Here is a 40,646-nt window from a genome sequence, read left to right on the forward strand (position 1 = left end):
AATAAGTGTTAATGCCTTTCCGGCCACACTTGTTTTTTCCAGTTTGGGGTATAAGGCCAGGGAACAGGAAGTTACCGGATCTACCGAGATACATGTGGAGATGGAAGAAGATGTTATGGGACTGGAAGAAGTAGTGGTTACAGGACTCGGAACTTCCATAAAGCGAAGTAACCTTGCCAATGCCGTCTCTACCGTGTCTTCCGAAGAACTTGTCGGGACTACGGCGCAGACCACTCTCGATGGTGCTTTATACGGAAAACTTACCGGGGTTAACATAACCTCTTCTTCCGGTGCCCCCGGGGGAGGAATTGCACTCAGGTTACGGGGTATTTCATCCATTATCGGGAATAACCAGCCTCTTTATATCGTAGATGGAGTTTATATCAACAATGCCGAAATACCTTCCGGTTTGCGTTTCGCCTCAGGGGCTAACCAGGGTAACGAAGAGAACTCATCAAACAGAATAGCCGATCTCGACCCTAACGATATAGAAAATATAGAAGTGTTAAAAGGAGCTTCCGCCGCGGCGATTTACGGAACCCGTGCCAATGCCGGGGTGGTTATTATAACAACCAAGAGAGGAAAATCCGGTAAAACAAAGATCCAGCTCAGCCAGGATACGGGTTTCAATACTATCATCAAAAAACTTGGCATGCGCAACTGGACAGCACAGAAGGTAGAAGAAGTTTTCGGAGCATCGGAAAGGTCATTATATGAAAATGCAATAGCTACAACAGGCCTTTTTGATTATGAAGATGTAATTTACGGAGAACAGGGATTGATCAGTGATACCAGGCTTAGCGCCAGCGGAGGAAATGAAAAAACAAATTTCTACATAGGAACATCATACAGGGATGAAGACGGGATTATTAAACGAACCGGGTTCGAAAGATTTTCCCTGAGAACGAATATCGATCACCAGATTTCAAAAATATTCAGTATTTCATCCTCCTCCAACTATATAAGGAGTAGTTCCAGCCGTAGTTTTACCGGGAACGAGAATGACGGCGGATTGAGCTACGGCTATAATATGTCTTTTACCCGCCCCTGGATAAATCTTTTTCCGGACGAAGAAGGGAACTATCCCGATAACCCTAATGCTGCCGGAAACCCGGTATTTGTCAGAGACAAAGCGTCCAATGAAGATAAAAACAACAGGTTTATTCAGGCTTTGAAGGTTACGACAAATCTGTATAATGGAAATGCGGATAGAGTACGGATGATTTTGAATGGTGGAGTTGATTTTCTGGCTAATGAAACTAACGTATATGTTCCGGAAACACACCAGGCACAACGAGGTGGCCAAAACGGATTTATAGGAGTGGGGAAAAATAATTTTACCAATTACAATTTTCAGGGAGTAGCTGTCTGGAATCACGATGCCATGAACGGAGACCTGGGGATCACCACCCAGGCAGGGATCACCTACCTGGAACAGCAAGCAGATATAGTATATAACCAGGCAACGCAGTTGACACCCGGCCAAACCGTGTTGACACACGGAACAGCCCAGGCCATAACCCAAACCAAATCCACAGTAAAAGAATTCGGTTACTTCTTTCAGACAGAAGGAAATTACAAAGACATGTTTATCGCAACATTCGGATATAGATTGGATAAATCGACACTTAACGGAGATGTCAACAAGTTTTATGGTTTTCCCAAAGCCTCCATGGCGGTCAACCTTCATAATTTTGATTTCTGGAGCTCTTCCGCACTGTTTAGCCAGTTAAAGCTCAGGGCAGCTTACGGAGAAACCGGGTCTTCAGCCGCTTTCGGGTCTACATTTATCAGTCTTAACCCGATATCCATAGGAGGAAACGGGGGGCTTACCATAGCACCCTTAAAAGGAGACCCGAACATTAAGCCTGAAACGTCAGCAGAGTTTGAAGTTGGTTTCGATACCCAAATAGCAAACAAAGTAAATATTGAAGTAACTTACTATAACAGGAAGGTCCGGGATTTGTTGCTGACCAGGGCTTTGCCAACCTCCTCCGGATTCAGTACGGAAACTACCAATTTGGCCGATTTGGTAAACCAGGGAGTAGAAGTGGCTTTGCGGTCGGATATTTTCCGAACTACGGATTTTAGCTGGGACACAGGAGTTCAGTTTTGGTTAAACCGTTCGGAAGTTACCCGGCTGGGAGTTCCCGCATTTCCATTGTCCGGCGCCGGTTTTGGCCTGGGGCTGGGATCCTTTTATATAGAAGAAGGAAAGCCGGTAACCCAGTTGGTAGGTAATGTAGACGGAGCTCCGACACAGGTAGGAAATGTGGAACCGGATTTCCAGATGTCGTTTACCAATCAGTTAGCATATAAACAATGGAATTTTTCCTTTCTCCTGCATTGGAAACAAGGAGGGGAAAACCTAAACCTTTCCAAATATCTTTCGGACCTGGGAAGAGTTACTCCGGATTTGGATTCGCCTTCGGGGCAGGAAAGAATAAGTATGGGGGCCATAGCACCCCGGTTTATAGAACCTGCAGGTTATCTACGTCTGCGCGAAATAGCACTGTATTATACCATTCCCGGAGAAAAATTATCCCTGCTGGATAAAGCGATAAGCAGCATAAAATTAGGGGTTTCCGCCAGGAATTTATTTACCGTTACAGATTACAGTAGCTATGACCCGGAAACCTCTGTGAACGGTGGCGCCGGCCTGTCCAGTGGTTTGGAAGTGGCTCCTTTTCCGAGCTCTAAACAATTTTATTTTCATCTTAATGTGAATTTTTAATATAGAAAGAAATGATACCGATAAAAAACATAACAAATAAAAACCTCCTGGCCGCAATACTGGTCCTGGCGTTATTTACCGGCTCATGTTCTTTTGAAGAACAGACGGACCCGAATAATCCTATAGTGGATGAATTTTTAAGAGATGCTACTATCCGGCAGCTAAATATTTTAGTGGTAGGAGTAGAAGCAGGTTTAAGAAATTCCCTGCCGATTCAGACTACAGGTTCCGGAACCATGGCACGGGAACTGTATTTGTTTAATGCGGATCCCAGGAATACCGGAGACCTCCTAGGGAAGAATGGTGCTAACCTGGATAATAACTCTTTCTATACGACCGCTCCGTGGTCCGCCAGGTACAGGGCAATAAAAAATGCCAATATACTGGTGGAATCTGTAAATAATACGGAAACCGTAACCGAGGCAGAGCGACAGGGCTACATAGGCTTTGCTAAAACAATGATTGCTTATGAGCTCCTGGAAATCTTGAAATCATATGGTGTGGCAAGAATAGATGTAAGCGATCCTGATAATCCGGGACCTGTACTGGATTTTGATAGCGCACTGGCAGAAGTCAGGAATATGCTGGAAGAAGGCCTTGCCGACATCAATAATGCCGGAAGTAGCTTTGCTTTCGGATTAAGTGCAGGTTTTGAAGGATTTGATACCCCGGACACTTTTGCAGAGTTCAATCGTGCAGTAGCGGCGATAGCAGCCCTTTATGCCGGTGATTTTAACGCAGCTATGGTTTCGTTGAATGATTCCTATTTCGATCTTGGCGGAAACCTGGATGTGGGGCCTAAGCATGTATACAGTTTAAGTAGTGGAGACGCTACTAATGACCTGTTTAAAATAACCGATCAGAACGGCGATCAGATTATAGTGCACAATAGCTGGATGGAAGATGCTGAGCCGGGAGATTCCAGGGTAAGTAGTAAAACAAGTGAAAGAGAGAATCCCACTTCACAAGACGGGCTGAACGGAACACACCAGACAGAATTATACGAAACCAATATATCACCCATAGACATTATCCGGAATGAAGAACTTATCCTGGTTTATGCAGAAGTGAACATTGGCCTGGAGAATTACAGTGAGGCCGAAACAGCATTGAATATTATACGCAATTCGGCAAATTTACCCGACTATTCCGGGGCATTAACGGAGGAGGCTTTAACAGAAGAAATGCTAAAGCAAAGAAGGTATTCCCTTTGGTGTGAAAACCACAGAATGTTTGACCTGAAACGATTAGGACTGTCCAATACTTTATCTGTAGATAGAGAAGGCGATAGGATTTTTAATCAATTACCGGTTCCGTTAACGGAGAATGAGTAATTGTAAAATGCTGAAATAAAGCGATTATCTGTTTTAATGTTAATTTAATGTTATGTAAATGTTTTTTTAATGTAAAATTTTAGTTATCTTTGTTATAGAGCGAAGAGAAAAAGTAAATCCATTTAAAAAAACATAGACATGAAAAATATAACATTAATAGCAGCCTTTTTATTATCCGGGTTTCTGTTTGCCCAGGAGCCGACTGTAAAACCCATACTGGAGAAAGAGGGAGATCTTGTGAAAGCTACATTTTTCCACGATAACGGGGAGATAGCCCAGGCAGGATTTTATAAGGATGGTAAACCACACGGCGACTGGAAAGCCTATAACACGGAGGGGAAAAAGATCGCTTCCGGGACTTATGAAAACGGAAAAAAGGTAGGGAAATGGTTCTTCTGGACCCCAGATAACCTGAATGAAGTGAATTTTGAAAACAGTCAAATAGTAAGCGTTACGAAATGGGGTGACGCAAGGCCAGTGGTATTGAACAGATAAAAATCATACAGAAAAGTAAAAAGACCGCCTGAAAAGCTTTCAGGCGGTCTTTTTTTTGGCGGGCTTGGCTTGTTACCGGGTTAAGATAAAAATGAACCAGACCCAGGGGTTGCGGATTAAGTAAGAAGGATAGATAATATTGATAGCAATGCAGAAACCAGTTATTTTTCAGTGTGAGATAGGATCATTGTATTGAACCGACTTAGAATTACCAAGTAAAAAACGCTGCAACTTTTGCCCTCCGGATACTAAAAAAGATATCATGCAAAAGCAGAAGGAGGTTGTCTTTTGAACAACCTCCTTCTGCTTTCTGGTGATACGATAAGATGTGACTACGATAGTGCCGGGTCCGTATCAGTTATTGTATTGTTATTTCCATTATCACTTCCTTCTTCGTTACCGCCAGATTTGTTTCCTCTGTTGCGCAACCACATTTTGAGCAAAGTTACGAGATAGAAAGTTACAGGAACAATAACAAGCGTGAGGAAGGTAGCAAATGTAAGTCCGAAGATCACGGTCCATGCCAGAGGTCCCCAAAAAATAACATTGTCCCCGCCAATGTATATCTTCGGATCCCAGTTCGAAAACAGGGAGAAGAAGTCGATATTGAGTCCTATGGCCAGGGGAATAAGCCCCAATACCGTGGTAATGGCCGTTAGTATAACCGGTCTCAAACGGGATTTTCCGCCTACAACAATGGCTTCTACCAGGTCGTCCTTAGACAACATACTGTCTTCTTCCATTTGCAGGTCTTCTTTTTTCCTGTCAATGAGTAACTGTGTATAATCCAGCAATACCACCCCGTTGTTCACCACAATACCGGCAAGGGAAATAATACCCATCATCGTCATAATGATCACAAAGGTCATGTTAAATATTATAAGTCCCAGAAGTACCCCGATAAAACTGAGGAAAATAGCCAGCATAATAATTGTGGGTTTGGATATGGAGCTAAACTGGAAGATCAGTAACAACATAATAAGCCCGAGCCCGGAAGCAAGCGCTCCCATAAGGAATGTCATATTTTCTTCCTGCTCTTCCATTTCCCCGGTAAAAGCATAGGTGGTGTTTTTATTTTCTATATTGAAGTTTTTCAACTCCGATTTTAGCTGGGTAACAATTTCATTGCCATTGTAACCTGGGAGTATGGCAGAGTAGACCGTAACCAGACGTTTTAGGTTCCGGTGTTTGATGGCACTAAAAGAAGCCGTATTCCTTCGGGTTACTACCGCAGCTATCGGAATTTCCTTTAATTGACCCGAAGCCGCATCCCTGAAGGTGACCTTTTGGTTAAACAAAGCACTGGTGTTGTACCGGTTTTCTTCATTGAACCTTATATTGATGTCATAATCTTCTCCGGCATTCTTGTATACCCCGGCCTTTTCACCGAATAATGCCCTCCGGATCTGTGTGCCAACCTGTCCGGCAGATACTCCGAGTTCTCCTGCCTTTTCCCTGTCTACCGTAACTTCCATTACCGGTTTGTTACGGTTTACATCTATTTTCAGTTCTTCAATACCGCTGATATTTATATCGTTGATAAAATCGCGCATATGTTCGGCGGTTTGAACCAGCTCGTCATAGTCTTCTCCTTTTATTTCTATGTTAATAGGGTATCCGGCCGGGGGCCCGACAGCATCTTTTTCAACAGAAATAATAACCCCCGGGTATCTTCCGGCCAATTCTTCCTGGACTTCTTTTCGCAGTTCTTCGCTGTCTTGTCCTCTCCGATACTTAAACTCCCTCAGTGTTACGGTAATCTTTCCTTTGTGTGGCATCTCGGCAGAAGAACCCCCATCCGTTTCCGGGTTTCCCGCACCTTCACCTACCTGTGATACGGCAGATTCTACCATGTAGTTATATCCGTCATCCATAAACTTCGGATTGTTTAAGACGCCGTACACATCCTGTTCTATTTTTTTGGTAACAGTATTGGTCTTTTCTATATCCGTTCCCTGCGGATATTCTATGTAAACTATGATCTGGTTGGGCTTATTGTCCGGGAAAAACTCCACTTTAGGACTAGCTATCCCTACCAATACAAAGGAAAGGAACAGTAAAAGAATGGTGCCACCTACAAAAATATATGGCCACCTGCCTTTGAGAGAAAAGGACAAGAAGGATTTGTACTTATTTTCCAGCCAGACGAGGAAGGTGCGTTGAAAACGATTGGCCAGTCCTTTGATAAGATATTTATACGTCCAGAACATAATAGCCGTTACAACCATCAAAGTTCCGATTCCTCTTGCAGCACCACCTATAAACATCATCGGTATTCCCAGAACCCCCAGTATAATAGAGAGACGAATAAGCTCTTTTCTGGTAAGTACACGGTTTGTGATTTCCATAAAGTTGGATACCAGCATGGAGTTCATAAAGATAGCCACAAAAAGAGAGGAACCCAGTACAATAGATAATGTCATCGGAAAGTACTTCATAAATTCTCCCATAACACCGGGCCACATACCTAACGGAATAAATGCGGCAACCGTGGTGGCTGTAGACACTATAATAGGAAGGGCTATTTCACCGATACCTTTTTTCGCAGCTTCTATACGGTTCATACCTTCCTCCTCCATAAGCCGGTAGACATTTTCCACCAGTACAATTCCGTTATCCACAAGCATTCCCAGTCCCATAACCAGGGCAAAGAGCACCATGGTGTTCATGGTAAAGCCCAGGATTTGTGCTACCATAAAAGAAATGAGCATAGACATGGGAATGGCAAATCCTACAAAAAGAGCATTCCTGAAACCTAAGAAGAACATCAAAACCCCTACAACGAGGATCACCCCGAAGATGATGTTGTTAACCAGGTCGTCTACTTGGTTGAGGGTCTGTGTGGACTGATCGTTTGTAATGGACAGTTTTACATCTTTAGGGAGATAATTCTGCTGTGTATCCTCCACGATCTTGTATAACCCGTCTGTGGCGTCGATCAGGTTTTTACCTGCCCTTTTTTTAACGTCCAGCATTACCACGTTTTCACCGAACTCTCTTGCGTAGGTGGTCTTGTCCTCTTCTTTAAAAGAAACTTCAGCTATATCTTTGAGGTAAACAGCGCCGTCTTCCGATTTTACCACAAAATTCAGCAATTCTTTAGGGTCTTCGATTTCGCCGAGTACCCGTATGGTCCTGCGTTGTCCGCTGGAGATGAGGTTCCCCCCGGAAATAGTGGCATTCCCGTTGTTGATAGCACTTATAACATCGTCAAAGCTCACTTTGGCCGCGGTCATTTTATAGATGTCTACGGCGACTTCCACTTCTTTGTCTTGCGCTCCCCGGATGTCCGCTTGCTTGATCTCCTGGAGTGTTTCTATTTCATCCTGAAGATATTCTGCAAAGTCTTTCAGCTTTTCTACCGGGTAGTCTCCCTTAATGTTTACATTTAATATGGGGACTTCCTCTGAGAAGTTGAGGTCAAAAACGTTAGGTTCTACCTTGGCCCCGTTAAACGTCGGCCAGTCCTCATCGGCCTTCTCCGAATCTACTTTATCCTTTACCTTTTGTTTGGCGACATCCACTTCTATATCTTCATCAAACTCTACGATGATCATGGAATAGTCTTCCTGTGAAGTGGAAGTGATCTCCACAACGTTGCTCACGTTTCGCAATTCTTTTTCAAGCGGGTCCGTGATGAGTTTCTCTATATCTTCTGCCGTATTACCGGGATATAGCGAGCTGATGTATATTTTGGTTTCCTTTACCTCGGGAAAACTTTCCCTTGGCATATTATAATATGCCGATAGCCCCACGAAAAAGAAAATGGCGATAATAACATATATGATTGTCCTGTTGTTGATCGCCCATGAGGACATGGCAAATTCTTTGTTTGTCTTTTTGTCATCCATTGGTCTGGGAGTTTATACCTGTTGTACAGGTAAGATTACTTTTTGGATATTATATGTTTAAAATCAAATCCCCAATCCCATCATTACGTCATGTGGTCCATGTGAAATGGCAGGACTTCCGGACAAATGTCAATGCTCTTCAATAATCTTCACTACTTGTCCTTCTTCCACACTTCTGGCCCCTTCGTTGATGATGTGGTCTCCTGCGGAAAGTCCTTCCAGCACTTCTATAATGTCGCCCTGGGTCTTGCCGGTTTTTATTATAACCCTTTTGGCAACCCCTTCGGCTTCTTTTCCGTTTTTCTCCGCTACATAAACATATTGATCTCCGTTGGCATTTTCGGAAACGACACTTTGAGGTACCAGTATGGCTTTTTCATTCAAGTAATCATAAACCTTTAGTTTAGCTGTCAGGTTTGGTTTTATATCTCCGTCGGTATTGGCGACACCCACTTCAATTCTAAAAGAGCGGTTATTTGGGTTGATATAATTTCCGGCCTGTCTCACTTTGGATTCTACGGTTTTGTTCAGTACGGGGAAAAGGATATTTACATCGGTTCCCTTGGAGATATTGGGCAGGTATTTTTCCGGTACTTCAGCCTCTATATACATGTTATTCAGGCTAACGATACGCATAAGTTGGGCCCCGGCAGCCACTACTGAACCCTGATCGGTAATGATGTCATCAATAGTACCGGAAAAGGGAGCGATAACCCTGGTTTTTGCGACCTGATCTTTTAGTTGTGCAATGGCCTTCTCCTGGGCTTTATAGGAGGTCTGGGCATCGAGGAACTGTATTTCGGAACCGATGTTCTGGTCCCACAGACGTTTTTGACGCTCGTATGTGGTCCTGGCCAGGTTGGCCTGTACTTCTGCCTGGGCCAGTTGCTGGGAAAGGCCGCCGTCATCTATTTTGGCCAGTAATTGTCCTTTTTTGACGTCCTGTCCTTCACGAACATACACTTCGGTAAGTATACCGCTGTATTCCGCATTGATGACAATGTTCTGCTTGGTGTTGACACTTCCCTGTAATTCTATATAATGATGAAAGAGGGTGTCTTTGACCGTTGTGGTAGAAACAAGTGCCAGCTTATGCAATGTGTCGAGTTCCGAAATGGCATTGTCCAGTCTGGTCAACTGGCCGGAGAGTTCGTCTCTTTGTTGTACCAATTCACTTCTTTTGGTTTTCATTTCGCCCAAGGAGCCGTTTTCTATTATGCTCTCTACCGATTTTTTCCCGTCTCCACCTCCGCAGGAAGTAAGAAAAGCGATACCTAGAACTGCTATATATGATCCTTTCATCTGTTTAATTTTTTATTTGTTTTTCTTAGGTCATCCCGATGGTCCCGATAACTATCGGGATCGGGAGGAATGTTCATTAAGAATAATCTTTTCGATTGACTTGAAATTTTTTTAATGGACACTTTATAATTACTTTTTGTGGTGTGTCTGTTTGTCTTTTTATTCGTTGGCATTGTGCAATACCAATTCCAGTTCGGTTTTGGTGTTAATGATATCTATCATGGATTGCAGGTAATCCTGTTGGGCAGTGTACAGCTGGGTTTGTGCCTGCCTAAGGTCAAAACTCGATGCCATACCTTCTGAAAATTTGACCTGGTTCTTTTGCTCTATACGCTCGGCCAGCTCCAGGTTTCTTTTCTTTGTCTGGTATTGTTCAAGAGAAAACTGGTAATCGCTTTTTGCCTGTTGTATTTCCAGTTGGAGTTGTTGCTCGGTTTCCTTAAGGTCATTCTTGGCTTTCTCGAGTTCTACCTTCATTCGTTGCGTAGCCGCGCTTCTTCCCAAAGAACTGAATACGGGGATGCTAAGAGTAAGGCCCATCATAGAGTTGCCAAACCATTCCTGTTCCCGCTTAAAAAAATCAAAACTGTTCCCAAACCCGAGATATCCGCCGTTTATATAACCTTCAAGGGTTGGCAGGCCTTTACTCTTCTCATTTTTCAACAGGAGTTCCTGGGATTTTGTATTGTTATCCGCAATTTTATAGTCGATATTATTTTCAATATTAAATTGCGCTTCCACCAACCCGGGAACCGTATTCTGAATGGTCAGGTTGTCCAGGTCATCCGTAAGGGTCACGTCCGTTTCAATAGGAGCACCCAAAGTAATATTCAGCATTTTATAGGCAATTTCCCGCAGCCGGACGCTGTTCTGAAGATCACTTTCCACACCCGCAAGTGTTATTTGTAATTGCTCTACACTTTCTTCTTCTTCAAGACCGTTTTCGTAAGTCTTCTGTGTTTCGTAAACATTTTTTTCGAGGACTTCTTTGTTCCTTTCCAGGATACGGATGTTTTCTTCGGTAAGAAGAACATTGCCATAGGCATTGATAACAGATTTTTTTACTTCCAGATCTGTTTTCTTCTTGGCGTTTTTAGATATTTCCAGGTATACTTTGGCCGATTGTAACCCGACGATATAAGACCCGTCGAATATTTTTTGTCTCAGAGTGGCCAGGGTGTTTACATTGTGCTTGGTACCGAAGATCACTTCTTCGAATGTTCCGGGTTCACCACCAAAAATCTCTGCGGGGATAAGAGACACCTGTTGTTTCAGGTTATTCTGGTAATCTGCGGTAATGCTTATTTGCGGAAGACCCGTAGCTGTAGCTTCCCACTTTTGCTTTTTGGCTATTTCTATATCGTTTTCCGCATTCATGGCGGTCCTGTTGTTTTCCAGGGCAAATGCTATTGCTTCATCCAGGGAAAAACTGAGTTTCTCCTGTGCCATAACACTGACCGAAAGCAGAAGGGCTAGCAGGGGGAGGATGTTTTTCATAAGAAATGCTATCTTTTTTAATGTTTGAAAATATGGTTAACGGCCATTTTCTTCAATGTTTAGAGAAGATGGAGGCGCCATGGAACTTTTATTCCGGTCTTTTACCAGTATCCCATTCAGGGTATCCACCCCTTTTGAGGTGGCAATGGCCCGGATATGGTATTCCAGGAAAATATTCATCAGATAAGGAACAGGGTAGGCTTGCGAATCGAACAGGTCTTTTTCTTTAAGGCCGGTTACTGCGTTGTGATAAATCCGGGAAATCACTTTCACATCCAGACCTTGCCTGTAATACCCTTGTTCCATGCCTTTTTTCAGGTTATTGACCAGGCAACCATCCATCATGTCAAATCTTTCTTTTCTGAGGGACAGGTATATTTTCGGATAATACTTTTCCAGCTGATAAACCGGTGATGTCTTTTCGTTCTTTAATCGTCTCAAAATAATTTTTCGCGCTTCGTACATCTCTTCGATCGGGTTTAAATTCCAGCTTTCTACCTCTTCAATATCTTTTGATATGATGTTGAGAATATGATTGCAGCAATGCTCCACAAGATCAGATTTGTTCTTAAAGAATTGATACACGGTTTTCTTGGAAATTCCCATTTCGTTAGAAATGTCATCCATTGTAACGCTCTTAAAACCAATGTTTAAGAACATTTCTGTTGCCTTTTCAATGATTTTATCCTTCATAATTAAAGGCAAATATAGCTAAAGAAACTTTAAAAACAATAAAAGTTTCCAAAGTTTACATTAATTTAAAAAGCTTTACCCTTCTTGTTTTGACAAAGAAAGTACCTCCGGGTGACAGCCCTATGTCATGAGAGAAAATTTTTTCGAAGAATACAGATGACCCGGGGTAATAGTTATAAATTGCTTTGTTCTTTGTGGGCGGTAATGTATTTTAGCCCAAAATTGTATTTATGCATACCATATCCCAGTATCAGGAAGAATTTCTTGAATATTTAAAGACGTATCCTTTTAAGAAGGAGCCTGAAGGCCTGTATGCGCCGATACATTATATCCTGCAGGTGGGCGGCAAACGTCTGCGTCCGGTATTAGCCCTGCTCGCAACTGATATTTTCGGGGGAGACTATAAGAAAGCCATGAATGCGGCCCTTGCTATAGAGGTATTTCACAATTTTACCCTGGTTCATGACGATATTATGGATGATGCTCCCTTGCGCAGGGGGATGCCTTCCGTACACGAAAAATGGGATTTAAATACGGGAATATTATCGGGCGATGTTATGCTGGTGATGAGTTACACTCTTTTTGAGGAGTATGAACCCGTATTACAGGCTAGACTGATTCGTCTTTTTAGCAAAACCGCTGCAGAAGTATGCGAAGGACAACAGTACGATGTGGATTTTGAAACGCGCAATGACGTTACCCTCCCGGAATACCTGCGGATGATTCGTTATAAAACAGCAGTACTGGTGGCTGCGGCCATGAAAATGGGAGCTTTAATTGCGGGAGCGGAAGATAGGGAGGCGAAAGCTATCTATGATTTCGGCCTTCATCTGGGGACGGCTTTTCAGTTACAGGATGATTATCTGGATGCTTTTGGTGACCCGGAAACTTTCGGAAAACAAATAGGGGGAGACATTATGGAAAATAAAAAGACCTTCCTCTACCTGAAAGCCCTGGAAAACCTGGATGAAGAAGATGCCGTTTTGTTGCGAAACCTATATGATATTACTCCTGCCGATACGGAAGAAAAAGTAAAAACCGTAAAAGACCTATTTGTTTCCAGTGGAGCCACCGGGCTTATCCGTGAGGAGATCCGCCAATATACGGAAAAAGCCTTTGAGAGTATCGCTTCGTTGTCTATTACAGAGGATAAAAAGCAAGTACTGTTGGAGTTCGGAAAAAAACTCATGAGCCGCGAGGTGTAGAATATGGTGTTCAGGTATGGGACTTGAGATAGACGGATGTTTTACCTGCCCGGAAGGGTTTCAATATTCTATATCTTTACCTAGGAATTCCGCATATTGAGTAAATGCCTGTTCTGTTTTAACTTTGATCTCCTTGCCGGGATTTATCAGGTAATTTAGTTCTATCTTTACTTTATCTTTTTTTATAGTTCTTTTCCAGGTGCCTATAACATTTCCTCTATGGGTAATTACCGGCCAGAAAATACCGTTGTTGGAAACCGCCTTGTGCTGGTGTTTCGGCGGAAGGGAAGCGCTCCTGTCTTTATAGCTGATAAGAAATTCATCAAATGCCGGTAAAACGTGAATAGAGTGCATATGGGTTGTTTTTCCGGAAAACGCAATTGGAAAGAGATATTCCGTGTCTCCGATTTTTTCTGCCGAAAATCCGGATTTTATCATTTCTGTTGCTTTCCTGGCGTCGGTAATCGAAAGACCTGACCACCATATGAAATCCTGTACCGTAGCGGGACAATGGCTCGTAAAATATATTTCGGCCAGTTTGGCCAGAGATTCGTCCCGGTCCGGTACGTCATATGCCGGGACCCGTTCGTCCAGCAAGGCATAGGTCATTTGTTTGTCCTTTATTCCGCCGCTGCACAAAATGCCTTCCAGTTCTGCATGTAATAGCAAGTGAGAAGAGCGGTTGTCGTCTGTGGGCAAACCGGCATTTTGTAATTCGGCAACCAATTCCCGACGGGAAAGGTGTTTTCCCGTTTCGAGTGTTTTTTGCAATACATGGTTGCTTTTATGAAAAATAGCTTCCGTAAGTCCGAGTTGTTTGTTTCTCGATCTCATAGAGGTCCGGATATTAGGAGCAGTGAGCTTTAATATCCAGCGCAGGTCTTCTGCCGCTACCAGGTGCCAGGTTGGGCGGAGCAGATGTGTGCGTATGAGATCGCCCCGGTTTATGGCTTCTTCAATAATATTTTCTGTAGTGCCCGGCAGGCGAATACCCACTGCCCATTTTATCATTTGCGGATCCTGGGCCTGCATAGCGCCCATCCATTTAACCACATCTTTTGCCGTTTTAAATCTTTTCCCGGCAATGTGCTGGTTTTCCAGGCGGCTTAGAGCTATATCGGTTTGAGGCATATTTCAGGTGTTGTAGTTTATGAAAACTAAAGATAAGAATGTCCGGAGAAAAAATCATTGACTAGGCAATATCCGTCTTCCCGATTTCTTCCAATTCGTCATTATTACCTTCGCCTTTCGGGTTCGGACCGTATTGATTGGGCCCGTATTTGCTTTCGGCAAACAGTAAATAGATATTGAAAAAGGGAATGAGCTGGTACCATCCGCTATATCCCCGGTCATGACATCGCTTGGCAGATTGTGCAAGCATAAAATATATCATGGGAGAAAACAGTATAAGGGATATGATTCCGACAAGACCGGGTTCCGAATTACCTGCAATGATAGCTGTTATGATATTAATTACAAAGACGCTGACCCCATAAATAATATAACTTAATCCGTATTCTGTACGGCGGATCCGGCCTTCGAACGAAAATGGATTTTTAAACATGATGTGAATTGAATTAACAGATACTTAGTAAAACGATACAATATAAGGCATTTTTGTAAGTAATGAAATCTGTATTTCAGAAAGCCCGGGGAGAAACATGCTTATTACATTTGAAAAGGCTTTTGAATATAATTTAATATGTTCTCCCGGGCTGTATGTATAATTTATTTCCGGAAATAAGATCTGCTGTTATGGTAATAAACCCGTACCTATCTTAACCGAGACAAAAAATGTCCGGGGCCTGGATGGCCCGTAAATATAATTCGCGTCACGATCCGGTCCGCGGTCAAAATCGTCCTGATAACTGTTAAAGAGATTTTGTATACCACCACTGAGTTGAAGCTGGAAATTATTGTCCAGGTCGAAGGTGTATCCAGTTTTGAAGTTGAGTTCGAAAAAATCCGGGGTTTTTTGCAGCCTGTCATTTTCTACATATCCTGCAATATGTGGTACGTACATAGAACCTGTATACACCCCCGAAAAGTTGTTCTGCCACTTTTTTAACGGGGCATAGGTGATAACGAAATTACCGTACAGGTTCGGGGATTTAAAAAACCGGTCCGCTTTGTCCGTAATGGCATTTTCGTCTTCGGACCAGTTTATGGGCTCATCATATGCCGAGTATTGCAGGGTACCTCCGAGTTGCATGATCCATTTTTCGTTCGGGGCGTATTTGGCCTCCAGATTGAGGCCGTATATATCGGCGCCGGGACTGTTCTTTTTGATATAGATAAACTGGCCGTCGGTTACATCGATATCCAGTTGATCCAGTTCGTCTGGTGTAGCTTGTTCCACGACGAAGGGATCATTGAGACGGGTAAAAAAACCTTCGAGCGTCAACCCGATGTCGCTGTTCAGGGTAGACTTGCTCCAGTCCGCCGAAATAAGAAAGCTGTGTGAAGTTTCCGGTTTCAGGTCGGGCGCGAAACGAACAAAAGAAACTTCTCCTGCCGCGAGGGTGGAATGCAGATCTTCCGTAAAGTATTGCTGTGCCCGGAATCCTCTGGCATAACTTGCCCTTAGCTGTAAATTATTGCTCGGGCTGTACAATATATTGGCCCGGGGGTTCAGGTGCACCGTTTCTTCCGTAAGGTTGTGGAAGTCCGCCCGTAGGCCCCCCAGGAGTTTTAATTTCGGATTTATCTGCCATTCCTGCTGGGCGTAGAAGCCGTATATTCTCACTGTTTGTTCGATAAAGGCATTGAGCCCGGGTTTGGCATCTTCGGTCTGGTCATATTTATATTCAAAACCCCCTGTAAATGTACCTTCACTACCGAGAAAGGCATCCATATGCCTGCTGTACTGGGAACCGAAGACCCAGGTAACGTCTTTGGAATGCCCATAGCCTTTTATGCTTTCTTCCATGGTATCTCCCTTTCCGCCGTAAAAATTCTTGTTCTTTGATTGCTGGGTAGTGGCGTAAGCAGAGAACTTGTCTTTGAGATCGGCGCTATAGGCTTCGTAAGTGAGCCCGCCACTTACCACATCCGATGCTATCTGTTCGGTGATATCCGATTCGAATGGTTGCAGGGACAGGTTATTACCACCTCTCCGGAATTCGTTGATCGTATAGAAATCGAGTGAGAGTTTACTGCGTTCCGAAGTTTTGTAAAAACTGTTAAAACCAAAGGTGTGGTTTTGCATGGTGGTGATTTCGGTAAAACCGTCACCGTCCACATCGTGTGGGTCCCTGTCCCTGTAAAGGCCGTAGAGGGTTATCCCGGATTTATAGTTTTCCGACAGGACCGTACCATTGAGGGTGATTGCCCTGTCCGGGGTTTTGCCTTCAATGAAGGCAAGATTACTACCTATCTGAAAACTGTTTTCCATAGGTTCTTTGGTAATGATGTTTATTGTGCCGGCAATGGCATTGGAACCATAGAGGGCAGAGCCACCGCCGCGGACCACCTCGATGCGGTCTATGATATTGGCTGGTATCTGATCCAGTCCGTAAACCCCGTTAAGCGCACTGAAAACGGGCTTGCTGTTTATGAGTATCTGTGAATAGGCCCCGCCGAGCCCATTGATCCTTACCTGGGAATACCCGCAGTTCTGACAATTGGTTTCCATACGGAGTCCGGGCTGAAAGTTAAGTCCTTCGGAAAGGGAAATGGCTTGGGTGGCCTGTAGCACCCTGTCGTTGGTAACACTTACAATTACCGGCGCCTCTTTTCTGTTTTGCTGGTTCCTGGAAGCAGATACCACCACCTGGTCCAGTCCGAGTACGTCTTCCTGTAATTCAAAGTCCAGGGCAAGTACCTGGTGTTCTTTCAGAATGATCTCTTTTTTTATGGTTTTATAGCCCAATGTCTGTACCACTATGGTGTATTTTCCAGGCACAGCCCGAAGTTCGTATCTCCCTTCGTCATCTGTTTGGGTACCTTTTTCCGTCCCGTCCAGAAAGACACTGACATAATTGAGGGGAGCCCCCTGGTAAGTCACCTTACCTTTAATGATCTCACCATGAGCTGTAGCCGAAGATATATTAATACTCAATAACAAAGATAGGAAGTAAAGAAATTTCATAGCGATTCTTAATTTTAAATGCGACTTAGATGCAAATGTAATATTTGATTTCATTAATGCAACTATATTGCATATGCATTTTTATTTTTTTTGCTTGTTTAAATTAAAATTTAGGCAAATCTAAAAATTTATTTTTCAAAATAAAAATGTATTTTTGCACAAATAAAATTTTATGACGCTGTCCGAAGAGAACTATCTGAAAGCCATATATCACCTGGGTAAAGATGCTAAAGAAGCGGTTTCTACCAATGCTATTGCCGAGGTGATGGACACCAAAGCATCTTCCGTAACGGATATGATTAAGAGGTTGTCGGAAAAAAAACTTGTCAAATACAAACGTTATCAGGGAGCGAAACTTACGGAAGAGGGAATGCTTTATGCGGTAAATGTTATCCGGAAACATCGTCTTTGGGAGGTTTTTCTGGTGGAAAAACTAAATTTTTCCTGGGATGAGGTGCACGAGGTTGCAGAACAACTGGAGCATATAAAATCGGATAAACTAATCGAAGAGCTGGATGTTTTCCTGGATTATCCTTCAGTAGATCCGCACGGAGATCCTATACCGGATAAACACGGCAACATACAGCCTTCTCCCAAAGTATTACTGGCCACTCTTAAAGTTAGTGAAAAAGGGGTTTGTGTAGGGGTTAAGAATTCCTCTAAAGAATTTTTACAATACCTCGACAAACTGGAGATTTCGCTGGGAGATGAACTGACTGTACTTTCCAAGGAACCTTTTGACAATTCGGTATCGATAGGGATCGGTAACACGAAAATTAATATATCTTCCCTGACGGCAAATAATCTTTACGTAAAAAAAATATAACATTATGTTTGATAAGGTGATTGCCTATTTTGAGTCTATAGACCCTGTGATGGGGGCTTTACTGGCTACAACGTTTACCTGGTTGCTTACGGCTGCCGGAGCAGCGCTGGTTTTTTTGTTTAAGGGAATGAAACGTATTGTGCTGGACGGCATGTTGGGCTTTACCGGCGGCGTTATGGTTGCAGCGAGTTTCTGGAGTCTGCTGGCGCCGGCCATTGCCATGAGTGGGGGGGAAGGTTTTGCCAAAGTGCTTCCTTCGGCCGTGGGTTTTGCCCTTGGGGCGGCATTTCTTTTTGGTCTGGACCGCTTGCTTCCGCATTTGCATATCAATTTTAAGGAGAGCAAGGCAGAAGGCGTACAGACAGGCTGGCACCGGACTACCTTGCTGGTTTTGGCCATTACCTTACACAATATTCCGGAAGGGCTTGCCGTAGGCGTGCTTTTCGGAGGAGTGGCAGCGGGAATACCGGAAGCTTCAATAGCCGGAGCGGTAATTTTGGCTCTCGGCATAGGGATACAGAACTTTCCCGAGGGCATAGCGGTTGCGATGCCCCTGCGCCGGCAGGGAATGAGCCGTAAAAAGAGCTTTTGGTACGGGCAGCTCTCTGCGGTTGTAGAACCTATTGCAGGCGTAATAGGAGCACTTGCCGTTTCCTTTTTTACCCCGGCATTGCCTTACGCACTTTCTTTTGCTGCGGGAGCCATGATATATGTAGTAGTGGAGGAAGTTATCCCGGAAACACAGCAGGATAAATATACGGATATCGCCACCCTGGGCTTTATAGGAGGTTTTATTATTATGATGGCTCTGGATGTGGCCCTGGGTTAAAGAGGTGTAACTCCCGGGTTTTAATGGCACCCGCAATCGGCACTGCCACAGGTTTTTTTACTTTTCTTTTTCGGAAGCAAAAATTTGCGTACCAGGAAACCTATGGCTATGGCGACTGCGATATAAACTAATATGGTTTGTATGTCGGGCATTATTGTGCTGTTTTAGATGCTAAAAATTTTTAGTACATGACAAAATTGAATTTCGCAGAACTTTCCTCGATTTTTGCCCCCAGCCATTTCGACTGGGCTCAATGCAGCGCCTAAAGGGAGAAATCGAGGAAAATCGGGTTCCCTTTAGGGGTAGGGTAAAACTGATTTTCCGATAAATAGTGCTAAAATCGAATTTTGTCATGTACTAAGCTAAAAATTATTTCAATACCTGGTAGGCTATCAAAGCCGTAACATAGGCAATAGCACTCATGAATACCAATTGCATCATGGGCCATTTCCAGCTGTTGGTCTCTCTTTTTACTATAGCCAGGGTGCTCATACATTGCATGGCAAAGGCGTAAAATAGCAGTAAGGATACCCCGGAAGCAAGGTTAAATAGTTTACCTCCTGTTTGCGGGTTGGTTTCTTTGGCCATACGGTTTTTGATCGTATCTTCCTCTTCACTGCCTACGCTGTATATTGTGGCCAGCGTACCCACGAATACTTCCCTTGCCGCAAAAGAACTTACAAGTGCAATACCTATTTTCCAGTCATAGCCCAGTGGCTGTATCGCCGGTTCTATAGCTTTGCCCACTATACCAATATACGAATTTTCCAGTTGATAGGAAGCGATCTCGGTGTTAAGCTCATCTTCACTAATATTTTCTCCCTGGTGCCGTTCCGTAATAATTTGTCCGGCATTATCAAATCGTTCCGAAGGGCCGTTGGAAGCCAGAAACCACAAAATAATGGATATTGCCAGGATAATCTTTCCGGCGCCGAAAACAAAACTCTTTGTCTTTTCAACTACGGTAATGGCTACATTTTTAAATAACGGGATCTTGTAATTGGGCATTTCTACCACAAAGAAAGATTTGGTTTTGGATTTCAGTAATTTGTGCAATATGTAAGCAGACCCGACAGCGGCGAGAAAACCGATAAAGTAGAGCGCCATAAGCATAAGTCCCTGGATATTGAGTCCCATGAAACGTTGGTCCGGAATTACGAGAGCAATAATAATAAGGTATACGGGCAACCTGGCAGAACAGGTCATAAAAGGTGTTACCAGTATGGTAATAAGCCGTTCTTTCCAGTTTTCGATATTGCGCGTAGCCATAACCGCCGGAATGGCACAGGCCGCCCCGGAGATCAAGGGCACCACACTTTTACCGCTCAGGCCGAACCGGCGCATTCCCTTGTCCATTAAAAAAACAACTCTGCTCATATAACCGGATTCTTCCAGTATGGCAATGAAAAGAAAAAGAAATGCTATCTGCGGTATGAAAATAACGACCCCGCCAATACCGGGAATGAGTCCTTCTGCAATGAGATCTGTAAATACCCCTGCCGGTAAGACGCTCTTTGCCCATTCGCTGAGTGAGGCAAAGGACTCATCGATAAAGTCCATAGGGTAGGCGCTCCAGCTAAAGATAGCCTGGAACATAAGAAGGAGTATGGCAAAGAATATCGCATATCCCCATACCTTGTGTGTCAGAACCCTGTCCAGGGTAGCCCGGAGACCTTTGGCGGCATGGATATCCGTTTTATACCCTTCTTTAAGCGTACCGTTTATGAACTGGTAGCGGTGGATAGCTTCTTTTTGTTGTAATCTTTTAAGTTCCGAACGCGATTTGGTATTAAAAGAAGAAGTGTCCGGCACCGGTACCGTGTGACGGTTGAGTTCTACAAAATTAACATCTTGTGTAATTACCAGCCACAACTTGTATAATTCGTGATCGGGGAAAGCGTTCTGCAGGTTTTCAAAATAAGAGCGGTCTATTACCGAAGCGTTGACACAAGGTTCTGTGGAAAGACCGCGGTAGTCCAGTATGAGTTCTTTGATCCTATCAATGCCCGTACCTTTTCTGGAACTCACTAAAGCTATCCTGGTATTCAGTTTTTTTTCCAGGGATTCGATATCGAGGGTAATCCCTTTTCTGTCCATCCGGTCGGCCATGTTAATGACTAGGATGGCAGGAAGTTTCAGGTCTTTGATCTGAGTGAACAGAAGAAGATTTCGTTTCAGGTTTTCCACATCGGTGATCACCACGGCTACATCCGGATAATCTTTATCGTTTTTATTGAGCAGCAGTTCTATAACGACATTTTCATCCAGCGAAGTGGCATTGAGACTATAGGTGCCGGGGAGGTCCAGTATATGAGCTTTTACACCTCTTGATAGTTTGCAGATACCTTCCTTCTTTTCTACGGTGATCCCCGGGTAATTACCTACTTTTTGGTTAAGCCCGGTAAGTTGGTTAAAAACCGAAGTTTTTCCGGTATTCGGGTTCCCAATGAGTGCTACCTTTATCTGCTTGTTTGTCAATATCATAATTCCGGGGTTTCATTTATTTTCTCTATTTCTATAAGCAGGGCGGTTTCCCGTCTTATGGAAAGAAAAGAACCGTTGATGTTCAGGTACAACGGATCCTTGAAAGGAGCAACCTGTAACAGTTCTACCTCATTTCCGGGGAGGCATCCCATTTCAAATAATTTAACCGGAATAATATCTATCGGAATATCTTTGATAATACCCTTTTCGCCGCGTTTCAGATGTGCTATAGTTGTTTTCAATTTTTATTTAGAATCAATTTAAGTAGTCAAAAATAATACAAAAAGTTAGCTTAGAAAAATGAGTGTTAACGTATTAAAAGCACAGTAGCTGGCAAAAGTAAGGGATTAACAGGGAGATATGTGTGTTTTAGGAAAAAATATGCCCGGGAATTTTAACATCTTTTTAGGGAATAGAACCATTTTACTGGTGAATGCAGAACTGTTTTAACGTATTTTCTAACGGTCGGATGTGTATTTATCTGGTAGTATGGCCTCCTTTTTTCTATAATGAATCTCTCAGGAGGCATAGAAAGATGGCCCGATTTTTAGATATCACTGGCAGTTTATCATCTCCATTTGTTCTTTTGTCATTTGTTTTTCTCCCCATTGAGATAGGTACTCTATGAACGGGATAAGTTCCTTTCCTGTTTCGGTAAGAGAATATTCTACTTTGGGAGGTACTTCGAGGTATACTTTGCGGTGAACCAGGTCGTCATCTTCCAGTTCGCGTAATGTTTGGGTTAGCATTTTAGTGGTTATATCCCGGATGGCCCTGCGAAGTTCCCCGTACCGCAGTACCTGATGCTGGTGCAGATACCATAGGATCCTGCCTTTGTATTTTCCCCCGATACGCCGGAAGGCATAATCCACCGGACAAATGACACTGTTGGTATTTTTTTTCATTTTTTTATATCGGTTAATATATTGATAATCAGTTTTAGTTTCTTTTAAGTATGTAAGATACTAAAAAGTACATACTTGTGAGTGGGCAACTATTGAAATAATTTTGAAACTCGTTAATCTAAAAACAACTATAATGAACAGAAGAAAATGGTTGCGGTTAAGTGCCTTGGCCGGCGGTGTTTACGCTATTCCGGGAGCAATGGCATTCGGGGACAACAAGAAAATAGATTACAGTTTTAAAAAAAAGGGGTGTGTGCGACTGGTGTTGGGAAAACTGGAAATCTTTTTGTTTTCCGATGGTCATATTACATTACCTGATCCACAGCCCGTGTTTGCCCCCGGGATCGATCCGGACCTGGTTAAACGCGAATTGAAGCAGATATATCTGAAAGAAGACCGGCTGGAGGGGGCTATCAACGTTATGGTTATAAAGGACGGGGAACAGGTAATACTGGTAGATGCCGGAAGTGGTCATCTTTTCGGGGAAACTGGCGGATGGCTACTGAAAAACATGGAGGATAGAGGGATCCGGTCTTCTGACATTACGGATATACTGATTACTCATGCGCATATCGATCATATAGGGGGGATTACCGGTAAAGACGGAAAGCTGCTGTATCCGGATGCCCGGTATCATATAGCCGAAAAGGAATATGATTTCTGGACTTCCGATAATCCGGATTTTTCGAAAAGTAAGAATCCTGAGAATCCGAAAAGCAGTGTTCTTTTGGCTCAAAGGGTATTTCTGGCTATCGGGGACAGGTTGTTAAAATTCAGGCATGGCGATACATTGTTCTCCTGCATCCGGACCGAACTGGCCGAAGGACATACACCGGGACATACGATTTTTACCGTTTTTTCGGAAGGAGCATCTATAAAGCATGTTGTGGATATTGTGCATACACCTTTGTTAATCGCAAAACCTGAATGGGGCACACAATGGGATGTGGATTTTAATAAAGGGGTAGAGACACGAAAAAAGGAACTGGAAGATTGTTACGCTAACCGTACACTGGTTATGACCACACATTTGCCCTGGCCGGGGCTGGGATATATCGGGAAAAACGGGGAAGATTATCAATGGGTTCCTTTCTCCTATTTTATACCTGATGAAATTGTTGTGGAATGAAAGCAAGGATAAGCGTACAATATAAAAAAGTGTTTTAGGATTTTATTTTGTGTTTTTACTCCGATTTCAGTACACTCACATCGTGAAGCAGCTTTTTCATATCCTCTTCGTTGGTGCCGTCATAAAATCCCCGGATGCGTTTCTTTTTGTCGACAAGTATGAAGTTTTCGGTGTGTATCATGTCATAAGGGCCACCGTCCCCGTCGTTCAGCACTGCGAGATAGGATTTCCTGGCCAGTTCATAGATCTGTTTCTTGTCACCGGTTACAAGATTCCATTTTTTATCGTTTACTCCTTTTTCCAGGGCGTATTTTTTTAATTGAGGGACAGAATCTATTTCCGGGGTAACGGAGTGGGAGAGGAGCATTACATCATCGTATGGCATGATCTCTTTTTGGATATCTGCCATGTTATCCGTCATGATGGGGCAGATGGACGGACAGGTCGTAAAGAAAAAATCGGCAATGTATATCTTGTCATTATAATCTTCCTGGGTAACAGTATCTCCGTTTTGGTTGATAAGCCTGAAGTCGGCTATGGTATGGTATTTTTTAACGTATTGTATGGTGCTGTCCACCAGTTCGGTCTTTACCATAGATGGCTGATATATGGGGAGTATTTCCTGGGGTTTAAGCGCATTGTAAAAGAGGGTTATGATAATAGCCGAAAGGATAAAAAGGGTGATGGCGAGATACTTGAACTTACTGAAAAACCGCAACATGAAACTTCATCTTTAGGATTAGGGTCGGGAGACAAAATTAATAAATTGTCAGGAGGCATTAGTTATGCGGGGAAGGTAAATCCCTGTTTTAACATTGTATTAATATATGGTTCCTTTCCTTTCATACCTTCTTTGTTCCGATTATCCTACGATCATTCCTGCCAGGGTGGCGGACAACAGTGAAGCCAATGTACCACCCAGTACCGCTTTCATTCCGAATTCGGATAAGGTTTTACGTTGTCCCGGGGCAAGAGAGCCTATGCCACCTATCTGTATCCCTATAGAAGCAAAATTGGCAAATCCGCAGAGCATGTATGTTGCCATAATGATAGATTTGTTGTAGGTAAAATGCAAGGATTGGGAAGCGTCTTTCAATTGGGCGAGTTGTATGTATCCTACAAACTCACTGGCGGCAAGTTTAACCCCGAGGAGCTGGCCCATGAGCGCCATGTCCTCCTGTGCTACTCCTATGACCCACATGAGGGGGGCAAAGACATAGCCAAGGACAAGCTCCAGGGATAATTCGCTGTATGGAGTGTGCTGAGCAACCCACTCGTTGATATGGCCTATTTCGCCTAGTTTGAGCAATCCGTAATTGACCATGGCAATGAAAGCTACAAAAACGAGGAGCATGGCAGCAACATTGGCGGCCAGTTTAAGGCCCTCGGTGGTTCCGGTGGCCATGGCATCGAGGAAATTGGAGCCTATATTTTGTTTGGTGACTTCAACCACCTCACTCACATTTTCTGTCTGGGGTACCAGTATTTTGGATACGACAATAGCGCCGGGAGCTGCCATAACAGATGCCGCCAGCAGGTGACGGGCGAATTCCAGCCGAAGCGCCTCGTCCGATCCGCCGAGAAAACCGATATATGCGGCGAGAACACCACCGGCTACCGTGGCCATACCGCCTATCATTACCAGTAATATCTCCGAGCGGTTCATTTTTTCCAGATATGCTTTTATCATCAGGGGGGATTCGGTTTGCCCGAGAAAAATATTACCTGCCACCGAAAGGCTTTCCGCACCGGATATCTTCAGCAGCTTGGTTAATAACCAGGCCAGAGCCTTAACTACTTTTTGGATTATTCCCAGGTAAAATAATACAGATGTAAGTGCTGAAAAGAAAATGATGGTTGGGAGGATGGTAACGGCGAAATTGAGAAGAGGACTCTCTATTTCATTGGTTACGAAGGAACTGAACAAAAATTTGGTTCCTGCTTCGGTGAATGTAAGTATTTTGTTGAACGCTTTACCAAGTATAGTGAAGATTTCCCGTACGAAAGGAATCTTTAAGATACCGATGGCCAGAACGAGTTGTGCGAGAAGTCCAAGCCCCACCGTACGCCAGTTTATCGCTTTCTTATTGTTGCTGAACAGGTAGGCAATGGCGATCAGTACTACCATCCCCAATATACCCCTTCCTAAGCCTTGAATAGAGAATCCCTGGCTGGGTTCTATGGCGGCATTCAGGGAAACAAGTAAAGATCTATGCATGTGCTACGATTATTTTTTTTCCCGCTTGGAAATTTCATCCCGGAGTTTCACAGCTTTCTCGTAATCTTCGTTAGTCACAGCCGTTTCGAGCATTTTATGCAGTTCCTGTAGGGTCAGGGCACTGTAATCTTCGGAAGCGGAAGCAGCTTCTTCTTTACCTGAAACAATGTCTTCTGAGAGAACTTCTTCTTCTTCTTTCTGGTCTTTGTCCTTGGGGGAGAAGCTGAGGTAAATGCCGGCTTTGTCAAGAATATTTTTATAAGTGAAGATGGGCGCATTGAAACGCAGTGCCAAGGCTATAGCGTCGCTGGTGCGGGCATCGATAATTTCTTCGATCTTATCCCTTTCACAAATAATGCTGGAATAGAATACGCCGTCTACCAGTTTGTGGATGATCACCTGTTTGACCACAACATCAAAACGGTCTGCAAAATTTTTGAACAGATCGTGGGTTAAAGGCCTGGGAGGTTTTATTTCTTTTTCCAGGGCAATGGCTATAGACTGGGCCTCAAAGGCACCAATAACAATCGGGAGTTTCCGGTCGCCCTCTACTTCATTGAGAATAAGTGCGTAAGCGCCGTTTTGTGTTTGGCTGTACGATATTCCTTTTATATTTAACCTGACTAAACTCATATGTATATACAACTGGGCATAAAACTTATCACCTCAATATTTAGGCAAAGATGAAAAAATTTCATGCGAATTCCTCACTGTCGGGCCCCGAATTTATATTTTGAGGTACCAGGTTCCGTTATCCGCCGGTTTTTCCCGGTATGAACGACTGGACCGGAAAAAGCCTGAACTGTGTTAACAGGAGAAAATAAAAGGGCTGTCCGAACAGTGGGCATATCCCGAATTCAGACAGCCCTTTAAGGGCACAATTTACCAAAAATTATGAGTTTTGTGCTTTAAATTCCTTTAATTTTTCAATGAGTGCGGGAACAACTTCAAAGGCGTCACCCACCACACCGTAATCCGCAGCTTTAAAGAAAGGTGCTTCGGGGTCTGTATTGATAACTACTTTAACCTTAGAAGCATTGATACCTGCCAGGTGTTGAATGGCTCCGGAAATACCCACGGCAATATACAGATTGGCCGCTACGGGTTTACCAGTCTGCCCCACGTGTTCACTATGCGGCCTCCATCCCATATCAGATACCGGTTTGGAACAAGCGGTTGCTGCTCCGAGTATGCCCGCCAGTTCTTCGACCATTCCCCAGTTTTCAGGACCTTTGAGTCCGCGTCCGCCCGATACAACAATATCGGCATCGGCAATAGTCACTTTCCCGGTGGTCTTGTCTACAGATTCTGTTTTGATGGCAAAATCATTATCGTCAAGGGAAGGAGAGAAGGTTTCTTCCGAAGCGGAGCCTTCGGTCTCTTTCAGTCCGAATGAGTTTTTTGAAAGGCCTATGAGTTTTATATCCGTACTAAACTCAGTGATGTTGAAAGCTTTATTGGTAAAGGCGGTCCGCTTTACACGGAAAGGTTCAGTGCTTTCGGGAAGTGCTACTACATTGGAAGCATATCCTGCCTGCAGGTTAACGGCCAGTACCGGGGCCAGGTATTTGTCGTTGGCACTGGAGCTGATAATAATTATTTTTGCGCTTTCTTTCTCCGCAGCTTGTTTAATGACATCGGCAAAGGCACGAGCATTGAAACCGGACAGTTTTTCATCCGTTACTTTCAATACCTTGTCTACACCGTATTTGCCGAGTTCTGAGGTGTTGTCCACATTAACGGCTACTGCTGTCACCGTATCTCCGGTTTGTCCGGCGAGGGCCTTGGCGTAAGAAGCGATCTCAAATGCCGTTTTTTTGAACTTTCCTTCTTCGGATTCCGTATATATTAAAATAGACATATCTTTTCTGTTTTTGAGTGTTCACGTAAAACACGGATTATATTACTTTAGCTTCGTTGTGAAGTAACCGGATAAGTTCGTTGAGGTTGTCAGGAGAAACCAGTTTTACCTCTCCTTTCGGTGCTGGTTTTTCGAATTTTACAGCGGATGTCTGGCCCTGTCCGTTTTCCGGCTCCAGGACGGTCAGTTTCTTTTGTCTCGCCATCATAATACCACGCATGTTGGGTATGCGCAGGTCACTTTCTTCAACTAGTCCTTTTTGTCCGCCTATGATGAGGGGAAGTGTGCATTTTACGGTTTCTTTACCACCATCTATTTCCCGGATGGCAGTGGCTGCATTACCTTTGACTTCCAGGCTTATGCAAGTATTGATAAAGTTAGCCCCGGTAAGAGAAGCCAGCATGCCGGGAACCATACCGCCATTGTAATCGATAGATTCTCTCCCGGCTATGACCAGGTCGTATCCGCCATCCTGAACCACTTTTGCCAGTTGTCCGGCCACAAAAAAGCCGTCGGTGGGCTGAGCATTGACCCGTATGGCTTCGTCCGCACCTATGGCCAGGGCTTTTCTGAGCGTAGGCTCGGTTTCCGGGCCGCCTACGTTTACTACGGTTACCGTTGCACCTTGTTTCTCTTTGAACCACATGGCCCTGGTAAGGCCGAATTCATCGTTCGGGTTAATGACAAACTGTACGCCATTGGTGTCGAATTTCGTGTCGCCATCCGTGAAGTTGATCTTGGAGGTCGTATCCGGAACGTGACTGATACATACTAATATCTTCATGTTTCTGTTTTTTGGGATTTTAACCGAAGGTAAAGGCAAAAGAGCTTCAGACCTTAGTCTTCGGATTCTGTCTTTATTTTGAAATAAATAATCGTTACGAAGATAGAGATTATTTCCTAAATATGCTATGCGTGCATAATATTTTTTTGAAAGAAGTTTCTGTTTTTTTATTTTGGGGAGAAGAGATTTTAAGGGTGAGGACAAAAATGAGAAAAGTGCGGGAGGTGTGCCATGAGGGTGCTTAGCCGATGCTGCAAAACAAGAAAGCCTGTAAGAGTTATAAAATTTATGAAAATGCAGGGTGTAAAATTTTTATTTATTACTATTTTTGCTTCGCTTACACAGAAGATGCTGTTTTATTCAATATTAATATAGTACATGAGAACAATACAATTTAGACAAGCCATAGCCGAAGCCATGAGCGAAGAAATGCGAAGGGATGAAACTATTTACCTCATGGGTGAGGAAGTGGCCGAATACAACGGTGCATACAAGGCTTCCAAAGGGATGCTTGACGAATTCGGTCCTGACAGGATTTTGGATACACCTATTTCCGAACTCGGTTTTGCCGGAGTGGGAGTGGGTTCTGCCATGGGAGGAAACAGGCCTATTATTGAATTTATGACTTTTAACTTCTCGTTGGTGGGTATAGACCAGATTATCAACAATGCTGCTAAAATGCGCCAGATGAGCGGAGGGCAGTTCGATATCTCCATAGTTTTCCGTGGGCCTACAGCTTCCGCAGGGCAGCTTGCAGCTACCCACTCACAGGCTTTTGAGAGCTGGTTTGCCAATTGCCCGGGACTTAAAGTGGTAGTGCCTTCCAATCCGTACGACGCTAAAGGATTGTTAAAGTCTGCTATTCGTGACAATGATCCGGTTATCTTTATGGAATCGGAGCAAATGTACGGCGACAAAGGAGAGGTGCCGGAAGACGAATATACCTTACCTTTGGGTGTTGCCGATATTAAGAGAGAAGGTACAGATGTGACCATCGTTTCTTTCGGAAAGATTATAAAAGAGGCTTATAAAGCGGCTGATGAACTGGAAAAGGAAGGGATAAGCTGCGAGGTCATTGATCTTCGGACTGTACGTCCGATGGACCAGGAGACCATTCTGAAATCAGTGAAGAAGACAAACCGCCTGGTAATACTGGAAGAAGCCTGGCCTTTTGGTAATGTTTCTACGGAGATTACTTACCTGGTGCAGTCACAGGCTTTTGATTTTCTGGATGCCCCCGTAATCAAAATAAATACCGCCGATACTCCGGCACCATATTCTCCGGTATTACTGGCAGAATGGTTGCCGAACCATGAAGATGTTATCAAAGCAGTTAAGAAGGTTTTATATCAATAAAATAAATATTTTTGCGTTATATAAACTTCACCAATGCTTTGCTGGTGAAGTTTTTTATTTTAAAGGCATCGTCGGCCCGGGCCGGAAATCAGGTTGAAAAAGGGTGTTCCGGGCAAAAAATATATGTCTGTTGTGTGTTTTAGGATTTAACTATATATATGAAGAAACTTTTAGCCGGGATACTTTTACTTTTATCGGTAGTAATACATGCCCAGACCAAGGTAAGCGGTATAGTAATAGATGAATCCGGGGCCCCTGTCCCCTTTGCCAACGTTATTTTTAAAAATTCTTCCGAAGGGACAATTACCAACGATGACGGAAGGTTTTATCTGGAATCCGAAAACAATTTTTCCACCCTCGTAGTTTCTTTCGTAGGATATGCTACAAAAGAGGTAACACTCAACAAAGGGGCAAACTACGATATGAAGGTGGAACTTGAAGAGGGAGAACAGCTCAAGGAGGTCGTGGTATATGTAGGGAAACAGTCCAAAAAAAACAATCCCGCTATAGAGCTTTTGAAGAAAGTCCTGGAAAGGAAACGCAAGAATGGTGTGCGTGGTTTTGACCAGTACAGGTATGATAAGTACGAAAAAGTAGAGTTTGACCTGAATACCATAGATAGTAGTCTGATTAATGGGAAGCTCTTTAAGGGAATGGAGTTTATTTTCGATCAGATGGATACTTCCAGGATCACAGGAAAAACCTATCTTCCTGTTTTTATCAATGAGGCCTTTTATGAAGTCCATGGGGATAATAAGCTTAACAAGAAGAAAGAAAAGCTGATCGGTAATAAAAATTCGGGTTTCAGTTCTAACCAGAATATTATTTCTTTCATTCAGGACTTGTATTCCGAATACGATATCTACAAGAGTTATCTCAAGTTTTTCGACAAGAGCTTTGTAAGCCCCATTTCCAGAGTGGGGATAGATACTTATAATTACGTATTGACCGACAGTACCTATATAGATAACAAATGGTGCTATAACGTTATCTATTACCCGCGCAGGAAGAACGAACTGACATTCAAGGGTGATTTTTGGGTGAGTGATACGACCTATGCCGTAAAAAAGATAAATCTGCAGGTTACTAAAAGTGCCAATATCAACTGGGTAAAGGAGATTTATATAGAGCAGGAGTTTGATGTGCTCAATGATTCCGTTTTCCTTTTAACCCGGGATTATATGATGAGCGATTTCAGCCTGAACAAGAAAGAAGAATCCCGCGGAATTTACGGTAAGCGAACCACGATTTACGATAACTACGTATTTGACGAAGAGAAGCCAAAGTCATTTTATAATGAAGAAGTAGACCGTTTTGATGCCCGGATCTTCGAGAGGGATAGTACCTTCTGGGAACAAAACAGGCTGGAAGCCTTGAATAAAAATGAGTCGGGGATCTATAAAATGCTGGATACTCTGAAAACAGTTCCTAAATTTAAACGTCTATACAGCATCGGAGAAATACTGGCCTCTGGTTATGTGGAGATCGATAAATGGAATATGGATTACGGCCCTATTTTTTCCTCTTTCGGATATAATGATGCAGAAGGGATACGTATACGGGGAGGGGGGCGGACCTATTTCGGTCCCAATGATACGTGGCGGATAGAAGGTTTCGGGGCTTATGGATTTAAGGATAAAAAATTCAAATACGGAATATCTGCAAAATGGTTGCTCAACCGGGAGAATCGGCTTATTATTTCTGCGGGGAACCGGCGTGATGTGGAACAGATAGGGGTGAGCCTTACGCCGAATAACGATGTGCTGGGGAGAAGTTATGCCTCTTCCTCGGTATTTACCGTGGGTTCCAATGATAAACTGACCAATATAAACCTTACGACTGCAGATATGGAAATGGAACCGGCAAAGAACTTCCGGGTGAAGGTCGGGGGATCATTCCGGACCCTGCGTTCTGCTGTTCCGGAGGCTTTTAGCCTGGACTATGTAGACCCGAACTCCCCTACCGGGATAGCTTCACAGGTCAAACAATTGGAACTGACGACTTCGGTAGAGTATACACCCGGACGTAAAACCGTGGGCTATGGAGTAGAACGGAGGGATGTGAACGATGAATATGCCAGGTTGTTTGTCAATTACGCCAAGGGTGTCAGTGGTTTTCTGGAAAGTGATTTTGATTATGAGAAAATACAGTTCTACTTCCGTAAGCCTTGGAGTGTGGGAGGTTTCGGAAGGTTATATACCACTGTAGAAGCCGGAAAGACCTTTGGGGAAGTCCCATTGGGATTATTGAGCGTCGTTCCCGGGAACCAGACTTATTTTTCCATATTTAATACGTTTCCAAACCTCGACTTTTACGAATTCGTTACCGATACTTATGTTTCCATGCACCTTGAACATAACTTCAACGGACGGATTTTTGCAAGACTCCCCCTGTTGCGGAAACTGAACCTGCGTGAAATAATAGGCCTCCGTGGAGTGTGGGGAGAACTTTCGGATGAAAATATTGCGCTCAGCCAGCCGACCAATATGATGCTCAAAGCCCCTTCTGAAAAGGTGTATTGGGAATATTCATTCGGGATAGGTAATATCTTCAAGGTATTCCGGATAGATTTTAACTTTAGGGGAAATTACCTGAATATGCCCGACGCACGAAGGTTTAGCATTACGGGCACCTTCGGATTTTATTTTTAAATATTGGTAGAATTACATAAACAAAATTCAACTTTTCTAAAAAAAATATAAGATATCAGATAAGCCTTACATTAATAAAAATTAAATTGTGTTTTACAGGCATCTTCTGTATTTTTGCATCCTTCTTAACACATTGTATAATTATGAGCGCAGCGAAATTAAAGTCTTTTGACGTTTTAATAGAGATCCCTAAGGGGAGCAGAAATAAATATGAATACGATTTTAAACTGAAGAAAGTTCGTTACGACAGGATGATATTTTCTTCTATGCATTACCCTGCGGATTATGGGTTTATTCCCGAAACCCTGGCATTGGATGGCGACCCGCTGGATGTGCTCGTGCTGGTTACCGAATCTACTTTTCCAGGTTGTGTAATGGAAGTTAAGCCCATTGGCGTTTTTCACATGGCGGATGAAAAGGGACCGGATGAAAAGATCGTTTGTGTGCCGATATCTGACCCGATATGGAATAAACTCAGCAATCTGGGAGATATGAACCCGCATCAGAAAAAGGAAATTGAACATTTTTTTCAGGTATACAAAGATCTGGAACAAAAAAAGGTTGACGTAGGCGGTTGGGGAGATGTAGAAGAAGCTTATGAGATCATAGACGCATGTATAGACCGTTTTGAGTCTCTTCAGAATAAGGAAGCAGGGCTATTCAGTATTGCGTAAACTATTTAGGATAGAACAATAAAAAACAGCGGATGTACTTCGCTGTTTTTTGTTTTTATACTGCATCCTGCTTTTGAAGCAGGCGTTTGTTTTTTCGTTGTTCAGCTTTTCTTTTGGACTTCAGGGCGGTCTTTTTCTTCCTGCCTCTCCATATTATAAAGCCGGTTATCGGTGAAGAAGCGGCGACAAGACATACCAGGAAAGCCAGTATTTTGGTAGGATAGCCATAAATACTGCCTATATGAATGGGGTAGACAAGACGCCGTACTTTATCTCCCGTGGAAAGATCCTTATACAATGTGATCTTCAACCGTTTGCCCGAATACATATCAAAGTATGCCATATCCCGTACATTGGGTATGCCGGCTTCCAGGCTTTCTTTTAAAATAAGAATACTGTTGTCCCCCTTCATATCGCGAATAAGGCGGATATCCCCACGGTAGGGAAAGAGGCTGTCAGTTGCTTGTAACATGGAAGCATAGAAATAATCTCTTCTTTCTGCAGTATCTTTTACGGATACGTTTTTTACGCGGTGTATGGGCTTGGATGCCCCGTCTGCAATGTAATACATCAGATTTTCGTACCAACGATAGGACCAGATGAGGCCTGTAAGTGCAATGAAGAGAAGGAATAGGGAACTGTAAAACCCGAATACGGAATGAATATCCCAGTTAACCCGTTTAAAGGAAGCATTCCATTTGACCTTTAAGCGAGGTTTCAGGTTTTTGAGTTTCACCGGGCACCAAAGTACAATACCGCTAATAAGCAATACGACGAATATCAGGCAGGAAGCACCGGTTATGGCCTTGCCGGTATTTCCCATTAACAGGTACCGGTGTAGTTCGGTAACTATGGTGAAAAATCGTTTTTTATAAAAAGTGTCTTTCAGGATAGCACCGGAATAGGGATCGACGGAGATGACAAGCCGTTGGTTATCATTATCCGTAAGATGTATCAAGACACTTCTCCCGGGATCGTTAAATACGTAAAGGTTTGTAAATTCGGAACCCGGATGCCTGTTCCGTGCCTGTGCTATCAGAACGTCTTCCGGAAATCTTTCGGAAGAAACCTGCGGGACCTTGTAGTAGGACGGATCGAAAAAAGGCCCCAGTTCCTTTTCAAAAACCAGGACACTTCCGCTTAGCGCCACAATAAAAACCACAAGGCCGGAGGCAAGCCCCAGCCATAAGTGTATTGTTTTGATATAGGGTTTCAGTCGTTTCATTTAGAAAGAGTATCCTACGGTTAAAAGCCAGTTTCTGGGTGTTCCCGGGAATAAACGGATATAATCGTATCCTCCGACCCAGTGGGTTTTGTCTGTAAGATTGTTCAGGTTGAGTTGTAAAGTAAATTTATTTACGGTATAATAAAGTGCTGCATTGAGTAAGGTATATCCCGGTATGGTCTGCGCACTGTTTTGCTGCAGTACCCTTTCGGTAACAAAGTTGGTGCCGAAACCTGCCCCCAGTCCTTTAAACTCGCCGTGGTTGATGTTATACCTGGTCCATAAATTTCCCTGGTGTTTTGGTGTATTCGGCTTTTGAATTCCGCTACGGTTACCTTCGGCATCCTTTACGATCTCAGCTTCGATAAAGGAGTAGGAGGCACTGACACTCCAATTAGGGAATATACGTCCGTTAAGATCTATCTCTATACCCCGGGAACGGTCTTTTCCTACTTGTTGCAATGAATCTGTGCCGGGTTGGGCATAAAGGGTGTTTTTCTGTTCGATCTGGTATAAGGCCAGCGTAGCATCCAGTTTACCGTTGAACCAGGATGATTTTGCACCGAATTCTATCATATTGCTTTCCAGCGGATCAAAAGGCCCTCCCAGGTTGGGGTCCATGTTAGAAGCTGTCTGCGGTTCAAATCCCTGAACATAGGTGCTGTAGAGATTGATATTGTCTGTAACCGAATAAGTAACCCCTATTCTCGGGAGAAAAGCGTCCTGGTTCACGCTGTTCTCATCGGGTGTGCCGTAATTTAGTTTATCTGTGTAGTAATCGTAGCGGAGGCCAACCAGTACTTTCAGCTTTTCCCAGCTGATCTGATCCTGTAGGTATACACCATGAGAGTTATATAGCTCCGGGCCGTACGACCGTACCGTGTAGACATAATTGTTCATGTCTTTTAACTGTTGAGAAGCCACGGGATTTGTCAGGTCAAAATGTGCAACGTTGGGTATGGGGTTGCTATTGGAATCAAAGCGGAAGTCTCCGGGAGTTTCCGGGTCGTAATTCTTGGCTCCTCCGTCAGTTGTCAGGTAACCGTTCGCCTGTAATTGCGATCCGCCACTGGGTATTTCCTGCTGAGCGTAATCATATCCTACAATGAGGTTATGACTCAGGGGCCCTGTTTGTGTTTTGTAGTTGAAGAAAGTAGAAAGATTGTCTATAAATCTCTTGCGCTTGCGCTGGAATACCTGCATTGCTATCTGGTCCGGGATAGGCTGGCCGAGACTGTCTACGGCATATTGATTGGCCCCTCTGTGTTCCAGAAGATCTTCGTTATATCCGGTGCGTATGTATGATGCCGAGAAGGACAGGTTGTCGGTAAACTGATGGTTAAGCGCTATGGTAATAATATAGGTTTCTTCATTGAGGAAGTCGTTAGTAGCACTCAGGGACTGTGATATGGGTGTAGAATACAGGTCATCCTTAAAAGTGGATTGTCCCCGGTCCAGTCGGCTTTTCGAACTGTTGTAGATAAGGTCGAAATTCACTCTTGTTTTGTCAGTAGGCAGAAAGGAAATGGAGGGTGCTATAACGAGATTTTTATCAAATTGCAGATCGCGGAAGCTGTTGGCATCTTCATATCCTATATTAAGACGGTACAGTAGTGATTTGTCTTTGGTCAGGGGCCCTGTAAAATCTCCCAAAGCCCTGAGGGTATTAAAACTTCCTGTGGAAAAACTCACGGAATTCCTCACCTCGTCCAGTGGTTTTTTGGTGACCCGGTTAATAACTCCACCCGGAGAAGCATTTCCGAACAGGGCGGAGGAAGGCCCTTTTAATACTTCTACACGTTCCAGGTAATTGGCTAAAGGTTGTTTCCAGAAGCCGGTAGAAGTTCGCATACCATTAAGCAATTGCGTGTTACTGCCACCGTTAATGCGGTATCCCCTTATAATAATATCGTCGTAGAAAGTATTCTGGTTCACACCACTGAAGTTTTTAACAATATCACCGACACGCATTACGCCCTGGTCGGCAATAAGTTCTTTGGTAGCGTAAGAAACCGCCTGGGGAAGGTCTTTAAGTGCGATCTCTGTTTTGGCACCTACAAACGATGTAGTGTTTTTGTAGCTCTTTTCTTTACGCCCTATTACTTCGACAGTCTGTAAAGCAGTTACGCTTTCCTGTAACTGAAAGTTGAGGTCCAAGATCTGTCCTTCCACCAGGGTAATGTTTTGTTCCTGCGAGGTAAAACCAATTTCCGATACTGTTAGGGTATAATTTCCGGGAGGAATGTTCTTTAATTGGAAATAACCGTTCTCATCGGCAGAAGTGCCCCGGCTTAATTCGTTTATGAATACATTGGAGAAAGCTGCGGGTTCATCCGCCCCGTTGGTTACTTTCCCGGTAACAGTAGCCCGCTGCTGCGCGTGCATGATACAGCTGGCAAGTAGCAGGAAATAAGTGATACAAAATTTCATATTGTGGAGGTCTTCGTTTAACGGGGACCAAATTAATATATTATTTATATTTAGTATAAATAAAATGAAATGTTTTTTTACCTTTATTTTCGGGGCCTGGAGAACGGGTGAGGTGTTTTATTATCGAAGTAATAAAAATGATAATTCTGCTGCCGTTTTATCTTTTTATTTTTAAACGGAAGTGTTGTGCATTCATAATTCTTTAATATCGGACTTACAGATAACCATTCATTTTTATTACATTTATGGTGATTTATTTATAAAAACCTTGAAAAATATGGAGTCCAATACTATTTTTTTGCCGATTATTATGGCAATCCTGGGGCTTGTCTACATGCTTGTAAAAGCAATGTGGGTCAAAAAACAGGATGCAGGAAATGAAAAGATGCAATCCATTTCCAAATACATCAAAGAAGGCGCACTGGCATTTTTGCATGCCGAGTATCGCCTTCTTTTTATTTTTGTCATCATTGCGGCTATTGCTCTCGGAGTTATAGCCTTTTTTGTGCCCACTACACACTGGCTTATTATTGTGGCCTTTGTTTTTGGAGCTTTTTTCTCCGCTCTGGCGGGAAACATCGGCATGCGCATTGCCACCGAGAGTAATGTGAGGACTACGCAGGCTGCGAGGACCAGTTTACCACAAGCGCTTAAAGTCTCTTTTTCGGGAGGTACCGTAATGGGCCTTGGTGTGGCCGGATTGGCAGTTTTAGGGCTCAGTCTTTTCTTCCTTGTATTTACCAAAATGTTCATTGTTGGTGAAGCGAGTTTTTATGAAGAGATGACCATCGTTTTGGAAGCCCTGGCCGGGTTTTCACTGGGGGCGGAATCCATAGCCCTGTTTGCACGTGTGGGCGGAGGTATCTATACCAAGGCGGCAGATGTAGGGGCGGACCTGGTAGGAAAGGTAGAAGCGGGTATTCCGGAAGATGACCCGAGAAACCCGGCAACCATAGCAGACAATGTGGGCGATAATGTTGGAGATGTGGCCGGTATGGGTGCGGATCTTTTCGGATCGTATGTAGCTACCGTTCTCGCCTCTATGGTTCTTGGAAATTACATTATCCGGGAGATGGCGGAGGTCAATGGTGGTTTTACCGATGCATTCGGAGGGATGGGGCCTATCTTACTTCCCATAGTGATTGCCGGAGTAGGTATCATCGCATCGATTATAGGCACTTTGGTAGTGCGGATAAGTAGTAATGAAGCCAAAGAAGCACAAGTGCAAAAGGCTTTGAATACGGGGAACTGGCTCGCCATTATTCTTACCGTTGTAGCCTGTTACTTTTTGATCCAATGGATGCTTCCGGCGACCATTCACATGAAATTTTTCGGGGAAGGATTTAAGGAAATCCCCAACAATAATGTCTTTTTTGCTACTATTATAGGGCTGGCGGTAGGCGGTCTCATATCGTTTTTTACGGAATACTATACCGGTTTGGGTAAAAAACCGGTGCTGAATATCGTGCGAAACTCATCAACGGGTGCTGCAACCAATATTATAGCGGGACTGGCTACGGGAATGAAATCTACCTTTTCATCTGTGCTTTTATTTGCAGCAGCCATCTGGGGTTCCTATGCTCTGGCCGGGTTTTACGGAGTGGCCATTGCGGCATCGGCGATGATGGCTACTACAGCCATGCAGTTGGCTATTGATGCTTTTGGACCTATAGCAGATAATGCCGGAGGGGTGGCGGAAATGAGTGAACTTCCGGAAGAGGTCAGGAAACGTACGGATATACTGGACTCTGTGGGCAACACCACTGCCGCGGTGGGTAAAGGATTTGCCATTGCTTCTGCTGCCCTTACCGCCCTGGCACTTTTTGCAGCATATGTAACCTTTACAGGTATTGATGGAATAAATATCTTTAAGGCGGATGTTCTTGCCGCATTGTTTATCGGTGGTATGGTGCCCGTTATCTTTTCTGCTCTTGCCATTCAGAGTGTGGGGAAGGCAGCTATGGAAATGGTGAAGGAAGTACGGCGTCAGTTCCGAGAAATCCCTGGAATCATGGAAGGGACGGGGCAACCGGACTACGGCAGGTGTGTGGATATATCAACCCAGGCCGCGCTGCGCGAAATGATATTGCCCGGTGCCATAGCCATTCTTTCACCCGTACTCATAGGTTTCGTGATGGGAGCTGAAGCGCTGGGAAGTTATATGGCCGGTGTGGCGGTGTCCGGTGTGGTATGGGCCATTTTTCAGAACAATGCAGGAGGTGCCTGGGACAACGCTAAAAAATCTTTTGAGGCTGGGGTAGAAATAGATGGTAAAATGACCTATAAAGGTTCGGACGCTCATAAAGCTGCGGTTACCGGAGATACGGTCGGAGACCCTTTTAAGGACACTTCCGGGCCGTCTATGAATATTCTTATTAAATTAACCTGCCTGGTAGGACTGGTTATTGCTCCAATATTAGGAGGACATACGGCCGATACGGTTTCTTTACGGGAGGATATCCGAAAGGAAGTGGATGTAAGGATGTCTGCCGGAGAGAATGAAAATACCCGGGCGGCAATTATAATGCCCGAAACGGTGAAAGGGAAAACGGTAAAAGAAGAAGTCCCGGCAAAAGGCACTCCGGAAGAGACTGAAAAAATCTTAGGGAGATAAGAAAAAAGTAAAAATACAGCAATAAAAAATAAACCTGCCCAAAGGCAGGTTTATTTTTTATAATACTATGTCTCGTCCTGAAATAGCGTTACACTAAAATGAAAGTGTAATGAAAAAAGAACCACAGACGACTTATGTAAAGCGCACACAGAAAGACTATACGATGTCTTTTAAACTTCGAGTAGTGGGCGAAATAGAGCGCGGAGAGCTTACCCGATCACAAGCGTTAAGCAAATATGGGATTCAGGCTAAATCGACTATAGTGGATTGGTTGAAAAAATATGGTAATTTTGATTGGGATAATCAAAGTTATAACCCCATGCCCAAGAGTCCAGAACAACGAATCATCGAGTTAGAGCAAAAAATAAAGCTCTTAGAAAAACAGAAAGCCCGTGCAGAGCATATCGCCGAACGAGCAGACAAAAAGGCTATTTTGTTCGATATGATGATAGAGCTTGCTGAAAAAGAATATAACATTCCTATCAGAAAAAACTCCAAACCCAAGTAATCGATATGTTTAGGGCATATTATGATGAAAGTATCTCATCGACCTGTGAGTTACTTGGGGTCAGCAGGCAGGTGTATTACAGAGCAATTACATCCAGAAAAAAACGGCAAGCCACGGCCGAAAAAGTCCTCGAACTGGTCAAAGAGGTCCGTATGGAACTTCCTAAGGTTGGAACAAGGAAGCTGTACCATATCTTACAAGACCCCTTACAAGATCTGTCCGTAGGGAGGGATCGTTTATTTGCTATACTTAAGGCTAATCATTTGTTGATAAAGCACAAGCGAAGTTACCATATAACCACCAACTCGCACCATCGCTTCAAAAAGCATAAAAACCTGATCGAAGATAAGGTTATTGATAGACCAGAACAACTATGGGTAGCGGATATTACCTATATAGGAACCAGGCAAAACCCCATGTATTTATCGCTTATCACAGATGCATATTCCAAAAAGATTGTTGGATACTCCCTATCCAATACCTTGGAAACAGATAGCTCTGTTAAAGCATTAAAATTTGCTATTAAAAACAGAAGTTACCCTAAAAAGCGATTAATACATCATTCCGACAGAGGTTTTCAATATTGCAGTAAAGAGTACCAGAAAATATTGGCGAAAAACCACATAAAATGCAGTATGACTGAATCCTATGACCCTTATCAAAATGCTGTTGCCGAACGTATCAATGGTATTTTAAAGCAGGAGTTCTTGATCGATATCCAAAAGTTAGATATCAATACCGTGAAACAAATCGTGAAACAAAGTATCGCTATTTACAACGCAAAAAGACCACATCTGTCATGTGCTATGAACACGCCAGAAGACATGCACAAACAAAATGAAGTAAAAATAAAATCGTACAAAAAGAAAATATCCCATCAAACGATCGTTTGATGGGATATTTAGTATTTTTAATCCTGTTAATCCTGTAACGCTTTTTTAGGACGCTACA

At 43.5% G+C, this 40,646-nt stretch carries 31 protein-coding genes (1 of these 31 cut by a window edge); 13 read left to right on the top strand and 18 right to left on the bottom strand.

Features of this window, described 5'->3' with window-relative positions:
• From ACVBDY_RS10775 to ACVBDY_RS10785, 3 genes are all read left to right on the top strand, one after another.
• On the top strand, positions 1–2,734 hold the 3' portion of the coding sequence (locus ACVBDY_RS10775; protein ID WP_447175489.1) for a SusC/RagA family TonB-linked outer membrane protein. It extends 188 nt beyond the left edge of the window; only the last 2,734 of its 2,922 coding nucleotides appear in the window; its start codon lies off the left edge, out of view; the stop codon is at positions 2,732–2,734.
• A gap of 11 nt (positions 2,735–2,745) precedes the next feature.
• Entirely contained in the window at positions 2,746–4,068 is a 1,323-nt protein-coding gene (locus ACVBDY_RS10780) for a RagB/SusD family nutrient uptake outer membrane protein (RefSeq protein WP_447175490.1), read from the top strand.
• Between the two features lie 138 nt (positions 4,069–4,206).
• Positions 4,207–4,563: a toxin-antitoxin system YwqK family antitoxin gene (locus ACVBDY_RS10785; RefSeq protein ID WP_447175491.1), complete on the top strand. Its 357-nt coding sequence runs from the start codon at positions 4,207–4,209 to the stop codon at positions 4,561–4,563.
• A gap of 332 nt (positions 4,564–4,895) precedes the next feature.
• Here the strand turns inward: ACVBDY_RS10785 and ACVBDY_RS10790 are convergent, their stop codons facing one another.
• The 4 genes from ACVBDY_RS10790 to ACVBDY_RS10805 form a co-directional block, all read right to left on the bottom strand.
• Positions 4,896–8,414: an efflux RND transporter permease subunit gene (locus ACVBDY_RS10790; RefSeq protein ID WP_447175492.1), complete on the bottom strand. Its 3,519-nt coding sequence runs from the start codon at positions 8,412–8,414 to the stop codon at positions 4,896–4,898.
• A 129-nt stretch (positions 8,415–8,543) separates the two neighbouring features.
• Positions 8,544–9,716: an efflux RND transporter periplasmic adaptor subunit gene (locus tag ACVBDY_RS10795; RefSeq protein ID WP_447175493.1), complete on the bottom strand. Its 1,173-nt coding sequence runs from the start codon at positions 9,714–9,716 to the stop codon at positions 8,544–8,546.
• A 159-nt stretch (positions 9,717–9,875) separates the two neighbouring features.
• Complete coding sequence (locus tag ACVBDY_RS10800) at positions 9,876–11,213, bottom strand: TolC family protein (protein WP_447175494.1); 1,338 nt, start codon at positions 11,211–11,213, stop codon at positions 9,876–9,878.
• 36 nt (positions 11,214–11,249) lie between these two features.
• Entirely contained in the window at positions 11,250–11,840 is a 591-nt protein-coding gene (locus ACVBDY_RS10805) for a TetR/AcrR family transcriptional regulator (protein ID WP_447175495.1), read from the bottom strand.
• Positions 11,841–12,136: 296 nt separating this feature from the next.
• Between ACVBDY_RS10805 and ACVBDY_RS10810 the strand changes: the two genes are divergently transcribed.
• Positions 12,137–13,111: a polyprenyl synthetase family protein gene (locus ACVBDY_RS10810; RefSeq protein ID WP_447175496.1), complete on the top strand. Its 975-nt coding sequence runs from the start codon at positions 12,137–12,139 to the stop codon at positions 13,109–13,111.
• Positions 13,112–13,171: 60 nt separating this feature from the next.
• Here the strand turns inward: ACVBDY_RS10810 and ACVBDY_RS10815 are convergent, their stop codons facing one another.
• The 3 genes from ACVBDY_RS10815 to ACVBDY_RS10825 form a co-directional block, all read right to left on the bottom strand.
• On the bottom strand, positions 13,172–14,242 hold the full coding sequence (locus ACVBDY_RS10815) for a winged helix DNA-binding domain-containing protein (protein ID WP_447175497.1): 1,071 nt from the start codon (positions 14,240–14,242) through the stop codon (positions 13,172–13,174).
• Between the two features lie 61 nt (positions 14,243–14,303).
• Entirely contained in the window at positions 14,304–14,675 is a 372-nt protein-coding gene (locus ACVBDY_RS10820) for a DUF805 domain-containing protein (protein WP_447175498.1), read from the bottom strand.
• A 189-nt stretch (positions 14,676–14,864) separates the two neighbouring features.
• A complete protein-coding gene (locus ACVBDY_RS10825) occupies positions 14,865–17,201 on the bottom strand; it encodes a TonB-dependent receptor (protein WP_447175499.1) in 2,337 nt (778 codons plus the stop codon).
• Between the two features lie 172 nt (positions 17,202–17,373).
• Here ACVBDY_RS10825 and ACVBDY_RS10830 point away from each other — a divergent pair, with 172 nt between their 5' ends.
• Both ACVBDY_RS10830 and ACVBDY_RS10835 read left to right on the top strand, forming a co-directional pair.
• Complete coding sequence (locus tag ACVBDY_RS10830) at positions 17,374–18,027, top strand: metal-dependent transcriptional regulator (protein ID WP_447175500.1); 654 nt, start codon at positions 17,374–17,376, stop codon at positions 18,025–18,027.
• 4 nt (positions 18,028–18,031) lie between these two features.
• On the top strand, positions 18,032–18,856 hold the full coding sequence (locus ACVBDY_RS10835; protein ID WP_447175501.1) for a ZIP family metal transporter: 825 nt from the start codon (positions 18,032–18,034) through the stop codon (positions 18,854–18,856).
• Positions 18,857–18,876: 20 nt separating this feature from the next.
• Here ACVBDY_RS10835 and ACVBDY_RS10840 read toward each other — a convergent pair whose 3' ends face one another.
• From ACVBDY_RS10840 to ACVBDY_RS10855, 4 genes are all read right to left on the bottom strand, one after another.
• Positions 18,877–19,008 (bottom strand): FeoB-associated Cys-rich membrane protein, encoded by a 132-nt coding sequence (locus ACVBDY_RS10840; protein ID WP_447175502.1) that lies wholly within the window; start codon positions 19,006–19,008, stop codon positions 18,877–18,879.
• A gap of 217 nt (positions 19,009–19,225) precedes the next feature.
• On the bottom strand, positions 19,226–21,340 hold the full coding sequence (gene feoB / locus ACVBDY_RS10845; protein WP_447175503.1) for a ferrous iron transport protein B: 2,115 nt from the start codon (positions 21,338–21,340) through the stop codon (positions 19,226–19,228).
• A complete protein-coding gene (locus ACVBDY_RS10850; protein WP_447175504.1) occupies positions 21,337–21,582 on the bottom strand; it encodes a FeoA family protein in 246 nt (81 codons plus the stop codon). Before ACVBDY_RS10850 ends, feoB begins: the two co-directional genes overlap by 4 nt.
• A 312-nt stretch (positions 21,583–21,894) precedes the next feature.
• On the bottom strand, positions 21,895–22,245 hold the full coding sequence (locus ACVBDY_RS10855; protein WP_447175505.1) for a winged helix-turn-helix transcriptional regulator: 351 nt from the start codon (positions 22,243–22,245) through the stop codon (positions 21,895–21,897).
• A gap of 133 nt (positions 22,246–22,378) precedes the next feature.
• Here ACVBDY_RS10855 and ACVBDY_RS10860 point away from each other — a divergent pair, with 133 nt between their 5' ends.
• The gene (locus ACVBDY_RS10860) at positions 22,379–23,374 is read left to right on the top strand and encodes an MBL fold metallo-hydrolase (protein ID WP_447175506.1); all 996 of its coding nucleotides are present in this window, start codon (positions 22,379–22,381) and stop codon (positions 23,372–23,374) included.
• Between the two features lie 55 nt (positions 23,375–23,429).
• On the opposite strand, the gene ACVBDY_RS10865 is transcribed toward ACVBDY_RS10860, so the two are convergent.
• The 5 genes from ACVBDY_RS10865 to ACVBDY_RS10885 form a co-directional block, all read right to left on the bottom strand.
• The gene (locus ACVBDY_RS10865; RefSeq protein ID WP_447175507.1) at positions 23,430–24,095 is read right to left on the bottom strand and encodes an SCO family protein; all 666 of its coding nucleotides are present in this window, start codon (positions 24,093–24,095) and stop codon (positions 23,430–23,432) included.
• 141 nt (positions 24,096–24,236) lie between these two features.
• The gene (locus tag ACVBDY_RS10870) at positions 24,237–25,592 is read right to left on the bottom strand and encodes a NupC/NupG family nucleoside CNT transporter (RefSeq protein WP_447175508.1); all 1,356 of its coding nucleotides are present in this window, start codon (positions 25,590–25,592) and stop codon (positions 24,237–24,239) included.
• Between the two features lie 9 nt (positions 25,593–25,601).
• A complete protein-coding gene (locus tag ACVBDY_RS10875; protein WP_447175509.1) occupies positions 25,602–26,225 on the bottom strand; it encodes a bifunctional nuclease family protein in 624 nt (207 codons plus the stop codon).
• A 259-nt stretch (positions 26,226–26,484) separates the two neighbouring features.
• Positions 26,485–27,453 carry an electron transfer flavoprotein subunit alpha/FixB family protein gene (locus ACVBDY_RS10880; RefSeq protein ID WP_447175510.1) on the bottom strand — a complete coding sequence of 323 codons (969 nt, stop codon included), beginning with the start codon at positions 27,451–27,453 and terminating at the stop codon, positions 26,485–26,487.
• Positions 27,454–27,490: 37 nt separating this feature from the next.
• Positions 27,491–28,237, bottom strand: coding sequence for an electron transfer flavoprotein subunit beta/FixA family protein (locus ACVBDY_RS10885; protein WP_447175511.1), 747 nt, complete (start codon positions 28,235–28,237; stop codon positions 27,491–27,493).
• A 378-nt stretch (positions 28,238–28,615) separates the two neighbouring features.
• Between ACVBDY_RS10885 and ACVBDY_RS10890 the strand changes: the two genes are divergently transcribed.
• From ACVBDY_RS10890 to ACVBDY_RS10900, 3 genes are all read left to right on the top strand, one after another.
• Positions 28,616–29,593 carry a pyruvate dehydrogenase complex E1 component subunit beta gene (locus ACVBDY_RS10890; protein WP_447175512.1) on the top strand — a complete coding sequence of 326 codons (978 nt, stop codon included), beginning with the start codon at positions 28,616–28,618 and terminating at the stop codon, positions 29,591–29,593.
• A gap of 158 nt (positions 29,594–29,751) precedes the next feature.
• Entirely contained in the window at positions 29,752–32,244 is a 2,493-nt protein-coding gene (locus tag ACVBDY_RS10895; protein WP_447175513.1) for a DUF5686 and carboxypeptidase-like regulatory domain-containing protein, read from the top strand.
• 143 nt (positions 32,245–32,387) lie between these two features.
• Positions 32,388–32,918: an inorganic diphosphatase gene (locus ACVBDY_RS10900; protein WP_447175514.1), complete on the top strand. Its 531-nt coding sequence runs from the start codon at positions 32,388–32,390 to the stop codon at positions 32,916–32,918.
• A gap of 55 nt (positions 32,919–32,973) precedes the next feature.
• Here the strand turns inward: ACVBDY_RS10900 and ACVBDY_RS10905 are convergent, their stop codons facing one another.
• Together ACVBDY_RS10905 and ACVBDY_RS10910 are read right to left on the bottom strand one after the other, a co-directional pair.
• Complete coding sequence (locus ACVBDY_RS10905) at positions 32,974–34,143, bottom strand: PepSY-associated TM helix domain-containing protein (RefSeq protein ID WP_447175515.1); 1,170 nt, start codon at positions 34,141–34,143, stop codon at positions 32,974–32,976.
• Positions 34,144–36,573: a TonB-dependent siderophore receptor gene (locus ACVBDY_RS10910; RefSeq protein WP_447175516.1), complete on the bottom strand. Its 2,430-nt coding sequence runs from the start codon at positions 36,571–36,573 to the stop codon at positions 34,144–34,146.
• Positions 36,574–36,850: 277 nt separating this feature from the next.
• Here ACVBDY_RS10910 and ACVBDY_RS10915 point away from each other — a divergent pair, with 277 nt between their 5' ends.
• The 3 genes from ACVBDY_RS10915 to ACVBDY_RS10925 all read left to right on the top strand — a co-directional run bounded on the left by ACVBDY_RS10915 (position 36,851) and on the right by ACVBDY_RS10925 (position 40,588).
• Positions 36,851–39,187 (top strand): sodium-translocating pyrophosphatase, encoded by a 2,337-nt coding sequence (locus tag ACVBDY_RS10915; RefSeq protein WP_447175517.1) that lies wholly within the window; start codon positions 36,851–36,853, stop codon positions 39,185–39,187.
• A 109-nt stretch (positions 39,188–39,296) separates the two neighbouring features.
• A complete protein-coding gene (locus ACVBDY_RS10920; protein ID WP_447173800.1) occupies positions 39,297–39,695 on the top strand; it encodes a hypothetical protein in 399 nt (132 codons plus the stop codon).
• A 5-nt stretch (positions 39,696–39,700) separates the two neighbouring features.
• Positions 39,701–40,588 carry an IS3 family transposase gene (locus ACVBDY_RS10925; RefSeq protein WP_447173799.1) on the top strand — a complete coding sequence of 296 codons (888 nt, stop codon included), beginning with the start codon at positions 39,701–39,703 and terminating at the stop codon, positions 40,586–40,588.
• Positions 40,589–40,646 lie beyond the last annotated feature (58 nt).

Source organism: Sinomicrobium halophytocola (genome assembly GCF_052983395.1).

Bases quoted from the DNA above. Each gene is read 5' to 3' on its own strand.
- ACVBDY_RS10825 (WP_447175499.1), bottom strand. From the start codon at position 17,201: ATGAAATTTCTTTACTTCCTATCTTTGTTATTGAGTATTAATATATCT.
- ACVBDY_RS10785 (WP_447175491.1), top strand. From the start codon at position 4,207: ATGAAAAATATAACATTAATAGCAGCCTTTTTATTATCCGGGTTTCTG.
- ACVBDY_RS10925 (WP_447173799.1), top strand. From the start codon at position 39,701: ATGTTTAGGGCATATTATGATGAAAGTATCTCATCGACCTGTGAGTTA.
- ACVBDY_RS10865 (WP_447175507.1), bottom strand. From the start codon at position 24,095: ATGTTGCGGTTTTTCAGTAAGTTCAAGTATCTCGCCATCACCCTTTTT.
- ACVBDY_RS10905 (WP_447175515.1), bottom strand. From the start codon at position 34,143: ATGAAACGACTGAAACCCTATATCAAAACAATACACTTATGGCTGGGG.
- ACVBDY_RS10890 (WP_447175512.1), top strand. From the start codon at position 28,616: ATGAGAACAATACAATTTAGACAAGCCATAGCCGAAGCCATGAGCGAA.
- ACVBDY_RS10895 (WP_447175513.1), top strand. From the start codon at position 29,752: ATGAAGAAACTTTTAGCCGGGATACTTTTACTTTTATCGGTAGTAATA.
- ACVBDY_RS10790 (WP_447175492.1), bottom strand. From the start codon at position 8,414: ATGGATGACAAAAAGACAAACAAAGAATTTGCCATGTCCTCATGGGCG.
- ACVBDY_RS10875 (WP_447175509.1), bottom strand. From the start codon at position 26,225: ATGAGTTTAGTCAGGTTAAATATAAAAGGAATATCGTACAGCCAAACA.
- ACVBDY_RS10800 (WP_447175494.1), bottom strand. From the start codon at position 11,213: ATGAAAAACATCCTCCCCCTGCTAGCCCTTCTGCTTTCGGTCAGTGTT.
- ACVBDY_RS10920 (WP_447173800.1), top strand. From the start codon at position 39,297: ATGAAAAAAGAACCACAGACGACTTATGTAAAGCGCACACAGAAAGAC.
- ACVBDY_RS10840 (WP_447175502.1), bottom strand. From the start codon at position 19,008: ATGCCCGACATACAAACCATATTAGTTTATATCGCAGTCGCCATAGCC.
- ACVBDY_RS10915 (WP_447175517.1), top strand. From the start codon at position 36,851: ATGGAGTCCAATACTATTTTTTTGCCGATTATTATGGCAATCCTGGGG.
- ACVBDY_RS10805 (WP_447175495.1), bottom strand. From the start codon at position 11,840: ATGGATGACATTTCTAACGAAATGGGAATTTCCAAGAAAACCGTGTAT.
- ACVBDY_RS10885 (WP_447175511.1), bottom strand. From the start codon at position 28,237: ATGAAGATATTAGTATGTATCAGTCACGTTCCGGATACGACCTCCAAG.
- ACVBDY_RS10900 (WP_447175514.1), top strand. From the start codon at position 32,388: ATGAGCGCAGCGAAATTAAAGTCTTTTGACGTTTTAATAGAGATCCCT.
- feoB (WP_447175503.1), bottom strand. From the start codon at position 21,340: ATGATATTGACAAACAAGCAGATAAAGGTAGCACTCATTGGGAACCCG.
- ACVBDY_RS10855 (WP_447175505.1), bottom strand. From the start codon at position 22,245: ATGAAAAAAAATACCAACAGTGTCATTTGTCCGGTGGATTATGCCTTC.
- ACVBDY_RS10795 (WP_447175493.1), bottom strand. From the start codon at position 9,716: ATGAAAGGATCATATATAGCAGTTCTAGGTATCGCTTTTCTTACTTCC.
- ACVBDY_RS10780 (WP_447175490.1), top strand. From the start codon at position 2,746: ATGATACCGATAAAAAACATAACAAATAAAAACCTCCTGGCCGCAATA.
- ACVBDY_RS10815 (WP_447175497.1), bottom strand. From the start codon at position 14,242: ATGCCTCAAACCGATATAGCTCTAAGCCGCCTGGAAAACCAGCACATT.
- ACVBDY_RS10820 (WP_447175498.1), bottom strand. From the start codon at position 14,675: ATGTTTAAAAATCCATTTTCGTTCGAAGGCCGGATCCGCCGTACAGAA.
- ACVBDY_RS10830 (WP_447175500.1), top strand. From the start codon at position 17,374: ATGACGCTGTCCGAAGAGAACTATCTGAAAGCCATATATCACCTGGGT.
- ACVBDY_RS10880 (WP_447175510.1), bottom strand. From the start codon at position 27,453: ATGTCTATTTTAATATATACGGAATCCGAAGAAGGAAAGTTCAAAAAA.
- ACVBDY_RS10860 (WP_447175506.1), top strand. From the start codon at position 22,379: ATGAACAGAAGAAAATGGTTGCGGTTAAGTGCCTTGGCCGGCGGTGTT.
- ACVBDY_RS10910 (WP_447175516.1), bottom strand. From the start codon at position 36,573: ATGAAATTTTGTATCACTTATTTCCTGCTACTTGCCAGCTGTATCATG.
- ACVBDY_RS10810 (WP_447175496.1), top strand. From the start codon at position 12,137: ATGCATACCATATCCCAGTATCAGGAAGAATTTCTTGAATATTTAAAG.
- ACVBDY_RS10835 (WP_447175501.1), top strand. From the start codon at position 18,032: ATGTTTGATAAGGTGATTGCCTATTTTGAGTCTATAGACCCTGTGATG.
- ACVBDY_RS10870 (WP_447175508.1), bottom strand. From the start codon at position 25,592: ATGCATAGATCTTTACTTGTTTCCCTGAATGCCGCCATAGAACCCAGC.